Below are 57671 nucleotides of genomic sequence, written 5' to 3' on the forward strand. Positions count from 1 at the left end.
TACGGTGGAAAAGGCGCTCGGCCGTCCGGCCAAGCGCAAGATGCTGCCGATGCAGAAAGGCGACGTCCCGCGCACCTTTGCGAGTCCCGACCTTCTGATGGCGCTCACCGGCTACAAGCCCGATACGACGCTTGAGGTCGGCGTCAAGGCCTTCGTCGATTGGTACCTGGAAGCGCACCGCGAACTCGACGGCTGAACAGGGATTGCCCTAGTTGAGCGTGACCTTGGCCTGTTCGCCAAGCGCGAAAACATGATCGATTTCTGATGCCGGCATCGGCCGGCTGAGCGCGAAGCCCTGCAGGGCGTTGCAGCCGAGCTTGGCCAGTGTCGCGGCGTGGCTCTCCGTCTCGACACCCTCGGCAATGACCTCGACATTGAGCGCCCTGGCGATCTCGACGATCGACTTGACGACGTGGCGCTGCTCCGCCGATGTATCGACTTCGTCCACCAGCTGCCTGTCGATCTTCAGGCGCGCCGGGCGTAAGCGCACGAGACCGATCAGCGAGGCATGGCCGGAACCGAAATCGTCGATCTCGATCTCGATGCCCATCTGCTTGATCCGGTCGACGCTTTGCAGCAGTTCGTCGTCGCAATCGTCGAGGAAGATCGTCTCGACGAGCTCGAAGACGATGGCGTTCTCGGGAATGGAAAGCTTCCTGAGATCGTCGATCAGCAACGGATCGTAAAGCCGCGGTCCGGAGATGTTCACCGCGATCCGCGGCATCCGTACGCCGCGTTCCTCCCACCCGCGCCGGTCGTCGAGCACGTGGCGCAAAATGGCCGCATCGATCTCCGCCGCCATGCCGAATTCATCGGCGATCTTCAGAAAGATCGCGGGCGAGAGAATTCCACGTTCGTGGTGCTTCCACCGCGCCAGCGCTTCGACCCCGACGATCTCACGCGTGTGCGCATCGACCTGCACCTGGTAGAACGGCACGATATCGCCCTGCTCCAGCGCGAGCTTCAATTCCTCGGCAAGCCGCCGCTTGCCCATGAGCTCGTCCTTCAGCTGCTGCGAAAAGAACTCGATGCGATCGCGGCCCGAAGCCTTGGCGTGATAAAGCGCAATATCGGATTCGGCGAGCAGATTGGCGTCGTGCCGGTCCGCCGACCACGAAATGCCGATCGAGGCGCCCGATTGCAGCAAAGCCGATCCGAAACGGATCTTCTTGCGCAGGCGCCGCTGCACGTCGCGCGCGATGAGCTTCATATCGTTGATGCTGTCGAAATTGACCAGGATGATGACGAACTCGTCCCCGCCGATGCGCGCCGCCATGCCATTCTCGGGAATCGCCGCCCCGATGCGAAGCGCCGCCGCCCGCAACACCGCATCGCCCGCCGCATGGCCGTGGCTGTCGTTGATCTGCTTGAACTGGTCGAGGTCGAGATGCAGCACGGCGAGCGTCGAAACCGTGGGATCCTCGGCCAGCTGCGCCAGCCGCTTGTCGAACAGCCGGCGGTTGGGAAGGCCGGTCAGGTAATCGTGCTCCGCCGCATGCTCGATCCGCGCATTGCTTTCCTCGAGCGCGAGTGCGCGGGCTTCCGCCACCGCGCGTTGCCTCACTACATCGTCGTTGAGCAGCACATCCGCCGTTACATCCCACTCCGCGCCGATGAAGGACGGCGCGCCGTCCTCGCTGACGTAGAAATGGGCGCGCGAGCGGATATGCCGGATCTCGCCGTTCGGCCAGATGATGCGGAATTCGGAGTTGTACTGACCGCGCCGGGCGACCGCCTCGTCGAACTCGCGAATGGCACGCTCGCGATCGTCAGGGTGAATGGCGCCTTCCCATATGGCGGTCGGTACAGCCCGCGTTTCCTCACCGGTTCCGTAAAGTCGGTGCATCTGGATATCCCAGGTGATCACCTCCTCGTCGAGATTGTGTTCCCACACGCCGATCTGCGATGCGTCGAGCGCGAGCTCCAGCCGCCGCAGGAGGTCCTGGAATTCTCGTTCCGAGCGGGTGGTATCAGCAGGTGCCAACGTTATCCAAGCCTCACCGTCACAGGAGCCGCATATGATCTCGGCGTAGAATGCACGAACATTTCCAGACCTCAGAACCAACCCTTAGGTGAGAGCTTAATTAGAACACCCTAAAAATCCCTCAATGATTGCATCGCTGCAATCCTGAATATTGTTCGGTACGCATTCGTACATCTCAAATCTGTCCGGCGCGCTTCACGCGTCCGTTCTTTGCTTCCAGATGCAACAGCAACCCACTGTGGTCGGTCTCGCCTCCGCCTTCCCTTTCGACAAACGCCGCGAATTCGGCGCGGACCGCTTCGGTCAACGGCAATTGCAGTGACAGGCTCGCTGCCTCCGCGACGATATTGTTAAGATCCTTGAGCTGCAGCCGCGAAGGACCGGCGCCGCCGAAGTTGCGATCGACCATGCGCTGCCCGTGAATGTCGAGAATGCGGCTCTCGGCGAAGCCGCCCCGGATCGCCGCTCGAAACGCGGCTGGCGAGCCCCCGCCGGCTTCCACCAGCATCATCGCCTCGGCCACCGCTCCGATGGTGATCGCCACGATCTGCTGGTTTCCGAGCTTCGCGAGCTGACCGCAGCCGCTCGGCCCGACATGCGTCACCCGCCCAAGCGGCGCAAAGACATCCGCCAATTGATCGATAAGCGTGGCATCGCCACCTGCCATGACCGCGAGCGTCCCGGCGCTGGCGCCGACCACGCCACCGGAGACAGGCGCATCGATATGCCGGACGCCTCGCTGGGCAAGCCGTGCCGCGTGATCACGCGCCGCTTCGGGCGTGATCGAACTGCAGTCGATCACAACGGCACCCGATGCGAGCGCCTCGGCCACGCCCTGCGAGAACAGGACATCCCCGACCGCATTGCCGTCCGACAGCATGGTGAAGACAACGGAGGCACCTTCGACGGCCGCGACCGCTGTACCGGCGACAACAGCACCATCCACGGCCAGCGCCTCGGCCTTCCTGATATCGCGGTTCCAGACCGCGACGCTGAAGCCCGCATGAAGCAGCCGCCGCGCCATAGGCGCGCCCATCAGCCCCGTGCCGAGGAACGCAATGTGACGATGCGCCCTGTTCCGTTCTTCACCGCTCATTCGATCCGCCCTTCCATCTCGTCTTCTATATGTACGCGAATGATCTCCTCGAAACTCGTCTCGGCCTTGAAGCCCAGGCTGATCGCCCGCTCGGCCGCAAATGCGCGCGGCCATCCCTCGACGATCCGCAACACGAGCTCGTCGGGTTCACGCCGGATCAAACCAACAGCGGCCTCCCCGGCAATCGAACGCAGGGCTTCGATCTGCTCTCCGACCGACGCCGAAACGCCGGGCATCGTCAGGCTGCGGCGCGAGCCGAGCGGCTGCAGGTCGATGCTCGCCGCATGCAGGAGAAACCCGACCGCCGAGCGCGGCGACGCATGCCAGTGGCGGATGCTGTCGGGCACCGGCAGCACGGCCTTTTGCCCTGCCAGCGGCTCGCGGATGATGCCGGAGAAGAAGCCGGACGCAGCCTTGTTCGGCTTGCCGGGTCGCACGCAGATCGTCGGCAGGCGAATGCCGATCCCGTCGATGAAGCCGCGCCTGGTGTAATCGGCAAGCAGCAGCTCGCCCATAGCCTTCTGCGTGCCGTAGCTCGTCAGCGGCGTGAGGTTGAAATCGTCGGGAATGATATCCGGCAGCGGAGCGCCGAAGACGGCAATCGAGGACGTGAATACCACGCAGGGCCGATAACTGTCTTCGAGATGTGCAAGGCGGATCGCCTCGAAGAGCGCCCGCGTCCCCTCCAGGTTGATGCCGTAGCCCTTCTCGAAATCAAGCTCGGCCTCGCCGGATACGATCGCCGCCAGGTGGAAGATGACGTCGGGCCTCGTCGCCACGATGCGACGCGCCTGCCCTGGCTCGGATATGTCGAGTGCGCTGGCGTCGAGCTTGCCCGGATAGCCCGGCCAGAGCGGCGGCTCGACGACGTCGACAAGCGTCAGCCGGGTGATCGCCTGGCCCGCGAGCGTGCCATCGGCGACCAACCGCGCGGTGAGCTTGCGCCCGATCATGCCGGCGGCGCCGACGATTGCGATGTGCATTGAATGCCTCCTCAAGCGACCTGGACGACTCCCCTCATCCGATCCACCTATCAAGACATAACCGCATGCCCACGGCATGCAAACAGAAAAGGCGGGGACATGCCCCGCCTTTCGCGTTTCGCAGTGAGGAAGCCTTACTCGGCCGCCAGCCGGATGACCTCGGCCTCTTCCTCGGCGTGCTCGCCCTCCTTGTGCTGGATAAGCGGACGGTTGCCCGTCAGCTTGCGCACCAGCACATAGAAGACCGGCGTCATGAAGATGCCGAAGAAGGTGACGCCGATCATGCCGGAGAACACCGCCACACCCATGGCGGCGCGCATTTCCGCACCCGCCCCCGTCGAGACGACCAGCGGCACGACGCCCATGATGAACGCCATCGACGTCATCAGGATCGGGCGCAGACGCAACCGGCTCGCCTCGATCGCCGCCTGCACCGGCGTCCGCCCCTCGAACTCCAGCTCACGGGCGAACTCTACGATCAGGATCGCGTTCTTCGCCGAGAGACCGACAAGGACGACGAGGCCGATCTGGGTGAAGATGTTGTTCTCTCCACCGGTGAGCCAGACGCCGGTCAAGGCGGCGAGCACACCCATCGGCACGATCATGATGATCGCCAGCGGCAGCGTCAGGCTTTCATACTGCGCGGCCAGCACCAGGAAGACCAGGAGCAGTGCGAGCGGGAAGACGACGACGCTCGAATTGCCGGCCAGGATCTGCTGGTAGGTCAGGTCGGTCCACTCGAACTCGATGCCCGGAGGCAGCGTCTCGTTGAGGATCTTCTCGATCGCCGCCTGTGCCTGACCGGACGAGAAGCCTGGTGCCGGACCGCCGTTGATATCGGCGGCGAGGAAGCCGTTATAGCGGTTCGCGCGCTCCGGACCGGTGCTCGGATCGACCTTCAGCAGCGCCGAAAGCGGGATCATCTGGCCCGAAGCCGAGCGAACCTTCAACTGGCCGATATCCTCCGGCTGCGCCCGGAACTTCGCATCCGCCTGCACACGGACGCTGTAGGTGCGGCCGAAGGCGTTGAAGTCGTTCACATAGAGCGAACCGAGATAGATCTGCAGCGTCTGGAAGACGTCGGTGACGGAAACCCCCAGCTGCTCGGCCTTGGCGCGGTCGAGATCGGCATAGAGCTGCGGCACGTTGATCTGGAAGCTGGAGAACAGCCCGGCCAGTTCAGGCGTCTGGTAAGCCTTGCCGAGAACCGCCTTGGTGGCTTCGTCGAGCGCTTGGTTGCCCAGGCCTGCGCGATCCTCGATCTGCAGCTTGAACCCACCCGTCGTGCCGAGACCGTTGACCGGCGGCGGCGGGAACATGGCGATGAAGGCGTCCTGGATGACGCCGAACTTCTGGTTCAGCGCCATGGCGATCGCCCCACCCGACAGGTCCGGCGTCTTGCGTTCCTCGAAGTCCTTCAGCGTCACGAAGACGATGCCGGCGTTCGAGGAGTTCGTGAAGCCGTTGATCGACAGGCCCGGGAAGGCGATGGCATGTTCGACGCCCGGCTGCGCGAGCGCGATGTCGGTCATCCGCTTGATCACGTCTTCCGTGCGGTCCAGACTTGCGGCATCCGGCAGCTGTGCGAAGCCGATCAGATACTGCTTGTCCTGCGACGGCACGAAACCGCCGGGAACGCTGGTGAACATGCTGTAGGTCGCGCCGACAAGCGCAAGGTAGATCACCATGACGATGCTCTTGCGCGACAGCAGGCCACCGACGCCTCGCCCGTAGTAGCTGGAGCCTGCGCCGAAGGCGCGGTTGAAGCCGCGGAAGAACCAGCCGAAGATCGCGTCCATGAACCGCGTCAGCCAGTCCTTAGGCGCATGGTGACCCTTGAGCAGAAGAGCGGCCAGAGCCGGAGACAGCGTCAGCGAGTTGAAGGCCGAGATGACGGTCGAGATGGCGATCGTCAGCGCGAACTGGCGATAGAACTGGCCCGACAGGCCGGAGATGAAGGCCAGCGGCACGAAGACCGCGACCAGCACGAGCGCGATCGCGACGATCGGACCCGACACTTCCCGCATGGCCTTGTAGGTCGCCGCCCTCGGACTGAGCCCCGCCTCGATGTTTCGCTCGACGTTTTCGACAACAACGATCGCGTCGTCCACGACGATACCGATCGCCAGCACCAGTCCGAACAGACTGAGCGCGTTGATCGAGAAGCCGAAGACGTACATCACCGCGAAGGTACCGATGATGGAAACCGGAACGGCGATCAGCGGAATGATCGAGGCGCGCCATGTCTGCAGGAACAGGATGACGACGAGAACGACGAGGGCGACGGCTTCGAGCAGCGTGTCGATGACCTTCTCGATCGAGGCACGGACGAACTTCGTCGTGTCGTAGACGATCTGGTACTTCACGCCCTGGGGCATCGCCAGCTGCAGCGTGTCCATGGTGGCGCGGACGTTGTCGGCGATCTCGATCGCGTTCGAGCCCGGAGCCTGGAGCACGGCGACGGCCACGGCGGGCTTGCCGTCGAGCAGCGAGCGCAGCGTATAGTCGGCGGCGCCGAGTTCGATGCGGGCAACGTCGCGCAGGCGGGTGATCTCGCCATTGGCGCCCGTCTTGACGATGATGTTGCCGAACTCCTCGGGCGTCTTCAGGCGTCCCTGCGCGTTGACGTTCAGCTGCAGGTCGACGCCGGCAGGACTGGGCGATGCGCCGATGATGCCGGCCGCGGCCTGTACGTTCTGTGAGCTGACGGCATTGCTGATGTCGCTGGCGGCGAGATTGTGCTCGGCTGCCTTCTGCGGATCGATCCAAACGCGCATCGAGTAGTCGCCGGCGCCGAATACCTGCACCTGGCCGACGCCGGCGATGCGGGCGAGACGATCCTTGACGTTCAGCGTCGCGTAATTCCGGAGATAGGTGATGTCATGATCGTCGCCGTCGGAGACGAGATTGACCACCATGATGAAGTCGGGCGAGCTCTTGACCGTGGTGATGCCGAGCGCGCGCACCTCCGTCGGAAGCCGCGGTTCGGCCTGCGAAACGCGGTTCTGCACAAGCTGCTGCGCCTTGTCGGGATCGGTGCCGAGCTTGAACGTCACGGTGACGTTCAAGACGCCGTCCGACGTCGCCTGGCTGGACATGTAGAGCATGCCCTCGACGCCGTTGATCTGCTCTTCGAGCGGCGTCGCCACGGTTTCGGCGATGACCGACGGGTTGGCGCCAGGATAGGTGGCGCGCACGACGATGGAAGGCGGTACCACTTCCGGATATTCCGAAATCGGCAGCGACCGAAGGCCGATAAGGCCAGCGACCACGATGAGGACCGATAGAACCCCGGCGAACACCGGGCGGTCGACAAAGAATCTGGAGATATTCATTTCAAAGCCCTCTCCGGGATGAAATTGGATGCAACGACCCTCTCCGGCGGTTGGGATGCCGCCGGTAGGGGTAAACTGGATGTCTAAATGCCCCTCTGGCCTGCCCGCGATCTTCCCAAGAGAGGGGAAAATTCGCGGCGGGATGATCCCTCCCCCTTGTGGGGAGGGGTTGGGGAGGGGTCTTGCGTACTAGTTGGTGGCGACCTTCTGTTCCATCTCGGGCGCAACCACCGCGCCGGGACGGATACGCTGCAGGCCGTTGACGACGACCTTCTCGCCGACCTTCAGCCCGCTCTCGATGACGCGCTGGCCATCGTGAAGCGTGCCGAGCCGGACCTGGCGGTAGTTCACCTTGTTCTCGCCATCGACGACGAAGACGAACTTCTTGTCCTGGTCGGTGCCGACGGCACGATCGCTGACCAAGGTCTTGGTCTCGGCCTTCGGCTGGCCCATGCGCACGCGCACGAACTGGCCGGGGATCAGCTTGCCGCCGGGATTGTCGAACACGGCGCGGACGCCGATGGTGCCGCTGGCGGCATCCACCTGGTTGTCGATCAGCTGCAGCTTGCCCTTGATCGGCGTACCCTCGTCGGCGAGCGTACCCACCTCGACCGGGATCTGCTCGACGGCGGGGACGGCATCGTCGGATGCCGGCAGCTGCGCCAGAGCCTTGCTCACCATTTCCTCGCTGGCGTTGAAGCTGGCGTAGATCGGATCGACGGAAACGAGCGAGGTCAGCTCCGAGGAGGCGGAGCCGGCAGCGACCAGATTGCCGACGGTGATATCGATCTTGCCCGCGCGGCCGGCGACCGGCGCGCGCACTTCGGTGTAACCGAGCTCGAGGTTTGCGGACTGAAGCGCGGCCTGCGCGGTGCGAAGGCCGGCCTGCGCCTCGGTAAAGGCGTTCTGCCGCTGGTCGAGATCGCTCTGCGAAATGGTCTTGCTGTCGGACAGCCTGCGGCCGCGCTCGAGCTCGATCTGCGCCAGGTTCACCTTGGCCTGGGCCGACGCCACCTGGCCTTCGGCCTGCGAGACGGCAGCCTGGTAGGGAGCCGGATCGATGGTGAAGAGCAGGTCGCCTGCTTTCACCAGCGCACCTTCGCGGAAATGCACCGACTGGACGGCACCGGCGACGCGCGAGCGGATCTGCACGCGATCGACGGCTTCGAGCCGGCCCGAAAACTGTTCCCACTCGGTCACGTCGTTGCTTGCGACGACGGCAACCGTCACAGGCACAACCGGAGGCGGTGCTTCGGCGGTGGCTGCCGTTGCGGTAACACTCATGGGCAGCTCGAAAAATAGTGCTGCGGCTGAAACGGACGCAGCAAGGCTCAGACCGGCGCCCGCGAGGGCCCAGCGCTTCTTTCTGGACGTCATTGTTATTCTCCTTACGGCCCTCGGCCGGAAATGGTCAGTAATCTCTAGGCAATGGGTTGTCGGCGTTTGTCCCCGACGAAGCTTCCGAACTCACGGATCATGGTCTCGCGCCATCCGGAAATATTCTCAGGCGTCCCGCTGTAAATCGAAGACCAGCCAGCCCCGGCGGGGAGGACCTGCTGGCGAACGGCCACGCCGGCCTGCTTCAGGCGGTCGGCATAGCCAAGCGTTTCATCGCGAAGAGGATCGTCCTCGGCGGTGAAAACCAGTGCGGGCGCAACGCCCGCGATACGGGAACAAAGGCACGGCGCCGCATAGGGATGGCAGCCGCCGCCGCTGAGATAATGGCTCCAGCCGTCCGCCCAGCGCTGCCGCATGCCGATACCGTCGGCCTTGCGGATCGAGGACGTGCCCATGAAGGGATCGAGCAACGGAGAAATCAGGATCTGGCCGTCGAGCGCGTCGGCATAATGGTCGCGCGCCTTAAGCGCGACGCCGCCGGCAATGTTGCCGCCCGCTTCGACGCCCGCCACCAACAGCAGCGAGTTGCGGTCGCCAAGCCCGGAGGCGCGCTTGTTCGCCATGTAGGAAAACAGCGAGTAGCCGACTTCGAGAGGCTTGGGGAACACGTTGCCCAGCGGCGAATTGTAATCGGGAACGACCACGATGGCGCCGGCATCGGCGATACTCTCGGCGATCGCGTTGTCTTGGAGACCTTGCTCCAGGAACGCTCCGCCGTGGAAGAACAGCACGATCGGCGACCCTTTGCCGTATTCGGCGCCTTGGTAGACGCGCGCGGAAACGGGGCCAGTGGCCACCTTCTCCAGCAACATGTCCTTCACCTGAACCGCCATGGTCTTTTCCAGTTTTTGCTTCATCGAAGCACCATATTGCCTAGCGAAGCCGCTTGCAATTTCTGGAAAAAAGATATTGTTATTCACATCGCGGAATAAGAAGCTTCAACGCGATTACACTGTTCCAATTTTCGAACAATACCGCAGTGCAAACTGCCAAGGTGATTTCCGATGGACCAATTCTCGGCAATGCGCGCATTCATCCGCGTCGTAGAGACCGGCAACTTTACCAGGGCCGCCGATACCCTTTCCATGCCAAAGGCGACGGTAACCAATCTCATACAGGGCCTGGAAGCGCATCTTCATACCAAGCTGCTCAACCGCACCACCCGCCGCGTCATGGTGACGACGGATGGCGCGCTCTATTACGAACGGGCGGCACAGATTGTCTCGGAGATCGACGAATTGGACGGCAGCCTGTCCAATTCGCAGGGCCTACCGAGCGGCCGCCTGCGCGTCGAAATGGCCGGCGCCTTTGCCGACTGGATCGTCGTACCGGCGCTTTGCGAGTTCTACCAGAAATACCCCGATATCCGCATCGATCTTGGCGTCGGCGACCGAACTGTCGATTACCTCGCGGAAAACGTCGACTGCGCGCTGCGCGGCGGCACGCCCGCCGACCAGTCGCTGATCGCCCGCCGCGTCTCGGAGGTCGAGATGATCACCTGTGCCGCGCCTCTGTATATTGAAAAGTTCGGCATCCCCACGCGTCCGGAAGAGCTTGAAAACGATCACTATTCCGTCAGTTATTTTCGCGCCCAGACCAACCGGACGCTTCCGTTCGAATTTAACAAGGACAACGAGAAGATCGAGATCAACGCCCGCTACATCGTGTCGGTAAACGATAGCCGAACCTTCGTCACGGCGGCGCTGAACGGTCTCGGGATTGCCCAATTGCCGCGCTTCATGGTTACCGATGCGCTCGCAAAGGGCGACCTCGTACAACTGCTTCCCGAGTGGAACCGCGATCCGTTGCCGCTGTACATCGTCTATCCGCCGAACCGGCATCTGAGCAACAAGGTGCGCGTCTTCGTCGACTGGCTGGTGAAGCTTCTGGCCGACGCCAAGCTCAACGCCGCCTGAAACAAATGCGGCCCGGAAGATCGATCTTCGACGGGCCGCAACTGCATGATTTCGGTTCTTGCTCTGTCCGCACCCGCCGCGTCACCAGGGAAATGGCCCGGCGGATATTTGAGGTATGACATCAGGAATTGGAGGAGTTCCTTCAGTCCCTACCCCACCAATATAGGACTTTTGCTGCGCGAATGTAAGAGCAGACCGCAGCAGTTCACCATCCCCGGTCGTCTAAGCTTCGTGTGAAATCAGACCATGCCGCCGTTCGCGCGCAGAACCTGACCATTGATCCACGAGCCATCGGGTCCAACAAGGAATGAGACGGCGGCGGCGATATCCTCCGGCGTTCCGAGCCGCTCCAGCGGGTTCATCTTTGCAAGCCGCGAGACCAGCTCCTCGGACTTCCCGGTGAGGAACAGATCCGTCGCGGTCGGCCCCGGCGCCACGGCATTGACGGTGATCTCGCGACCACGCATTTCCTTCGACATGATTGCGGTCAACGTCTCGACGGCTGCCTTGGTGGCGGCGTAGATGCCGTAGGTCTCGAGCTTCAAGCCGACCACCGAGGTCGAGAAATTGACGATCCGGCCGCCATTGCGCAAGCGCTTGCCGGCTTCCCGAAGCGTGTTGAACGTGCCCTTCAGATTGACATCCATCAGCCGCTCGAAATCCGCATCCTGCGCCTCCGATATCGGCGACAACGCCATGATGCCGGCATTGTTGACCAGCACGTCGACGCCGCCGAAAGCAGCTTCCGCCGCATCGAACATCCGGCGCACCGCCTCGGCATCGCTCACATCGGCCTTCGCCGTCAGCGCCTTGCCGCCGGCCTGCTCGATTTTGCGGGCCAGTTCCTCGGCGGGAGCGGCATTGCCGGAATAATTGACGACGACGGTGAAGCCGTCGCGGGCCAACCGCTCGGCGATCGCCGCACCAATGCCTCGCGATGCGCCGGTGACGATCGCAACCTTGCTTGCAGATAACGTCATTGTCGTTCTCCTTATGCTCTTGCGCCTCGGCGCGTTCCGGTGACCATAGAATGCAACTTTCCCATCGCCGCATAATCACCTATTGTTCGCCATCACTATCCGGATAGGTCGAACAAAAGACATGGACCGATTTGATGCCATGCGGGTCTTTTGCCGCATCGTGGAGCGCCGTAGCTTCACCGCTGCGGCCGAGGATACCGGCCTTCCCCGCTCCACGGTCACGGACGCCGTCAAGCAACTGGAGGCGCGTCTCGGCGTGCGCCTTCTGCAGCGAACGACCCGCCACGTCAGCCCGACGCTCGATGGGGAGGCCTATTACCGCCGCTGCCTCGGCATCCTCGCTGATATCGAGGATGCCGAGGCCGCATTTGCCGGCGCCAAGCCGAAAGGGTTGCTCCGTGTCGATGTTCACGGCACGCTGGCGCGCCATTTTGTCCTCCCGAACCTTCCGTCGTTTCTCGAGACCTACCCCGATATAGAACTCTACATGAGCGAGGGCGACCGGCTGGTGGATCTCGTGCGCGAGGGGATCGACTGCGTGCTGCGTGTCGGCACCCCGCAGGACAGCGACATGGTTGCGCGTCGGGTGGCGATGCTGGAGGAGATCACGCTCGCCTCACCCGCCTATCTGGAAAAATACGGAACACCCGAGCATCCCGACCGCTTGGACGGCCACCGGATGGTCGGCTTTCACTCCAGCGCCACCGGCTCGCTCGTGCCGCTCGAATTCCTGGTGGACGGCGCGATCCGCAATGTAGTGCTGCCCGCGACCCTCTCGGTCAACGCTGCCGAAAGTTTCCATTCCGCGGCGAGGCTGGGGTTCGGCATCATCCAGGTCCCGCGCTATCACGCCGAACGCTTCGTTCGATCAGGCGAACTCGTCCATATTCTCAAGGATTTCCCACTGACGAAGACGCCCGTCTCGCTGCTCTACCCCCGCAACAGGCAACTATCGCCGCGCGTGCGCGTTTTCATCGATTGGCTGGTCACTGTCTTTGCTCGACAATCCGGGTGAAAGGCGCTTCACTGGCACGATCGACAGCACGAGGAGATATTCTCATGACCATCTCGGACATCACGGTGCACCAGAAGGACGGCGGCTTCCTCGTCGCATTCAGCGATCAGGCGGGAGACCGGATCGAGGTCACGCTTTATACGGTCGCTTCTCCTGGTCTGACAGCGGACAACGCGGTCAGCCGCGCCAAAGCCCTGCTTGAAAAGGCCGCCAAGAGCACCCACACCGACGACCGCAGCAACAGGGACGCCGCCTCGCTCGAAGAAGAACTCGACGAAGGCCTGGAAGACACTTTTCCGGCCAGCGACCCCGTCTCGGTCACCAGCTCCGCGACCGCCCACCCCAAGACCGGTCACTAGTGCCGATGCGGCAGCCGGAACGCAGGGTTAGATGAATTCCCCAACCGGTGCGATCGGCACCGCTCCCCTATCCGGCGGGCACCTTGCCGATTTCTTCGCTCGCGATGCCGTCACCGTTGCCCGTGATCTCCTGAGCTGCCATCTCCTCGTCGGCGAGACCGGTGGCCGCATCGCCGAGACGGAGGCCTATTTCCCCGACGACGAAGCCTCGCACAGCTTTCGCGGCCCGACCCGGCGCAACGGCGCGATGTTCGGCAAGCCCGGCAATGTCTATATCTACCGCATCTACGGCATGCACTGGTGCCTGAACTTCGTCTGCACGCCGGGATCGGCTGTGCTGATCCGCGCGATCGAACCGGATACTGGTATTGCCGAGATGATATCCAGGCGTGGCACCGATGCCCTGCCTCAGCTCTGCAGCGGCCCCGGAAAGCTCTGCCAGGCGCTCGGTGTCGATATGGACCTCAACGATCGGCTGCTCGACCGCGCACCTTTTTCACTGACCCGCACCGCGCCTGTCGAAATCCTCACCGGAAAGCGGATCGGCATCACGAAAAATGCCGAAGCACCATGGCGCTTCGGCATCTCCGGTTCTCGTTATCTCAGCAAGCCGTTCCGCTGATCATTCCATCACGGCGCTGTGGTCCATGACCGGCGCGACCTTTGGCCGGCGCAGCAGCAGCACCAGCGGAATGACCGCCAGCGACATGATCATCAGCAGCTTGAAGTCATCGATATAGGCGATGATCGTCGACTGCAGCGTGATCAGTTCGTTCAGCGCCGCGCGCCCGGTGGCGGTAAACGGGCTCAGCCCCTGCGCCGCCGCACTCTCGAACGCCCTGTTGAACGGCGTCACGTAGCCCGCGATGTTTTCGTGGTTGATCTGTCCGTTCTCGACCAGCAGCGCGGAAACGATCGAGATGCCGACGCTGGACCCGATATTACGCGACAAGTTGTAAAGACCGGTGCCGTCGCCGCGCATCTCCGCCGGCAGCGTCGAAAACGCGATCGTCGTCAGCGGCACGAACAGGAAGCCGAGCCCTGCGCCCTGGATGAAGCCGACCGATATGATCGTCCACTGCGAGACATCGGGCGTCCAGCCGGTCATGTCGTACATCGCCCACGCCGTCAAGCCGAGGCCGAGCACCAGGAGCAGGCGCGTGTCCACCTTGCCGATCAGCCGCCCGACGACGAACATGCACAGCATCGTCCCCATGCCGCGCGGGCCCATGACGATCCCGGCCGTGATGACGGGATAGCCCATCAGCGTTTGCAGGTAAGGCGTCATCAGGGCCAGGGAGGCCAGATAGGTGATGCCGATCACGAAGATGAAGATCATGCTGACCGAGAAGTTGCGGTCGAGGAAGAGCTTCGGATTGACGAAGGATTTCTCCGACGTCAGCGTATGCACGACAAGCAGATAGAAGGCCGAGGCGCAGATCACCGCTTCGATGATGATCTCGCCGGAGCCGAACCAGTTGAGCTGTTCGCCGCGATCGAGGAAGAGCTGCAGCGATGCGATGCCGAGGCTCATCATCCCGAAGCCGAACCAGTCGAGCTTGGCCAGCGCATCTAGCTTGGTTTCGGTGACGTAGATCATGATGCCGGCGAAGGCGAGCGCCCCGATCGGAACGTTGATGTAGAACACCCAGCGCCAGCTGATATTGTCGGTGAGCCAGCCACCGATGACGGGACCGAGCACCGGCCCCACCATGACCGACACGCCGAACAACGCCATGGCCGAGCCACGTTCTTCCGGCGTGTAGATATCGAGCAGAATGCCCTGCGACAGCGGCACCAGCGACGCCCCGAAGAAGCCCTGCAGCAGGCGGAAGGCCACGATCTGGTTGAGCGATTGTGCAAGGCCGCAGAGCACTGATGCGACGACGAAGCCGATGATGGCCGTGAGCAGCACCCGTTTGCGGCCGAACTTGGCGGCAAGGAAGCCCGACGGCGGCGTCATGATGGCGGCCGCCACGATATAGGAGGTGAGGACCCAGTTGATCTGGTCGGCGCTCGCCGAGACGCTGCCCTGGATATAGGGCAGCGCGACGTTGGCGATCGTCGTATCCAGCGCCTGCATGATGACGGCCAGGATGACGCAGGCCGTGATCATGCCGCGATTGGCGACCGGGGTCACCGCGGCGGAGGGAGCGTTACTCATGATCCTTACCGCCGGAACGGCCCAACAGCTTCGAAACGAAATCAGGAAGGCCACGTGCGTGATCGGTATCGACGTCGACCACCGTGCTCATGCCGACGCGGAGCGGCGGCTTGCCGGCGGCATCCTCGATGCTGACGCGCATGGGAATGCGCTGCACGACCTTGACCCAGTTGCCGGTCGTGTTCTGTGCCGGCAGCAGCGAGAAGCTGGAGCCGGACGCCGGGCTGATGCTCTCCACCTTGCCCTTCCACTCGACACCCGGATAGGTATCGACATAGATCGTCACCGGCTGGCCAGGCTTGACGTAAGTAAGCTCGGTTTCCTTCGGGCTCGCCGCGATCCAGAGATTGTTGTTGGAGACCAGCGAGAAGGCCTGCGTCGATGCTTCCAGGTAGGAGCCCGGCTGCAACGCGTTCACATTGGTGGCGATGCCGTCGAACGGCGCCTTGACGACGCTGTGGTCGAGCTGGCGCTGCGCGTCGTCGACCTTGGCCTTGGCTTCGAGATAGAGCGGGTTCTGTTCGACCGGCTGGTCGGCGCTGCCACCGAGCTGGGCGAGCGTCGCGGCCGCATTCGCCTTGGCGACAGCCACCTTCTGATGGCCGGCGTCGAGATTGTGCTTGGCCTGATCATAGGCGGTGCGGGTCGCGGCGGAGCTGTTAAGCAGGTTCTGCTGGCGGTCGAACTCCGTCTGGTAGTACGGAATGTCGGCCTCGGCCTGCGTGATTTCGGCGAGCGACTGCTGGTAGCTGGCCTTCAGGTTCAGGATCTGGTTTCGCACCGCGCCAAGCTGGGCTTCGGCCGCATCGAGCGCGATCTTGAAGGAATCCTGGCGCAGGCTGAAGAGCACCTGCCCCTTCTTGACGGCCTCGTTCTCATGCACGTTGATCTGCTCGACGATCCCCGACACATCGGTCGTCAGCCCCACCATGTCGGCCTGGATATAGGCGTTGTCGGTGGACATGACCTGGCCGCCGTTGACGTAGTAATAGCCGCCGACGACGAGCGCCACCGGCAATAGCGCGAAGAGAACCGGGCGCGTGAGACTGCGCCGGCGGCGGACCTTGATGCCGCCGGGCGCAGCCACTGCGGTGGCGGGCGCTGAATTGGATGAAGGCGCCTCGGCCACCGTTTCCTCGCGGAGGGAAACGTCGTTTTCGTCAACTGGGGTCTTTGCATTCGCGTCGGCGACGACGCGCAGGGAGGATTTGTCAGCCATGATTGGTCTCGTTTGCAGCCAGGGGGGTCCGGCAGGCCTGTACTAGGTTCGTCTTCATTCCGGACAGGATTTCAAAGAGCAGGTCTCGCTGTTCCTGGGGTATCCCGTCCAAAGCTTCGCCGCGCGTTATCTCTCCAATCTCGCGCATCTCCGCCACGAGCGGATGAGCTTCCTCACGCATGTAGAGGAGCCAGATGCGGCGATCGGTCGGATGCTGCCGGCGCTCGATAAGCCCGCGCTCCGCGAGCTTGTCGAGAATGCGTACAAGCGTGATCGGCTCGATTTCCAGGATCTCGGCGAGGCCGCCCTGATGGATGCCTTCGTTCTTCGCCAGATGGGCCAGCGCCTGCCATTGCGAACGCGTCAGCCCAAGACATTTCGCACGCTGTTCGAAACGCTTGCGAAGCAGGCGTGCGACATCGTGCAGGAGAAAGCCGAGGGTAGATTCGTTGTTCATGAAGACCAGCGCAGAACTAATAAGCACGCTTATAATGTGTTCAGATATATTAAGCCTGTGCGCTGCACAAGTGGGCATGAAACAGAATCAGCCGTTGCGACGAAAATGCCGCAGGTGCTGGGAAAGCGTGGCTTACCTCCGATAACCGGCCAAGCATGCAGCCGCTGGCAACACCGCCTCTCGACCCTAGATTTCCAGACGAAACCCTCTGTTCAACAACCCGGAGCGACCATGGCTTTTTTTGAGAGCATGCTGACGCTGATGCTCGTCGCCATCATCTTCCTGCAGTTCTCTCGCAAGTTTCTCGTGCCCTATCCGACGATGCTCGCGATCGCCGGTCTTCTTGTCGCTTCCATCCCATGGGCGCCCGAAATTGGCTTCGATCCGCAGCTTGCGCTGGCGCTCTTCATCGCTCCTGTCCTCTTCGACGCCGCCTACGATCTGCCACCGCGAACTCTGAAGCAGAACTGGCTGCCGCTGATCGCGCTGGCCGCCATCGCGGTGATCCTGACAACGGCCGCCGTCGCTTTCGTCGGCGTAACCCTGGCCGGCCTGCCGATTGCCGCAGCCATCGCGCTCGGCGCCATCGTCGCGCCGCCGGATGCCGCGGCCGCAACCGCCATGCTCGATCGGTTCGACTTGCCGAGGCGCACCTACATCGTGCTCAAGGGCGAGAGCCTCCTGAACGACGCCGTCTCGCTGCTCGTCTTCAGCGCAGCCGTCGCCGCCGCCGCGAGCCCGACCTTCTTCGCCAGCGTCCTGCCCGAGATCGCCTTCGCCATTCCCGGCGGCGTGCTGGTCGGCTATGCCGCCGGGCGCCTCTACATGGCCATCGGCACCAAGCTTGCGGGCACGCTGGGCGGAACACTGCTGGAGTTCGTCGCCACCTTCGGCACCTGGGTGCTTGCCGAGCGCCTGCATTTCTCCGCCATCCTCGCCATCGTCGTCTATGCCATGGTGATCGCCCGCTACATGCCGGAACGTCAGTCCGCCCGCCATCGGATCCATTCCTATTCCGTGTGGGAGGCAGCCGTATTCATGTTGAATGTCCTGGCTTTCCTGCTGATGGGACTGCAAGCCCGCCAGATTATCCTCGATCTCGATGCCGACCGGCTCGATCTTGCGATTGCGCTCGCCACGGCCGTCTTCCTCACCGTCATTGTCGTGCGCATGGCGTGGGTCATGTGCTACGGCCGGATCATGGCGCTTCTCATGCGCAGGCGGGCGACGCGCCAGCGACCGCCAACCTTTGCCATGAGCCTCGTCGATGGCTGGTGCGGCATGCGCGGCCTCGTCACGCTTGCGACGGCGCTCGCCCTGCCCCTGGATTTTCCGTCGCGCGACATCATTCTCCTTTGCGCGCTGGCCGTCGTCCTGGGCACCCTCATCATCCAGGGACTGACACTCGGGCCCTTGATCCGCATCCTGAATTTCGCGCCGGATCACTCTTGGGAACAAGCGCTCTCCGCCGCTCGCGTCACGTTGCTCGATGCCGCACTATCCGAACTCGAGGACAAGACGACGAAACCGGCGAAGATCTTGCGCGAGGTTTACACATCCGAGCGCGACATCGCCCGCGATGGCAAACATCCCCGCGCGGTAAGCGAGTTGGACGATCTGCGGCGCGGTATCATCGCTGCCAAGCGCCGCACCCTGGCGGACATGCGCCGCCGCGACGACATCGACGACGACATCTTCCATATTCTGGAACGGGAACTCGACTGGGCGGAAATGGCCGCCGCCTCGCCCGGAAGCGATGAAATCATCGAAAGCTGACACACCCTCACGGGTTTCAACAACAGTTGATGTTTCGACTGATTGGCATTTGCAATTCGGCATGAGCGCCGTTTATAGTCGAAATCCAGAGGGTTACCGTAACGTCAGAAATTCCTGAACACTCGATTTCTCGCATGCAAACCGTGGTCCGCATTCGCCGCAATCACGACCTCTACAGAGCATGAGCGACCGGGAGCCTGCCTCCCGTGTCGGAGCAGACAGACAAGACCGACCTGCAGACATGAACAGCAACCAATCAGCATAGTTTCGGCGGCAAGTTTCGGCCGCCCGCAATGGGGAGCCGCCATGCCGTACTCGCTTCGACATCTCCTGACCGTTGGATCCATGGCACTCTTGCCAATGACGGCCGCAGCGCAACAGGCCGCCCCGCCTCCGCCGCCCGTCTCGGTCGCCAAGCCCGTCGTCCGCGACGTCATCGACAACGACGAGTTCATCGGCCGATTCGAACCTGTCGATCAGGTCTCTGTCCGCTCCCGTGTCGGCGGCTATCTGCAGGAGGTCGATTTCACGGATGGCGCCTTGGTGAAGAAGGGAGACCAGCTTTTCGTCATCGACCAGCGCCCCTTCATCACGAGCCTGAACGAAGCGAACGCGGCGCTCGAGGTGGCGAAGACCACGCTGTCTTACGCCGAGACCCAGTTTAACCGCGCTCAGAGCCTCGCCAATAGCGGCAGCCAGTCCGTGTCCACCCTCGATGATCGGCGGCGCGACTGGATCTCGGCCCAGGCCAACGTGCGCGGCGCCCAGGCATCCGCCGAGCGCGCGGCGCTCGACATGGAATATACGAAGATCACCGCCCCCCTGAGCGGGCGCATCGACCGCCGGCTGATCTCCGCCGGCAATCTCGTCCAGGCAGACCAGTCGATCCTGACGACGATAGTCTCGCTCGATCCGATCGATTTCTATTTCGACGTCGATGAGCGCCGCCTGCTGAACTTCGCCGACACCGCGCGCAAGCAGGGTCAGGTTCTGCAGCAGGGTGGTGGCGGTGTGGATGTTTCGGTGACCATCTCCGACCCGACCGCGAAACCCTTCAAGGGCAAGCTCGACTTCGCCGAAAACCGCATCGACAACGAGAGCGGCACCATCCGCATCCGCGCCCGCTTCGCCAACCCCGACCTCGTCCTGCAGCCCGGCCTCTTCGGCCGCATCCAGGTAGAGGCATCCAACACCTACAAGGCGGTGCTCGTGCCCGACGAAGCGATCGGCTCCGATCAGAACGAGCGCGTCGTCTATGTGGTCGGCCCCGACAACAAGGTCTCGACCAAGCCGGTGCGTCCGGGCCCGCGGCTCTACGGCTACCGCGTCATCCGCGAAGGCCTCGACGGCAGCGAGACGATCATCGTCAACGGGCTGATGCGCGCTAGACCCGGTGGTACCATTACACCTCAGATGGTAGAGCTTCCCCAGGAGCGCCGGGATACGCCGCCGGATTCGGTGACCACGGAGAACGGCCAATGAGGTTCGCTCATTTCTTCGTCGACCGTCCGATCTTCGCGTCGGTCATCTCCATCCTGCTGCTCGTCGTCGGCGGCATCGCCTATACCCAGCTCCCGGTCTCGCAATATCCCGAGATCGCGCCGCCGACCATCGTCGTGCGCACCTCCTATCCGGGCGCCGACCCGCAGACCATCGCCGATACCGTCTCGACGCCGCTCGAGCAGCAGATCAACGGCGTCGAGGACATGCTCTACATGTCCTCCTACTCCAGCGCCGACGGCGCCATGTCGCTGACCATCACCTTCAAGCTGGGCACCGATCTCGATAAGGTGCAGGTGCTCGTGCAGAACCGCGTCTCGATCGCCCTGCCCCGCCTTCCCGAGGAAGTGCAGCGGCTGGGCGTCACCACCGACAAGAGTTCGCCCGACCTGATGATGGTCGTGCACCTCCTGTCACCGTCGCATCGCTACGACCAGCTCTACGTCTCGAACTACGCTCGCAACCGCATCCGCGATGTCCTCGTGCGCCTCGACGGCGTCGGCGATGTACAGATCTTCGGCGAGCGGCAATATTCCATGCGTATCTGGCTCGATCCGGAAAAGCTCTCCGCCTACCAGATGACCTCGGATGACGTCGTCCAGGCGCTACGCGACCAGAACGTCCAGGTCTCGGGCGGCAAGATCGGCGCCCCGCCGGTCACCGGCAAGAACGCCTTCGAATACACCGTACGCACCGACGGCCGCTTCTCCGATGTCCGCCAATTCCGCTATACCATCGTCAAATCGACGACATCGGGCCGACTGGTGCAGTTGCAGGACGTCGCCCGCATCGAGCTCGGCGCACAGGATTACGTCACCAACAGCTACCTCAACAACGACCCGGCCGTCGCACTCGGCATCTTCGCCCGCCCCGGAACCAATGCGCTGGATACCGCGCATGAGGTGCAGGGCATCATGAAGGATCTCTCGCAGAACTTCCCGCAGGGGCTGGAATACCGCATCGTCTATGATACGACCGAGTTCATCTCGGACTCCATTTCCGAGGTCTACCGGACCATCGCCGAAGCCGCGATCCTCGTGGCGATCGTCGTGCTCGTCTTCCTGCAATCCTGGCGCACCGCCCTCATCCCGATCATCGCCATCCCGGTATCGCTGATCGGCACCTTCGCCGTGCTCTTGGCCTTCGGCTTCTCGCTGAACATGCTCACCTTGTTCGGCCTGGTGCTCGCCATCGGCATCGTCGTTGACGACGCCATCGTGGTGGTGGAGAACGTCGAGCGCAACCTCGCGCTCGGCATGACGCCGAAGGAGGCTGCCCATGTCACCATGGACGAGGTCGGCACCGCCGTCGTCGCCATCTCGCTGGTTCTGATCGCCGTCTTCGTGCCGACGGCCTTCATTCCCGGCATATCCGGGCAGTTCTACAAACAGTTCGCCGTCACCATCTCGGTGACGACGGCGATCTCCGCGCTGAACTCGCTGACGCTGTCGCCGGCGCTCGCGGGCATCCTGCTCAAGAGCCATGACCACGAGCACAAGCCCGCCAACATCGCGACCCGCTTCGGCCGCGGCCTTGCCAACGGCTTCAACCATGGCTTCGACCGCCTCAGCGCCGGCTATTCCTGGATCATCAGGCATCTGGTAAGCAGCTGGGTGGGCTTGACCGCTTCGCTCCTGGTCTTCGCCGGCCTGCTCGGCGCGACCTATTATATCGGCACGAAGGTCCCGTCTGGCTTCATTCCGACCATGGACCAGGGCTACGCCATCATCGTCGTGCAGCTGCCGGATGGCGCCTCGCTGGAACGCACCGATGCCGTCGTCAAGCAGGTCGGCGATATCGCCCGCACCGTTCCCGGCGTCGGCAATGCGGTCCAGTTCGCCGGCTTCAGCGGCGCCACCTTTACCAATGCATCGAATGCCGGCGTTGTCTTCGTGCCGTTCAAGTCCTTCGCGGAGCGTGAGGAAGGCGGCGAGACCGCGAACAAGATCATCGGCGAGCTCTTCGGCAAGCTGCAGAGCATCCAGGAAGCCTTCATCATCGCCATCCCGCCGCCATCCGTGCGCGGCGTCGGCAATTCCGGCGGCTTCAAGATGCAGATCCTCGACCTCGAAAACGCCGACATGACGCGGGCGCTCTCGCTTGCCCGCCAGATGATGGGCGCGGCTGCCACGACCGAGGGCCTGACCGGCGTCTTCACCACCTTCTCCGACGCCAGCCCGCAATACTTCCTGGCGATCGACCGCGACAAGGCACGCTTCCTCAACGTGCCCATCCCCAACATCTTCAACGCGCTGTCGATCAATCTTGGCGTCGCCTATGTCAACGATTTCAACGCTTTCGGCCGCGTCTACCAAGTGCGCGCCCAGGCCGACCGGCAATACCGCATGGACCGCGACGATATCCTCGCGCTCAAGGTCCGCTCCGCCACCGGGGCGCTGGTGCCGCTCGGCACGCTCATGGACATCCAGGACGCCAGCGGTCCGCCGCTTGTCCAGCGCTACAACATGTATGTCTCTGTGCCGCTGCAGGGCAATCCGACACCCGGCACCTCGACCGGCGATGCGCTGAACAAGATGGAGGCGCTGGCGGCCAAGATATTGCCGCCGGGCACGAGCTTCGAATGGACGGAGCTCGCCTATCAGGAAACCCACACCGGCAACACGGCGATCTACATCTTCGCTTTATCGGTCGTCTTCGTGTTCCTGGCGCTCGCCGCGCAATATGAAAGCTGGGTGCTGCCACTGGCGATCATCCTGATCGTACCGCTTGCCGTGCTGGCAGCACTGATCGGTGTGTCGCTGCGCGGCATGGACAACAACGTGCTGACCCAGATCGGCCTGATCGTGCTGATCGGCCTTGCCGCCAAGAACGCGATCCTGATCGTCGAATTCGCGCGCCAGGCACAGGAGGAGGGAAAATCCGCGGTCGACGCCGCCGTCGAGGCCAGCCATCTGCGGCTGCGGCCGATCCTGATGACGGCTTTCGCCTTTATCTTCGGCGTCTTGCCCCTCGCCATCGCGACCGGCCCGGGCGCGGAGATGCGCCAGTCACTGGGGACGGCCGTATTCTCCGGGATGCTCGGCGTGACCCTGTTCGGCCTGTTCCTGACACCGGTCTTTTATGTCGTGCTCCGCCGTGGGCGCCGGAAGCCCGCCGAAGCCGGCGCGAGCGAACCGCCCGCATCCGCGGCAAATGCCGAGACTTCCTCATGACGGGCGCCTCGCCAGCGTGTTGCGCCGGAAGGGGTTGGCGGAGAGCAGACGGCGCAGCGGCTTCTCGATGACCTCGTAGGCGACCGCCCCAAGCGCCGTGCCGGCTACAACGGCGGCGAGGATCGTCGTCGTCGGCGACATATCGACGGTTCTTGCGATCTCGAGCACGAGCGAGATCGCCAGCGTGTGCCAGAGATAGATGGAATAGGACGCATCGCCGAGATAGGTGAGCAGCGGCACGCGGCCGATGCTGCCGTCTGTCTCAAGCGAGACCATGCCGTAGACCAGCGCCAAGGCGAGCGGCCCGCAGAGGCTTTCGTCGAAGCTCGCGCCCAGCATGAAGATGGTTGCGAAACCGGCGAGCGATGCCCCCACACAGGCAAGCCCGAGACTGGTCCCGGCAATCCAGCGACGGAGCCAGAGCTCGCCCAGAAACACCCCGCCCAGGAATTCGAGAATGATCGGCCTAGTGTAGGTGAACAACGCCGCCGATGCCGGCTGGACCATGAGGCCGACAGTGAAGAAGCCGCCGAACAGGACGGTCAGAAATATGAGCCTCCATCGGCGCGGCAGGAACAGCGCGCCGGCGAACAGTAAATAGAAGAACACCTGCAGATTCAGCGTCCAGCCCTGCACCAGCACCGGCCATATCTTGCCGCCGCTGGGCGAATGCATGGGGACGAAGAACAGCGACCCCAGCACATGACTGTTCGTCAGCTTGAGATTTGGGAACAGTCCGGCAATTGCGCCGGCAACCATGATCGCCGTCACCAACCAATAGGATGGGCCGATGCGTCGCAATCGCTCCAGCATGAAGACATGCGGCGTGACCGGTCGCTTCTCGCTCTTCACCCACATGATGAAGCCGCTGATGACGAACAACACGTCGATGCCGCCGGCGCCAATCGAGAAGTGATCTCCGTTGCGCTCCACGGCATGGAAAACCACGATTGCGAAAGCGGAAAAGGCGCGCAGATACTGGATACCGTAGAGCGTCTTCATGCGGATTCCTTGAATGGGCCGGTCAGCGCCGGCCCGAAATGCAATATCGTTAAGAAGTGGCCGCGTTGGGCGGCGTATGGTGATGCCAGACGTGATTGGCTGACTTCCGACGCACGGTCGCCAGCTTTCCGGCACAGAAATAGAAAAGGAACGTGCCCACGGTATATGGCGTCAGGATATCGATCTCCACGAAGGAGCGGATGGCCAGCAGCACCGCAATGGCGAAAAGCAGGTAGGATTCGTCGTTGCGGATGTCCTCGATCAGACGGCGCAGATGCCCCCACAGGATCTTCAGCAGCGTCAGCGCCAGAAGCAGCACGCCCACGAAGCCGAGCTCGACGTCCGTCTCGATATAGGTGTTGTGGAAGTGAAAGCCGGTGCGCGCCGTGATGTAGAACTCGTTCCACAAGCGCTCGGGTTCGGCGAACCCCTGCACCCAGTAAGCCTGATAGCCGATGCCGAAGACCGGGTTCTGTGCCGCGGCCGCCAGCCCCTGTTGCCAGAGATAGGTGCGGCCAGTCAGGGTCGAATCCTTGCCGAAGAGACCGAGAATGGCGTCGACCACCCCGAGATAGACGCTGGCGGTTACGAGCACGATGACGGCAACGCCGCCGCCGATAACGAGAAGCTTGCGCTGCTGCGGCGTCAGCGCCAGCACGACGCGGAGGCCGATGATGAGAGCAATGACCACGGCCGTCGTCAGAACCGATGTGGCGGACTGGCAGACGGCAAGGCAATAGGCCGACAGCAGCCCGGTGATACCAGCGCCGGCCAACCAAATACGCCGCTCACCGAAAATGAACACGGCGGCGAAGCATACGATGATGCCGAGCGAGGCGTAGAGCCCAAGCTGGTTCTTCGAGGCGAAGGCGCCCACGAAGCTGTAGGTCCCGTCCATAAGGTCGTATTCGTATCCGCCGAAGAGGATGGAGTAGATCAGAACGATGCCGACACCGGCGATCATGCCCCGGGTCAGTGTGCGGATATCGATGATGCGGGCGGCGATCAGTGTGCAGATCACCTGCGTCAGGTACTGGATGCCGGCGCGCAACGACACGCTCGGCACCGCCGACCAGAACACCGACAGCACGACAAGCACCGCGAATGCGAGCATCCAGGCATGGCGGTTGTAGTTGCCGAGCACCTTGCGATAATCGACGGCGATCAGCGGAAACCACAGGGCATAGTAAAGCAGGATCGCGATCTGCCCGAATTTCGTCGAGTAGGCGAAAGAGAAAAGCGATAGCGCCACGGCGGGAATGGCGTAAATCCCGTTCCCGCCCGGCTGGATCAGCAGCGATTTTGCAATTCGCATGCGGCCTCTTATCTCATCGCAAGTCCGGCGGTGACCTTGATCAGATCGCCGGGCTGCAGCGCCGTGTTCTCCTGAACCGGTAGTTCCTTCGGCTTGCCATCCACTTCACGGATGATCGAATAGGAAACGCTGGCCATCCCGTTCGCCGTATCGAAACGCGCGGCATCCGTGGACTGCGTCAGCGCTTCCGACATCAGCGAGTTGCTGGTAGCCAGTTTCAGGTTGAGCTCGTCGATCTGCGCGTCGGTGTTCTGCGCCTCCTGGGCAAGCTGGGCGTCCCAGTCGTTGCGGAGCGTGATTTCGTCCTGGTTGGCCTTGCTGATGTCCTGCTTGGCCTTGAGCGAATTGGTATCGATATCGAGAAGCGTCGCTTCCAGATCGGCCGCGCGCTGCTCGGTCGCCATCTTGCGGGCGCTGAGCGCGAGGCCCTTTTCCGCGAGATCCTCGACCTTGTCGCGGTCGGCGGTGGCAAGCTCAAGCTGCCGGCTCTGCGTTTCGGTTTTCTTGGCAAGCGTCTGCACTTCGCTCTGCAGCAGTTGGCGCAGATCGTCCAGCGCCTGAAGCTGCAGCGTCAGCCGCTTCTTGCGGGTGGTCAGAAGAGACGTCTCGCTCGCCAACAGCACCTTGGCCTCGGGATGGCCCTCGAGCTCCTTGGGCATCTCGATCGTATCCTGCCCGGCCGTTTCGGCCCGCAGGCGGGCCTGCTTCACCAGCAGCCGGGCGCGATCGGCCATGTAGACCACGGCGTCGCCCTTTGCATTGATGAAATCGCGGGCGAAGCGCTGGCCGGAATCGGCGCGCCGCAGACCGCCCGCCAGGCTCACGGCCTTCATGACGGTCAGGTTGGGGGCAAACGGGAATTCGCCAGGCTTTTCGACGTCACCGGAAAGATAGACGGGGCGGAACTCCGCCAGTTCGACCGAGGCAGATGGCCGGTCCTTCAGGGCAAATTGCTTCTGCAGGGCCGCGCCGATCTCCTGGGCGATCGCATCCGTAGTCTTTCCGGATGCCGACATGTCACCGACGAACGGTAGGGAAATGCTTCCGGAAGGGCCGACCGTGTAGTCCCCACTGACGACAGACCAGTCGCGGATCGTTCCATCCGCGGTCTGCCATTCGGCAACCCTGATCCTCAGCTTGTCCATAGTGCCGAGATGATACTCATCCGCGCTGGCCAGGCATGAGGAAACCAGAAAGGCACCCAGCCCGGCCGTCAGAAGTAGACCGGAGCGCAGGGTACCGGAGTGCCCGGCCATGCCTTTTTTCAAGCGTCTTTCCATACACAGTTCCCCGTGTGTTTGCACGACAAGCCGCAAGGCGTGCCGCGCTGTTAGTCTTTGGGCTTTATGTGGCGGCCTAGTAGCTGCCGCGCTGCGCGCACACCGCGGGAATGGTGCGTGCGATGATCACGACGTCACGAGCAAGCGACCAGTTTTCGACATAGTGCGTGTCGAAGGCGACGCGTGCTGCGTAGGAGACGTCATTACGTCCGCTGATCTGCCACAGGCCGGTGAGGCCGGGACGGGACTGCAGATAGTAGACGGCCGAGGTCTCGTACATTTCAAGTTCGTCTTGAACGACGGGACGCGGGCCGACGACGCTCATTTCGCCGCGGATGATGTTGAAGAGCTGGGGAAGCTCATCAAGGCTCAGTTTGCGCAGAACGGCACCGACCGCAGTGACCCGGGGGTCGTCCTGCAGCTTGCGCGTTGCACGCCATTCTTCCATGGCCTTCGGGTTGTTGCGCAGGTGCTCCTGCAAAACCTGATCGCCATTGGTCACCATTGTCCGAAACTTCAGGCAACGGAATTCCTGGCCGTTGTGGCCGATACGACGATGCCCATAGAAGGCCGGACCCTTGTCCGAAAGCTTCACAAGCAGCATCACCATCAGAAAAATCGGGCTCAGGAAGATGAGACCGATGCAGGCAGCCGATACGTCGAATGCCCGTTTCGCGATCCCGCCGGTGGGCGGAAACACGCTCTCATGAACTTCGCCATAGAATGGCGAACTGTCCGATCTCGTCGCAGACTTCATAGAGGTAACTCCACTTATGTTTGCCGTTTGGTCGGGTAGTCCCAGGACGCTTAGCTAGCGCTGACGAGTTTGGAGTGTATGAGCGGATTTTGTTTTTTTAAGCCACATTTTAAAAAACGTTCGTTTCACACCGGGTTTTGTGTGCGCCATTCAACTTTTTTGTTTTTAAGGGAATCCTCACGTAACTGTAAGATACTTCGAATCTGTCGAAATGAACTACAAGGCCCCTAATAGAACGCCCCGAAACTATTAGAGCATTCAAAGTCACCTAAGTTTAAGTTGTCCTCGCACCCCTCCGTCAATTCATGGGTTGCACGCTGAGGTGTTAAATCCGGGTCGCTTTGTATTTCAAACACTACCTTTTATTGCATTGCAGCATGATTTTTGCGGCGCACCTGCGAACCGTTTGAAATTAAAACTTTGTAATAAAAGTTGAACGTACAACCTGCCGGAGCGGCGCCATCCCGGGGTGAATGTGGCCCCAAGGAGGACGTGTATTGTCAAATTTGACACAACTATTGATGGACAGCACAATTTTAATCATCTTCCGCGAAAGCCGACTGCCCTGCCCGAGACGTGGCATTTTTACCAATCCACGGAAGAAACCTTTAAGATCGGCCCTGTAGTAACATCTTCATCGACGCAAAAAACGTTATGTGAGCTTCTGTTGATCCACGAACTCCTGTAAAACGTAAGTATGGAAGGATCCTGGTGGAACGGTCCTATTCGGTGAGTGTTCATCGAATGAAGTTCCGATGGGGAGGCACGTATGTATGCACCTCGCGTATTCGTAAGCATGCTGGGCGCGCTGGCGGTTTTTGCTGTCGCGACCTATTGGTTGAGCGGTTCCTTCTCCGGGACTGTCCTCAAGACGGTGATCTGCGCCGTGATTCTGCAGATCGGCTACTTCGGCGGCGTCCTCTACCTCGTCTGGAAGGAGTCGCGCGCCCACCGCGCGAATCAGGTCGTTGCAGCCCGCAGCGATGACGCCGAGAAACGGGCGCATAGACCGTTCGAAGGGTCCGAGCATCTGAACCACTGACGGTTTATGCCGGTCTTCAGACCGGGCGGACGCTCCGCCACCCCAAAACCCCGCACGTAACATCATGTGAAGGCTCCACCGTTGTGCGCCGCGCGCTGACGTCCTAGGTCTTGGGGCGAAACAACGGAGGTAGAGCGTGGCTCAGACAGCAAGCATATGCGTCATCATCGCTGCCAAGAACGCGGCAGACACCATCGAAACCGCTGTGCGATCGGCACTTCGTGAGCCGGAAGTGGCTGAGGTGGTTGTTGTCGATGACGGCTCAAGCGACGGCACGGCAGAGGCTGCCAGACGCGCTGACGACGCAACCGGCCGGCTGCGGATTGAACGCTTCGAGAAGAACCGTGGTCCCTCGGCCGCCCGTAATCATGCCATCTCTGTCTCCACGGCGCCGCTCATCGCCATTCTCGACGCCGACGATTTTTTCTTCGAGGGACGCTTTCGCCGGATGCTCGCCGAGGACGACTGGGAATTCGTGGCCGACAACATCGCCTTCGTCACCGCCGACACCGTCGAGCAGGCACCGCAGCGTTTGGAGCAATTCGCGGCGAGCCCCCTCTTCCTCGACCTCACAAGCTTCGTCGATGGCAACATCTCCAAGCGCGGCGTGCGTCGCGGCGAGATCGGCTTTCTTAAACCCATCATGCGCCGCGCCTTCCTCGACCAGCACCGGCTTCGCTACCGCGAGGAGATGCGGCTCGGCGAGGACTACGACCTTTACATCCGGGCGCTGGCGCAAGGCGCGCGCTACAAGGTGATCCATAGCTGTGGTTACGGTGCGGTCGTGCGCGGCAACTCCCTCAGCGGCAGCCACCGCACGGAAGATCTCCGCCGCCTCTACGAGGCCGATCGCGCGCTTCTCGCGAGCGTTAAGCTGAAACCGGAGGCCGCCGACGCAGTTCGCCGCCACGAGCGCCACGTGCGCGGCAAGTATGAGCTCCGGCGCTTCCTCGACATCAAGGCCGAGCAGGGCGCAGGCGCCGCGATCGGCTATGTCGCCGCCCACCCGCTGGCCTTCCCGGCGATTGCCGGCGGCATTCTCATGGACAAGACCGAGGGCCTGCGCAATCCCGGCGGCGTTTCCGTCACCGCTCAGGGCGACGGCCTGCGCTACCTCCTGACCAATCCCGCTAAGTAGCCGCTACTTCGCGATCTTCCCGGCTGCAAGCTGCATCACGCTTCCAAGCAGCCGGGGATCTTGCATCACCCAGCGCGTCAGAAGGCCGAAATCGGGCCGGCGCCCGTTCCGAAGGCGTTTGATCTGGCTCCAGATCGCCTGCTTGCGCGCGGTGTTCTTGTGCTCCTTGATGGTTTCAATCTCGCGAGGCCGCCGCGCGAAGCGGCTCTCCAGCCGATCGAGCGCCATCCAGGTGATGAACTGCTGCTTCAGGAATTCCGGCGAGGTGTTGTCGACGCCGTGGAATATGTTGATCCCCTCGCCGCGCACGGCCCCCGCATCGCCGCAAAGCAGCACCTGCCTTGCCGCCAGCATGCAATCGCAGAAGAACAGCACGTCTTCAGCCGCAAGCCGCAGCGCCGCGTCGAAACGGATCGTCTCGATCAGCGGCCGGCCGATCACCATGCAGGACATGTGGAGGAACGCCCAGTTCTCGATCATGATGCCCGCGATATCGGGCACATCGAGAACGAGAGGCTTGTCCATGAGACGCCGGGCGCCCTCGGCACGCTCCAGCGATGCGATGCCGAAATGGTAATCGAATTCTTCCCCGCCCTCGATCGACGCCCAATAGCAATCCCCCCCGAACGCTTGCATGGCGGCAAAGGCGTTGGCGAGGTGATCCGGCGTCCAGAGATCGTCGGAATCGAGGAAGGCGGCATATTGCGTGTCTGCCGGCACATGATCGAGCCCGGTATTCCTGGCGCCACCCGGCCCCGCATTCTGCTGCCGGATGACATTGATCCGCGCCCGCTCCTCGGCGGAAAGCGGCGCGAGTTCGTCATCGGGCGAATACGGCGACTGGTCGTCGATGACAACGATATCAAAATCCTGGAACGTCTGCGCGAAGATGGACGCCAGAGCGCGGCGAAGGATGCCGTCCTCGCGCTGGTAGAAGGGAATGATGATCGTGAAGGTCGCCATGCGCTCTCCTTGAGAAACTGATCGGAACTCGCCCGGCGCATCGAATGATTGTGCGCGAGTCGGGAGAGCGGGCTGTTGCGCCGCACAATGATGAGGGCCATTTCGACGGAAGTTTGTCAAAGCCTTACGACAATCATGAGGCGAGCAACTGTCTCGCAAAGACGCGGGTTTTGCCGCGCCGCCGCATTTCAGCCATCATCGCGGAGGCTTCCGGTCGCCCCAGCCGGGAAAATCTTCACCAATCGACAGAAACTTTTGGTTGGCCCGAGAATGCAGAAATAGCTAAGTCGATGAATATCATTACATTATGAAACACGCTGCTGACACGGGGATCGAAGCGCATCGGACGACGGGTTGGGCATATGATTTCCCGTGTCGATACATCGCATAGGTAGCGTGCCGATACGGGACCAGTGATCATTTTTTGCTGCACCGCCATATTTTCTTCCGCGAAATCCGCCTAACTTATGCGTGCGGGCTCGAGTCTGCTCTGATTGAACCGGCTGTAACGGGAGGTGCGGCCCAAAAGGGGTGACTGAACAACGTGAATGTCGACGCAAACGTATCATCGCGGATCAACCTGATGCGCATTGTGCTCATTTCGGGCATCGTGTTCGTCCATATACCCTTCGGTGCCGCCGACAGCCCTTTTGATGGGACCTACGGCGCTTTCGACTGGATAAGAGTCTTTCTCACGGAAGCGCTGTTTCGTGTCGGCGTGCCGTGCCTGAGCGCGATTTCCGGCTTCCTGTTGTTTCGCAACGGGCTGGAGAACTTCGACTATCTGAAGACCGTCCGCACCAAGTCCCAGACCGTGCTTTTGCCCTTCCTGCTATGGAACGTGGCATTCTTCCTGACGATCATGGTCGCCTCGAGCATCGGCCTCGGCGAAGGCTACCTGCCCGATCCGTGGCATAGCTCGTTGCGGGAGTTCGCCAATCAGCTGCTCGGCATCGGCGACTTTCCGGTCAACGTACCGCTCTACTTCCTGCGCGATCTTTTCGTCTGCATCCTGCTCTCGCCGATCCTCGCCTGGCTCGTCAGCCGCGCGCCGCTGATCACGCTCGTGACGTTGCTGGTCATCGCGATGGTCCCGGAGATGTCGATCTACGTGGTGCTCAAGCGCTCCATCCTCTTCAGCTTCGCCTTCGGAATCTATGTCGGTCTCTACAAGATCGACATCAAGGCCCTCGATCGCTTCGCCCCTCTTGGCGTCGCCCTGCTTCTGGCCGCCTCGGCCGTCCTCGCCACGGTAATTTACATGACCGGCCCGGATCTGCCGGATTGGGTCCAGCTCTTCCGCAACACGCTCGCCATCGTCGGCGCGGCCGGTTTCTGGTTGCTATCCGCCCCGCTGATCCAGACCAACCTCGGCCAGCGCCTGTCCAAGACCGGCAGCCTCAGCTTCTGGATCTTCTGCGCCCATTACCCGCTCCTGATCGCTCTCTGGATCGTGTGGGGCAAGGCGCATGTCGCCTTTTATCCACTCTTCTTCATTCTTGCCCTGGCGCTGCTGTTCCCGATACTGGTCGTGACGAACAGCCTGTGCCGCGCGCTTGCCCCCCGCCTCTACGCGATCCTGACGGGCGGACGCACAAAGAAGACGCCGGCAAGCCCGGCGTCTCCGGGCAAGATTCCCCCGCAATTCGCTTCACAGCAAAGGTAACACCATGACGACCCAAATCGCCCATGCGCGAAAACTTTGCCAGGCCTTGAGCTTCTTCGGCCTGATGACCCTCGCAGCCGGTTCCGCCGCCGCCCAGCAGGCCGGCGGCGCTTCCTTCGTCGACAATTTCGACAAGATCGACCGCGCCTTCTGGTATGTCTCCGACGGCTGGAACAATGGCAACCACCAGAACTGCACCTGGTCGAACAAGCAGGTAAAGATCAACGACGGCCAGCTGACGCTCGGCTTCACCGAAGGCAAGTCCAAGGACCGCGACTATCTATGCGGCGAGATCCAGACGAAGAAGCGCTTCGGCTACGGCACCTACGAGGCCCGCGTGAAGGCCGCCACCGGCTCCGGCCTCAACTCGGCCTTCTTCACCTACATCGGCCCGGCAGACAAGCAGAAGCACGACGAGATCGATTTCGAGGTGCTTGGCAAGAACACCGGTCAGGTCCAGCTCAATCAGTACATTCAGGCCAAGGGCGGCAACGAGAAGCTCGTCTCCGTCGGCGGCAAGGCCGATGACGGCTTCAACGATTACGCTTTCGTCTGGGAAAAGGATCGCCTGCGCTACTACCTCAATGGCAAGCTGGTGCAGGAAGTGACGGATCCCTCGAAGATCCCCACCGCTCAGCAGAAGATCTTCTTCAGCCTCTGGGGAACGGACAAGCTCTCCGACTGGATGGGTCGCTTCTCCTACGCGGGACCGACCACGCTCACCGTCGACCGCGTCGCCTTCACGGCGCTCGGTGACAAGTGCCAGTTCCCGGAATCGATTGCTTGCACACTGAACTGAACGGGCACGGACCCGCAATGAACTTGGTCAAACAAGGTGCAACGATGCTTCAGGTTCTCTACCTCGTGCATGATCTGGCTGATCCCGCCGTACGCCGGCGGGTGCTGATGCTGCGCGAGGGTGGAGCAGACGTGGTGCTCGCGGGCTTCCGGCGCGGCGAGAACCGCTTGGCTGAAGTACACGGACTGACGCCGATCGAGCTAGGCCGCACCGCCGACGCCAAGTTCGCGCAGCGGATCGGCGCCGTCGCCACGGCGATGAGCGGGCTGAAAGGCCTGCTCAAGGGCGTGAGGAAGCCTGATGTCATCATCGGCCGCAACCTGGAAGCTCTTGCCGTCGCCCACCGCGCCAATGCGCTGTTCGGCGGCGATGTTCCTGTTGTCTACGAATGCCTTGATATCCACCGCCTGCTGACGCGCGACGACGCGATCGGCAAGGTTGTGCGCGGCGCCGAAGCCTATTTCGGCCGCGACAGCCGTCTGATCCTCACCAGCTCTCCCGCCTTCGTCGAGCAGTATTTCGCGACCCGCTCCGGCATCAAGGCCGAGATGCTGCTCGTCGAGAACAAGGTCATCGCGCTGGACGAGGCCCCGGTGGAGCCCTCCTTCGCCCGCCCGCTGAAGCAGCCGGGTGAACCTTGGAAAATCGGGTGGTTCGGCGCCCTGCGCTGCCGCAAGTCGCTGGCGCTCCTCGCCGAGTTCTCGCGTCGCATGGAAGGCCGCGTCGAGATCGTGCTCCGCGGCCGCCCCGCCTATTCGGAATTCGACGATTTCGACGCCTTCGTCCGCGACGAGCCCTACCTTCGCTTCGAGGGCGCCTACCGCAATCCCGAGGACCTGCGCACGATCTATGACGAGGTTCATTTCTCCTGGGCGATCGATTTCTTCGAGGAAGGTCTTAATTCTAGCTGGCTGCTGCCGAACCGCCTCTATGAAGGCTGCCTCTACGGCACGGTTCCGATCGCGCTTGAAGGCACCCAGACCGCGCGGTTCCTGACGGACCGCGAGATCGGCTGCGTGCTTCCCGATGCCAGCGCCGCCAGCCTCGAGAACCTCTTCAGCACCATGACCGGCGAACGCCACGGCGCATTGAGCGATGCCGTCGCCGCCAAGGATCGCAAGACATGGCTTGCCGACCGCAGCGATTGTCACGCGCTCGTCGCAAGCCTCTCCCATCTCGTTCCCGGCTTCGAAAAGAGGCCCGACTTCGCAAAGAGGGGTGAAGCCGGAACGATCCAGCCACAAACAGTATCTCGAGAAGGTTCGACAGCCATGAAGCCTGACGTTGATGCGAATGTTTCAAGTCTCATCATCATTCCCTGCCTGAACGAAGAAAAACACATCGAGCCGCTGCTGAACAAGCTGGTGCTCGAAGTCGATCAGTTGAATGCCAAGATCGTCGTTGCCGACGGCGGCAGCACCGACCAGACCCGCGAGATCGTCGCCCGTCTCAGCGCCGCCGATCCGCGTATCGTCCTGCTCGCCAATCCTCGCCGCATCCAGAGTGCCGCGGTCAATCTCGCCGTCCAGACCTTCGGTCGCGACTACGATTACCTGATCCGCATCGACGCGCATGGCGATTACCCCGACGACTACTGCCGTCAGTTGGTCCAGGAAGCCGTGCTGACGCAGGCGGATTCGGTCGTCGTCGCCATGGAAACCGTCGGCTCCGGCATCTTCCAGAAGGCGACGGCTTTCGCGCAGAACTCCAAGCTCGGCAATGGCGGTTCCAAGCACCGCGAGGGCGCACGCGGCCACTGGACCAACCACGGCCATCACGCGCTGATGCGCATCGCCGCCTACGAGGCGGTCGGCGGCTATGACGAGACCTTCAGCCACAACGAGGACGCCGAGCTCGACTACCGCCTGAAGAAGGCCGGCTTCGGCATCTGGATGACCGACAAGACCAGGATGATCTACTATCCGCGCTCGACCGTCGGCACGCTGTTCCGCCAGTACCTCGGCTATGGTCGTGGGCGCGCCAAGAACATCCTGAAGCACGGCAGCATGCCGAACCTGCGCCAGGCCTTGCCGCTGCTGGTCGTCCCCGTCTTCATCGGCGCCTTCCTTGCCGTCCTGAGCTGGGTCGCCGTCATTCCCTTCAGCATCTGGGCTATCGCCTGCCTCGGATACGGCTTCTGGATGGCGATTGGTCAGCGAAATATCTACGGACCGCTGGCGGCAATCTCCGCCATGGTCATGCACTTCGCCTGGTCGGCAGGGTTCTGGATGGAACTGCTGAGCTTCCGCGGCCGGAAGGTCTCGCCATGACCGGTCCGACGACAGGAGAAAAAAACATGCAGATCGACATCGGCATTTGCACCTATCGACGCGCTTCGCTGGACGAGGCGCTGATGTCCCTCGCGGTTCTCGCGGTACCCACCGACACACGGCTGCGCATCATCGTCGCCGACAACGACAAGACCCCGAGCGCGGCTGCTCGCGTCGAAGCCCTGCGCGCCACGATCCCACATGAAATCGCCTATGTGCACTGCCCGGCATCGAACATCTCGATCGCCCGCAACGCCTGCCTCGACAACGCCACCGGCGATTTTCTCGCCTTCATCGACGATGACGAGGATGCCAGCGAGGAATGGCTGGTGGAATTGCTGGCGACAGCGCAGAGCTCGGCAGCCGACGCCGTGCTCGGCCCGGTCCGCAGCGTCTATTCGGAAACAGCCCCCGGCTGGATGCGCGAGGGTGATTTCCACTCCACCCTGCCCGTCTGGGTCGCCGGCGAAATCCGCACCGGCTACACCTGCAACGTCCTGCTGCGCCTGTCTTCGCCAAGCGTCGCGGGCCGCCGCTTCAACCTCGCGCTTGGCCGCACCGGTGGCGAGGATACGGAATTCTTCAGCCACATGCACCGGGATGGTGGCAAGATCGCCTTCGCCGCCAATGCGCATGTCTATGAACCGGTGACCGAAAACCGCGCCGAACTCGGCTGGCTCGCCAAGCGCCGCTTCCGCTTCGGCCAGACGCACGGCCGCCTGCTGCAGGAAAGGAGCCGGGGGTTCGCCCGCGTGAAACACGTCGGATTGGCGCTGGCCAAGGCCGGTTTCTGCTATGTGGCGGCACTCGGCTGCATTTTCTCCGCAGTTCCGCGCTATCGCTACGCGCTTCGCGGTATCATGCACTCGGGCGTCGTCAGCGGCCTGCTCGGCGTGCGTGAGATCAGGCAATACGGAACGGCGGAGGCTGCATGACGCAAACCCAGCCCGACGTCAGCTTCATCATCGCGGCCTATAACGCCGCCGCAACGCTCGCCAAGGCGATCGACAGCGCGCTGGCGCAGGAAGCCGTGACCGTCGAAGTGATTGTCGCCGACGACTGCTCGACGGACGAAACGCGCGCGATCGCCGAGAGCTATGGCGACCGCAACGTCCGCCTGCTGGCGCTTGAGAAAAACGGCGGACCGGCCGCGGCGCGCAACGCCGCCATCGCCGCCGCATCCGGCCGCTGGCTCGCGGTCCTCGATTCCGACGATACGGTCGAGCCCGGCCGCCTGCGCCGCATGATCGACCGCGCCGAAAAGGCCGGCGCGAAGATCGCCGTCGACAATCTCCGCGTCATCCGCGCAGACGGCACGCCGCCGGAAACGATGTTCACCGAACCAGCACTGGCCGAAACGCCGGAGCTCACGCTACCGGTCTTCATCCGCTCCAACGCGCTTTTCCAGACAACCCATAATTTCGGTTATCTCAAGCCTATTTTCCAGCGCGCCTTCGTCGAAGAAAAAGGCCTGCGCTTCAACGAAGCCCTGAAGGTCGGCGAGGATTATCTCTACCTCGCCTCGGCCATCGCGCTCGGCGGACGCTGCGTGATCGAACCGGTCGCCGGCTATGATTATCATATCCGCGAGGGATCGATTTCCCGCGTTCTGGCGCTTCACCACATCGACGCCATGATCGAAGGCGATAAGGCCTTCCTTCGCGATCACACGCTGGACGCGGCGGCGAAAGCCGCCCAGGATTTCCGGGCGCGCAGCCTGAAGAAGGGCCGCGCCTTTCTCGTCCTCGTCCAGAATATCAAAGACCGGTCGATCTCAGGAGCGATCAAGACAGTCTGGAGCAATCCATCGGCGGTGGCCCATCTCAGGATGCCCATCGCCATCAGGATCGAACGCGTACTGGCGCCGCTCCGCAAACTGTTCAGCCCTTCGGCCGACCTCACAGCCATCGATGGCGCGACCCGCTCCCGCAAAGGATAGAGCCATGAACCAACGGAACCTCACCTTGCACAGCACTCTGCCCAAAGCGCCCGACGAGTCCGATTCCTTCATCGACATCGATCGCCTGATTGCAATTCTCATCCGCCGCGCCGGTCTGATCGCCATGTGCGTTGCCGTCACGGTGGCGCTTGCTGCCGTCTACCTGGTTTTCGCAACTCCGCAATACACGTCCATGACCCAGATCCTCCTGGACGACGACATGGCGAAATACGCTCAGGACGCCCAGCCCGTGGCAAGCCCGCAGCAGGTCGATATGCAGATCGCCAGCGCGGTCGAAATTCTCAAGTCTACCGAACTCGCGCTTCGCGTTGTCGATGCGGAGAAGCTCGCCGACAACGAGACCATCCTCGACCCACCGAAGTCGCCGGTCGCCTTCCTCAAGTCCGGCCTCAAGGTTATCGTCAGCGCCCTGCTTCCGAACGGCACGCCCGTCAGTGAAGAGGACGCGTTGAACGGTCGCCGCCAGAAGGCCGCTGCGCTAATCCAGGATGCATTGACGGTCTCGCGCGTCAACCGCAGTTCGGTGCTCGCCGTCTCCTTCCGCTCGACGGACAAGCAGCTCGCCGCGCAGATCACCCGCGCCTATGCCAAGGCCTATCTGAACGACCAGCTCAACGCCAACTTCGATGCGACCGAAAGCGCTTCTGTCTGGCTGCAGGAGCGTCTGACGGATCTCCGCCAGCGCTCGCAGCAGGCCGCCATGGATGTCGCCCAGTTCAAGTCCGAGAACGGCCTGACCTCGGCCAACGGCGAACTCATGTCCGAGCAACAGCTGGCCGATCTCAACAAACAGCTGATTGTGGCCCAGGCCGATAGCGCCAGCGCCTCTGCCCGCTACAACCAGTTCAAGTCGATCGTCGACCTCGGCCCGGAAAGCGCCGTCAACAACGCGGCCATCTCCTCCAGCCAGGGAGACAACACGGTCATCAAGGACCTGCGCACTCGCTACATCTCCGTCAGCAAGCGCGAGCAGGATGTCGTGACGAACTTCGGTGAGGATCATCCTCAAGCCGTCGCGCTTCGTTCCGAAAAACAGGACCTGACGCGACAGATCTACCAGGAACTCCAGCAGCTGACATCGAGCTATCATAACGAAGCCGAGGTTGCCCGCTCGCGTGAGGCATCGCTGCGCCAGAACATCCAGCACCTCACGGGCAAGAACTCGGAAGCCGACAAGTCGCTCGTTCACCTCAACGACCTTGAACAGCGCGCATCCGCATTGAAGACGCTCTATGAATCCTATCTCGGCAAGTACGAGGAAGCCTCGCAGCAGCAGTCCTTCCCGATTGCCAAGGCACGCGTCATCTCCGCCGCCGGCATCCCGGTTTCGCCGTCCAGCCCGAAGAAGACCATGACCATCGGTCTGGCGATCGTTCTCGGCCTGATGGCCGGCGGCGCCCTGACCCTGTTCAAGGAATTCCACGAACGCTTCTTCCGTGTGGAAGGCGACGTCCGCACCATCCTTGGCCTGAAGTTCCTCGGTTATCTGCCACTGGTCGGCGCACCGTCACAGGAGAAGAAGATCTTCCGGCCGCGCCAGCAGCCCGTGCCCGAAGAATTGCAGGAGGCTCCCGACAATGACGAGACCTTCGAGCGCATCATGCGCGTCGTGCTCGAGGCGCCGCGTTCGGTCTTCGCCGAGACGCTGCGCAACGCCAAGCTCGCCAGCGACGTCATGTTCCAGGGCAAGTCCGACCGTGTCATCGGTGTCGTGTCCGCCATGCCGGGCGAAGGCAAATCAACGACGGCGGCCAACTTCGCGGCCCTGCTTGCCTCCAGCGGCAAGCGCACGCTGCTGATTGACGCCGACCTTCGCAATCCCGGCCTGACGCGCATGCTGAAGACGCCGCCGACCAAGGGCCTCGTCGAAGCCGTTCTCGGAGAGGTTCCGTGGGCCGGCGCCGTCAAGGTCGATCAGGCGACGAAGCTTGCCATCCTGCCCGTGATGCCGAACGACAACCTGATGCACACCAGCGAACTGCTGTCCTCGCAGGGAATGTTCAATCTGATGGAAAACGCCCGCAAGATGTTCGACTACATCGTGGTCGACCTTGCACCGCTCGGACCTGTCATCGATGCCAAGGCCTTCGCACCACAGGTGGACGGCTTCCTGCTGGTGACGGAGTGGGGTTCGACGCCGACCAACGTCGTACGCGACATACTGAACGCCGAGCCGCAGATCAAATCGAAGATCCTCGGCGTGATCCTCAACAAGACCGATATGACGGAGCTTGCCAAGTTCACCAGTTTCGGCGCTACCGAGCGTTATCGCCAGAGCTATGCCAGCTACTACACCAGCGAGACCCACAAGGTACAGCAACCGGCCGAAGTCGACGCCTGATCAGGTCGAGAAAAGATGCACGCGCCCCCGCCACAGTCTGGCAACCGTAAGTTTGTCACTGTGGTAGGCGCCTGTATCGATGTTGAGCCGCATCGGTAGCGCTTCCGGTTCGGAGACCGGTGTGTGTCCGTGGACCACCACCTTCGGCAGCGGAATGCGGCTGTTGAGGAAGCGTTGTCGGATGAAGACCAGGTCCTCATCGTTCTGCTGGTCAAGCGTCAATGACGGATCGATCCCCGCATGAACGAAAAGCACATGCGGCGTATCCACCAGGATCGGCATTGCCCGCATGAAATCGATATGTCCCTTCGGCAGCGACTGCCGGATAAACGCATCAAGCTTGCTCGCCGCGGGAAAGATCATCGGCAGATGGTTGGCATCCAGTCCGTAGGAATGCAGCAGCGTATCGGCGCCCATCTTCAGCCAGTCCGAAAACGAGATGCGCCCGTCGAGATAGTCCAGCATGACCATCTCGTGATTGCCGGTCAATGAAATGCGATCGAAATCCTCCGGCGGCGGCGCCATGAGATGCGAGACAACCTGGGCCGAGGAAGGTCCGCGGTCGATATAGTCCCCCAAGGTGATGATCAGCTTGCGGCCGGGAATCCTGGCGGCATCGTCGATGATCGCCTGCTCGGCTTTCAACAGCAGGTCGTGCCGACCGTGAATATCGCCGATGGCATATATCGGCATGTCTCCCGGATCGAGTGTAAGCCGCTGGCGCGCGGACGTTGGCATATCGGACCTCATGCTGCTTGGTCTCGAAGACTGGCGCGGGCGAAAGCGGCGCGGAGCTTCGGAGACGCTGGGACATAACTACGCTGCTAATGGCAGCGGGCAAGCGGGTAATAAAATTCCGTGTCGATCGTTTTGTAGAAAAACACGCCTTATCACGGCGCATGCGATCGGTACCCTCTAACGGTATCGAAATAGTGAAGAGCAGCTATGGGAACAGTATCGCAGTTTCAGGATCGGACAAGACCCCCGGCTCATCGCATCGAAAGCGAAGAAGAAGCTGTCTCCACCGCGCGACGCCTTTCCAGCTCTTTCGCGGCGCAGGCAAGTGAGCGCGACATAAGCCGTATCCTGCCTTATGCCGAACTCGACGAACTCTGTCTGTCCGGCCTCTCCGCCATCACCGTGCCGCCCGAGCAGGAGGGTCTTGATGTCGCCAACTCCCTGCTCGGCGAGATCGTCGCGATCATCGCGGAAGGCGACCCGTCGATATCGGAGGTTCTGGAGCATCATTTTCATGCGCTCGAACTCATTCGCACCGAGGCCAGCGAAGAACTCCAGTCCATTCTCTTTGCCAGGGCGCTTGCCGGCGACCGCTTTGCGACCGCCGCCTTCTCCGAAGCCGCCTCGCTCGAGCCCGACGGCGTCGCCTACCGCCTGAGCGGCAGAAGCACGCCTTCACCCGCCCTCCTCTATGCCGACTGGATCATCGCTCGAAATATCCGCAACACTGACGGAAACATGACCGGCGTCTATCTGTCCGTTGAAACGGATGGTCTGCAGCTTGTCGATGACTGGGATGGCTTCGGGCAGCGCACGAACGGCACCGGCACACTGGTCGCAAGCAGCCTGCGTGTCGAACCCGGCGCGGTCCTTGTTCACAGCCGAGAGCACCAATCGACCGCTCAGGCGTTGGCCGCGCTTTTACATGCAGGCACGGATCTCGGCATCGCCCGTGCCGCTGCCGACAATCTCCGCGATACGCCACCATCAGCGGATATGGGAAAGCTGGCCGTCGGCATCACCGGCACCGCTGCCCTGATTGAAAGCGCCGGGCACAAGCTCGACTTCGCGCAGATAAACGCTTCGGCGACGTCCATCGGCAATGCGATTTTTTCCGCCGACGCCGCCAGCCTCACCGCCAATGCGGTCGCGCTCGAAGCCGCCAATGCGCTCTTCGAACTATCCGCCGGCAACCGCGCCAATATCGGACTGAACCTCGACCGCCACTGGCGCAATGCCCGAGTCCGGAAGCTCGGACAGACGACCAAGGATCGGTACCGTGAGGCCGCCGCCCACTATTTCGGAAAGCAGTTCTGATCTCAGCCGGCGAGCGAAGCCGGCCGATGCTCGTCGTCACCGTCATCGAGCTTGTTGCCGGATGCGACGAACTGTTCGAGGGTCATGTTATCTAGAATATCGGCGATCGCGTCGCGCACTTCGGTCATCGAACGCCGTACCTGACAGGTCTCGGGATCCGAACAGTCGTCGCAGGCTTCGAAGGCGGTGCGGCTGGCGCAGCGGATCGGCGCGAGCGGGCCATCGAGCGTGCGGATGACATGACCGATGCGGATATCGGACGCGGCCCGCGACAGCGAATACCCGCCTCCCGGCCCCTTTTTCGAGCGCAGAATGCCGACATTGCGAAGTTCGAGCAGGATGGTGTCGAGAAACTTCTTGGGGATGTTGTTGCGCGCCGCGACATCGTTGATGAACGCCGTTTCGCCGGGCGCAAGACGCGCCAGATCGACAAGAGCCTTCAACCCGTACTTGCCTTTTTTCGTCAGCATTTTTGATCGCCTCACAGCCCCCGGTATCGATCCCCGATATTAGCAAATAGCGCCAAAACCATGGAGAGGCAATAAATAGCCACTTTTTATATAGTTTATATCCAACCCGGTTAGCGCCCGAGAATTCGCGTGTGTTCTGTTGGGCAGCCGCAAGCAAGACTGCGGCCGGCCACAACATTCATACGAGTGGGTCTTGCCCGCCCGCAATGCTGCGGTTCAGTTCCTGTGCGATGTCTTCCGCATCGATTTTCGATAGGCCGGAGAGATCCTTGCCGTCGGTGGCCGCCGGCAGCGAGGTCAGGGAATCCATGACCGTCCAGGTTCCGCGCGGTTCCTGCCAGACGACGTAGCGTGGCGTGTTTTCTGAGCGGTGCCGCATCGGACGACAGACCTTCCAAGCATTTCGGTCGCGCACACATTCCCGCCTATAGATGTTTCAGGGCCGCCCTTTTGCAACCCTGAAACATCCCTGTCTCAGCTCTTTAGATCGGGAACGTTGGCCTTCAGCTCCTTCAGCCAGATGCGCGCATTGCCATCCGACGGCGCCCGCCAATCGCCGCGTGGCGAAAGCGAGCCGCCGGAGGTGACCTTCGGCCCGTTCGGCGAGGCCGAGCGCTTGAACTGGCTGATGGTGAAGAAACGAAACAGGAAGGTTTCCATCCACTTCTTGATGACGGGCAGATCGAAGCTGCGGCGCTTGTCGGCCGGGAAGTGCGGCGGCCAGACGCCGGCCTCCGCGTCACTCCAGGCATGATAGGCGAGGAACACCACCTTGGATGGGCGAAGGCCGAAGCGGGTCGTGTAGAACAGCGAAAAGTCATGCAGATCGTAGGGACCGATCTTGTCCTCCGTGCTCTGCATCACGCCGTTCTCGTCAGCCGGCACCAGTTCCGGCGAGATCAGCGTATCGAGAATGCGCTCCAGCGTCGCATTCGCCTCGTCGTCGAAATCGCCGCTGCGGATGACCCAGCGGATAAGGTGCTGGATCAGCGTCTTCGGCACCGAGGCGTTGACGTTGTAATGGCTCATCTGATCGCCGACGCCATAGGTGCTCCAGCCGAGGCCGATCTCCGAGAGATCGCCGGTGCCCAGCACTAGTGCGTTGCGCTGGTTCGCTGCGCGGAACAGGAAATCTGTGCGCAGACCTGCCTGTACATTCTCGAAGGTCACGTCATAGACAGGCTGCCCGCCCGAGAACGGATGTTTGAGATCCTTGAGCAATTGCAGCGCAAGCGGCCGGATATCCACCTCTTCTGCTGTAATTCCCATGCCGCGCATCAGCGCCCAGGCATTGCCCTTTGTCTCGTCGCCGGTGGCGAAGCCCGGCATGGTGAAGCCGAGAATATCGCTGCGCGGCCAGCCCAGCTGATCGAAGGCCCGCGCCGCCACGAGCAGCGCGTGCGTGGAATCGAGGCCACCGGAAATGCCGACGCAGAGCCGCTTGATGCCGGTGGAGCGCAGCCGCTTCATCAAGCCCTGCACCTGGATGTTGAAGGTCTCGTAGCAATCCTGGTCGAGCCGCCCGGCATCGGCGGGCACGAATGGGAAGCGCGCTACATCGCGCTTCAGCCCGATATCGCCGGCAGGCTTCGCGAACGGGAAGGAGATGCGCCGGAACGCGTGGCTGGCATCGAGATTGAGCGTCGCCGCATCGTTGAATGTGCCGGTCCTCAGCCGCTCCAGCCGCAGGCGCTCGGTATCGACATCGGCCACGCACATTTGCGATCCCGTCGGGAAGCGATCGGTCTCGGCGAGCAGACTGCCGAGTTCGTAGATGCAGGCCTGTCCGTCCCAGGCAAGATCGGTGGTCGACTCGCCCGGCCCCGCGGCCGAATAGACATAGGCCGACAGCGTGCGCGCCGATTGCGCCGAGCAAAGCAGCTTGCGCGTATCGGCCTTGCCGACGGTGATATTGCTTGCCGAAAGGTTGGCGAGGATAAGCGCGCCGCCCAGGGCGCCGAAATCGCTGGGTGCGGCCGGCGCCCAGAGATCCTCGCAAATCTCGATATGAAAGGTGTACTCGGCGATGTCATCGGCCGCGAAGATCAGGTCTGAGCCGAAGGGAACGCTTTCGCCGGCGACGAGAATGCTCTGGCCGCGCACGTTGCGACCGGAGGCGAACCAGCGCTTCTCGTAGAACTCGCGATAATTTGGCAGATGCACCTTCGGCACCACGCCGAGGATGCGCCCGGCATGAATGGCGACCGCGCAATTGTAGAGGCGTCCCTCGCTCTGCAGCGGCGCGCCGACGAGCAAGACCGGCGTTAGGTCGCGGCTGACAGAGACGATCTCGACAAGTGACTGATCCACCGCTTTGAGCAGCGCATCCTGGCCGAGCAGGTCATCGATAGAATAGCCGGAAAGGCCAAGCTCTGGAAACACCATGAGGCCGACACCCTGGTCATGGCCCGCCTGCGCCAATTCCAGTGTCGCCTGTGCATTGAAATCAGGATCGCCGATCTCGCAATTCGGAGTGCAGGCCGCGACCCGCACAAAACCCTGATCATAAACCGAATAAAAATTCACGAATGCCTCCAGCAGCCTGCGCCTCAAAGATCAATACATCCAAATCCTTTCACGCAAAACCGTAACCCGCACACAAGATGCCCTTATCAGGCAACGCTCATGCACGTTCACGCCGACCCATTGAATATCCTTGATGATCTCAGGTTGAGCACATCGAAAATTGCCAAAATAAAAATTACAAAACCGTCATAAAACTATGTGCGACGCAGCCTATAGCACGCGCGAACATCGTCGTTTGCCCTTCTTTCAGAGCACTGAATGTCCAGACTTGTCAGCGTCCAGTTGGGATTGCTCCGGGAAACATCTCCCGGTGAGCGTCGTGTTGCGCTAACACCGGACGACGTACGCCGCCTCTCTGCACGCTTGTTCATTCGCTTCGAGCCCGGCTGCGGCCGCGAAGCGGGATTCGCCGACGACGATTACATTGCCGCCGGCGCCGAACCGGCGGACTTGCACGATCTGCTCTCTTTTTCCGATATGCTCGCAAGTGTCCGCCGTCCGGCCGATAAGACGGCCTTCAAGGCGAATGCGATCGTCATCTATCTCAGTCCCCGGGGCGAGACAAAAACGGCGGCCGTGGGCACCGGAAACGTTTTTCATCTCGATCTGGCGCGCATCGCGGGTTTGCGCGATGCAGGCGTCATGGATGTGTGGTCGAGACAGGCCGCGATGGTAGGTCAGGCCGCGACACTCGAAGCGGCGCGCGAACTCGGCGCCACACCGGGCATGCTGGCGATCGACGGCAACTTCGTGCGTCCGATCGCCATGGCGGCGATCGGCACCGGCCCGGCGGGTCTGCAGGCCCTGGCCACCGCCAGACGGCTGGGCGCCGTTACCCACGGCTTCGGCTTCGAGACTGATTCCCGGCGGAAGATCGAACGGCTGGGCGCGAAATATCTCGCAGTGAGCGGCGACACCCCGCCTTCCACGCCACGGTCCGGCGACATCGCGATCATCCAAGCAAATCTTGCGCACCATCTGAAGAAGATGCGGTTCATCATAACCGCCGTCGTGACCGCCTCGGGCGAGGCTCCTGTCCTTCTGGACGAGAAGGCGCTTTCTGAACTGGCGTCGGGAACCGTGATCGTGGACCTCGCCGCCGATTGGGGTGGGAACTGCGCGCTTACGAAACCCGGCTACACCACCGAATTCCGAGGCGTCCGAATCATCGGATCGACGAATCTCGCGAGCCGCGAACCTGCAAAGGCGAGTGCTGTCTTCAGCGAAGGCATATCCAGGTTTATCGAACATCTGCTTGGCGATGACGGCCATCCCGATGCTTATCGCAATGACCCGTTCGTCCGTGCCGCGCGCGGTCAGGTGCTCGAAGAAAGGGGACTGGTTTCATAAGTTTGGTCCGAAGCAAGGCCCTTTGGAAAGGTGTTGAATAACAATGTCTTGCCTGTGGGACATTGAGTGCTGTGCTGCGCCTGAACCGACTGTTGCCTTTGCGCAACACACCTCTACCGCATTGCAATATAAAGCAGAATTTAATTGTATCTATAATTGATACATTCCGGCGAAAATGTAATTTGGCGGCGCGGAAGACATCCAGTTTTCCGAGGGCTTGTACGAAAAGAATTTGGGGTAGGTAGGGGCCGATTTCGGCAGCGATAACCTGTGCCCAATCCACAAAGATTGGACTTCGTTATGAACATTAAGATGATGCTTATCAGCTCGGCGGCAGCTCTGTCTGCTTTCTCGGGCGCCCAGGCTGCCGACGCGATTGTCGCTGCCGAGCCGGAAGCCGTTGAATACGTTCGCGTCTGCGACGCTTACGGCACCGGCTACTTCTACATCCCGGGCACGGAAACCTGCCTCAAGGTCAGCGGTTACATCCGTACGCAGCTCAACGTAAGCCCGAACGCCGACATTACGGCCGGCAACGGCACGACGAGAACCAACCGTTCGGACTGGGACATGTACACCCGCGGTCAGGTTCAGTTCACCGCCAAGAGCGACACCGAATACGGCCCGCTCACCGGCGTAATCGTTCTGCAGACGAATGCTGACAACGCTTCCTCGCAGGCCGCTATCCTCGACTCCGCCTACATCGACATCGCCGGCTTCCGCGCTGGTCTGTTCTACAGCTGGTGGGACGATGGCCTCTCTGGCGAAACCGACGACATCGGCTCGCCGGTCACGCTGCATAACTCCATTCGCTACCAGTACGAAGCCAGCGACTTCTACGCCGGCATCAGCGTCGACGAGCTGGAAGACAGCCCGTACTACAACGGCGAAACCTCCAACAACTTCGGCGTTGCTGTTGGCATCGGCGGCAAGGCCGGCGCCTTTACCTATCAGGTAACGGCTGGCTACGACACCGACAACGAAGCCGGCGCTGTCCGCGCAATGGGCACCGTTGCAATCGGCCCGGGCACCCTCGGTCTCGCAGCCATCTATTCTTCTGACCCGAACGCGTACTACAACAAGGCTGAGTGGGTATTCGCCGCCGAATACGCGATCAAGGCTACCGACAAGCTGAAGATCACCCCCGGCGTTCAGTACTACGGCAACTACGGCATCGTCGCTGGCGAGTTCAACGACAACAACGACGCCTGGAAGGTCGGTCTGACGGTTGATTACCAGATCGTCGACAACCTCTATGCCAAGGCGACCGTAAACTACACCGACCCGGATCAGGGCAACGATGTAACCTCGGGCTTCTTCCGCCTGCAGCGCGCGTTCTAATAAGCGCGGCGGGCACCATGGATCGCATGGTGCCCGCTTAAAAGTTTCTGATCAGATTGACCTCCGATCAGTTAGGAAGGGTTGCCTGGTTCCCTGCCGGGCGGCCCTTTTTGTGTTTCCGTGGGAGTATTCTTCTGAGCCTCCAGCCTGCGGAGCTCGGCGACACTGTCCTCGACGGTGACAGACCCCAGCATCTCGACGACGGCCTGCTCGGCACGTTCGCTCAAATATTCGGAGAGATCGCCGATGTTCTCGCCGACGAGCCCTTCGTGTGGAATGTCGTGTCGCGTCGCCCAGATCTTCTTGTCGCCGGTTACCGAAGCGTAGATCTGACTGAGCAGAATTTCCCCGCGCGGTCGCGCAAGCCTGATGCCGCCCTTGCCGCCCGCCGAGGACACGAGAATACCGTGCTCGTTCAACGGTAAAAGCAGCTTGCGAACGAAACTGGCATTGGTGTCCAGACCTTCGGCGAGGGAATGGCTTGTCGTGCGAATATCCGCTTCCTCATTGACCGCGACGCTGATCACGATTTGCAGAGCGGTCGAAAATCGCGTGTCGATCATGCCGAATCCTGAAGCCCTGCGTTCGAAGCCCATCCATCGGCAACAAAGCTACTGGATTTGAGGTGCGTAGCACAGATATTTCCCGGCTAAATCGATTGTCAAGAATCGCCGCGTCCGATCACGCCGACGTGAGACGCCGACACCAGCTATAGGCCGTCGCTGTTACCGTTGCGTACTTCCGTTTTCGCGACCACCGGACAAGATTGCGGATCTGCTGCCGGAAGCCTGTTCCGGCCCCCAAACTTGTGGGATCGGGACCTCGACATGGCCGCACGCGACGACATTCTGGCATTGGGCGGGCGGATCGGCCAGTCGATCATTGGCCAGGAAAAAATGGTCGAGAGCCTGTTGCTCGGCCTTCTGGCGAACGGACACCTCTTGGTCGAAGGCCTGCCCGGTCTCGCCAAGACCCGCGCCATCAAAAGCCTCGCGAAGAATCTCGACGCGAATCTGTCGCGCATCCAGTTCACCCCCGACCTGCTGCCCGCCGATATCACCGGCTCCGACATCTATTTCAGCGAGGGTGGCAAGGGCGAGTTCAAGTTTCAGCCCGGACCCATCTTCGCGAGCCTGATCCTTGCCGACGAGGTCAACCGCGCCCCGGCCAAGGTGCAATCGGCGCTGCTCGAAGCGATGGAAGAGCGGCAGGTCACCGTCGGCGGCAAGAGCTATCCGCTGCCGCCGCTGTTCATGGTCATGGCGACGCAGAACCCGATCGAACAGGAAGGCACCTACCCGCTTCCCGAAGCGCAGCTCGATCGCTTCCTGATGCATGTCGAGGTCGGCTATCCCGATGGAAAATCGGAAGCAGCAATCATGCGGCTCAACCGCGACGAGGAAAACGCCGCGCACGATAACACCAAGCCCGCCGATCTGCAGAAGCTGAACCCGCAGGCGATTTTCGACGCCCGCAAGGAGATCGGCACGATCACGGTCTCCGACCCGGTGGAGGCTTATATCGTGGCACTGGTGCTGGCGACACGCTATCCCGACAAATACGACAAGGATCTCGCCACGCTCGTCCAGGTCGGCATCAGCCCGCGCGGCGTCATCGGCCTCGACAAGGTCTCGCGCTCCTACGCCTGGCTGAAGGGCCGCGACTACGTCACCCCCGACGACGTCAAGGCCGTCGTCAATGCCGTGTTCCGCCACCGGCTGATTCTCTCCTACGAAGCCCATGCGTCAAACACCACGCCCGACCAGGTGATCGACCGGATCGTCGAACTGGTGGCGGTTTCGTGAGGCCGCCATGGAGACGACGACAGGTGTCCACGTCACCACGCAGCAGCTCGTCGCACTCGAGGCGCGCGCCCGCGATCTCGCTTTCGTCCAGAAGGCGAAAAGCCACCGCCAGCTGGCCGGCCGCATGCAGTCCGCAATGCGGGGCCGTGGATTGAGTTTCGAGGAACTGCGCGATTACCTGCCCGGCGACGACGTGCGCACGATCGACTGGCGCGTTACAGCACGCACCGGCAAGCCTACCGTCCGCGTCTATTCCGAGGAAAAGGAACGCCCGGCGCTTGTTGTCGTCGATCAGCGCATCAACATGTTTTTCGGCAGCCGCCGCGCCATGAAGTCGGTCACGGCAGCCGAAGCGGCGATACTTTGCGCCTGGCGCATCCTGGGCTCCGGCGATCGTGTCGGCGGCTTCGTTTTCAACGACGAGACGATCGACGACGTCAAACCGCATCGCAGCCGCCAGGCCGTCATCGGCTTCGCCGACCGCATCGCCCGCCAGAACGCCGCCCTCGATGCCGCCTATGCTGCGCCCCCCTCGCCCGAGGCGCTGGACAGGACGATCGAGCGCGTCGCCGCCATCGCCCACCACGATCACCTCGTCATCATCGTGAGCGATTTCGACGGTCACACCGCCTCGACACGCGACATGCTGCTCCGGCTCGCCGCCCACAACGACGTCATCTGCCTGCTGGTCTACGATCCCTTCCTGCTGGAGCTGCCGCGCACCGGCAATATCGTCGTCAGCGGCGGCGCGCTGCAGGCCGAGCTCGCGCTGAAGCAGGGCGGCGTGCGCCAGTCGATCGACAGTTTCGCCCGCGATCGCGGCCGCGAGCTCCGGGCTTGGCAACGCGAGCTCGGCCTGCCGATGCTTCCGATATCGTCCGCCGAGGAAACCGCTCCACAGCTGCGCAAGCTGCTGGAGCAATCCGCCTGGCGCCAGAGGAGACGGTGATGGAGCCGGCCACGCCGAAACTCGATCCCATGACCGAGACCGCCCTGCGCTCGCTCAGAGACATCGCCATGCCGACGCCTGTCTCCTGGATGCCTCACACCTGGGGCTGGGCGCTTCTTGCCCTTGTCCTTTTCACGGTACTCGCCTTTGTCTTTTTTGCTTGGCTCCGCCGCCGTCGCGCTAACGCCTATCGTCGCGAGGCGCTCGCCGAAATGGACAGGATAGACCGCCTTACCCGCGACCCGACAACGCGTCGCCAGGGTATGGAAGAACTCGCGATCGTCCTGAAGCGCACCGCCCTCGCAGCCTGGGGCCGCCCACCCGTCGCGGCTCTGTCGGGTATGGCATGGGTCGATTTCCTCGGTGAAGACGGCAAGGCGGAAACGGGCGAGGCATTGGCGGAATTACTCGATGACGGCGAATATCGCGAACCGGGCGATCCCGGTTCTGTCCCAGAAAATCAGGTCGACACGTTGCTGGCGGCGGCCAGAGGCTGGATCGAGCATCACCATGTACCAGCTTGATTACCCCTGGCTCCTGATCCTGCTTCCCCTGCCCCTCGTGATCTGGTGGATCCTCCCGGCGCATCGCGAGACGTCGGCCTCCGTCCGCCTTCCCTTCTTCAAGGAGGTGGCGGGGGCCGCCGGCGTCACCCCCACCGCGGGCTCCGTCGTTGCCCGACGCACCTGGCCGCAGATCATCGCCGAAACGCTCGCCTGGTGCCTCGTCGTCCTCGCGCTGGCTCGGCCGCAATTCGTCGAGCCGCCAATCGACAAGGTCGAGCCGCAGCGCGACCTCATGCTGGCGCTCGATCTCTCGCAATCGATGGACACTGTGGATTTCACCGCGCCCGACGGTTCCAGCCATGCCCGTGTCGATGCCGTGCGCACCGTCGTCGCCGACTTCGTGGAGAAGCGGAAAGGCGACCGCATCGGCCTCATCGCCTTCGGTGACGCCCCCTATCCGCTCGTCCCCTTCACCATGGATCACCGGACGGTGGAGACAGTGATAGCGCAGACCCTGCCCGGCATGGCCGGCCCGCGCACCTCGCTTGGCGATGCCATCGGGCTCGCCATCAAGATGTTCGAGAAGACGACCGTTCCAGAAAAAGTGCTGATCATACTGACCGACGGCAACGACACCGCAAGCAAGATGCCGCCGGCAAAGGCCGCCGATATCGCCAAGCAGAAGAGCGTCGTCATCCATACCGTCGGCATCGGCGATCCCGCGGCAACCGGCGAGGACAAGCTAGATGCCGCCACACTGCAGAAGGTGGCGACCGACACCGGCGGACGATATTTCTTCGGCGGCGACCAGATGCAGCTCGCGGCGATCTACGACGTGCTCGACCAGATCACCCCCGAAAACCAGAAGAGCCTCTCCTGGCGCCCCCGGATCGAGCTGTTCCACTGGCCGCTCGGCGCCGCCATCGTGGTGCTCGCCTTATTCTACGGCGCCAGCGGCGCGGCCGGTCTCCTGAGGAGGCGAGCCGCATGATCGAGAACTTCCATTTCCTGCGCCCCTGGTGGCTCGTCGCCCTGCTCGTCCCGATCGCCATCCTCTGGCTTTCCTCCCGCGCCTCCGACATCCGCGACCGATGGAAGAGCATGATCGCCCCGCACCTGCTGGAGAGCCTGATCGTCAAGCCGGCCCGGGCCTCCCGCATCCGCCCCTCCTGGGTTCTCTCGGCTGTCCTTGCACTCTCCGCCCTTGCCGCCGCCGGCCCGACCTGGGAACGGGAGGCGCCGCCCTTCGTCGAGGACACGGCACCGCTGGTTATCGCCGTCGATCTCTCCGCCACCATGGACGCGATCGACATCACCCCGTCACGCCTCGAACGCGCCAAGCTGAAGATCAAGGATGTCGTCGCGGCCAGACCGGGCGGGCGCACCGCACTGGTCGCCTATGCCGGCTCGGCGCATCAGGTGCTGCCGCTGACGGATGACTCAGGCCTGCTCGCAACCTACGGCGACGCGCTCGCCACACGCATCATGCCCGTTGCAGGAAAGAACACCGCAAATGCGCTCGCCGTTGCCAGTAAGACCTTTGCGAATGAAGAGGCGGCCGGCACCATCCTGTTTCTCACCGACGGCGTGGAGGATGCGGCTTCCGCCGCCTTCAAGGCGGAAAAGGACCAGAACCTGCTCGTTCTCGGCATCGGCACCGCCGAGGGCGGGCCGGTGAAAACGCCCGACGGAAGTTTCCTGACCAATGCCGCCGGCGCCCGCGTCTTTGCAAAGCTCGACATCGACGCGCTGAAGAAGCTTGGTCGCGATACCGGCGTCGAGGTCGCGACATCGACCGCCGACGACACCGACGTTACGTGGGTCATCCAGCACGTTGCCACCAATTTCGCCGCCCGCAAGACGGAGGAAGGCGACCGCTGGAAGGATGCCGGCTGGCTCCTGCTGTTCCCGATCGCCCTCCTCTTTGCCCTTTCCTTCCGCGGCGGCTGGGTGGTGCGCACCGGCGCGCTGCTGCTCGCCGCGCGGCTTGTCCTTCTTCCCGCGCAGTCCGAAGCGGCCGGCCTTGCCGGCATGTGGCTCACCCCGGACCAGCAGGGCCGCCTCGCCTTCGAGCGCAGCGAATACACGGCGGCCGCAGCCGACTTCCGTGACCCGATGTGGCGCGGCACTGCACTCTATCGCGCCGGAAAATATGCAGAGGCGATCGATGCCTTCGCGGCGGTCGATACGCCGGAGAGCTGGTTCAACCAGGGCAACGCGCTGATGCGCCTCGGCAAGTTCGAGCCCGCTGTCGCCGCCTATAACAAGGCGCTGGAGGCCCGCAAGGATTGGCCGGATGCCACCGCAAATCTCGCCCTCGCCGAGGGTCTGCTCGCCGCACAGAAGCAGGACCAGGACGAGCAGCCGCAGGATCCCAACGAGAAGCCGGACCAAATCCAGTTCGACGACAAGGGAAAGCAAGGCAAGGCGGGCGAGGTCGATATCGCCGAGCAGACCTCGGAGATGTGGATGAAGAACATCCAGGTTAGCCCCGCCGGCCTCATGGCAAGAAAGTTCGCCCTCGAAGTCGGGGACAAGAAGCCATGAGGTGGATCTACGCCCTTCTTCTGCTGTTCGGAGCAGCGCTTCCCGCGTCGTCGGCGGCACCTTTCGCCCGCACGGCGGTCGAGGAACAGGGAGAGATCGTCCCCGGCCAGCGCATCCATCTGATCGTCGATGTCTTCGCCCCCGATTTCTTCACCTCGCCGCCGCAGTTCCCCTTGTTCGACCTGCCCGATGCGCTGGTCACGCTTCCCGACGAACGCGCGCAGAACAGTGTTCAGACCATCGACGGCGTGCAATATTCCGGCATTCGCCGAACCTACGCCATCGTCCCCGAAAAATCGGGACCCTACGTCGTGCCGCCCTTCGCCATTGAACTCGGCTACTCCGTGGACGGTAAGCCGACCAGGGCAGAGGTCATGGCGCCATCGGCAAGCTTCACTGTCGGCGGCGGCACGCAGTCGCAAGGCGTGGCATTCGCCGCGAGCGGGTTGACGCTGAAGGAGAGCTTCGACCGCGACCCGGCCACGCTGAAATCAGGCGAGGCGATTGTCCGCACCATCACGATCTTCTCCAGAGACACGCAGGCCATGCTGATCCCACCGCTGGAACTCCACAATCCCTCGGGGCTGCAGGCTTACGCCAAGCCCCCGCTCCTGAAGGACGGCGTGACCGTCGACAACGAACGCGGCAGCGAGCGAGTGGAAGTTCTGACCTATGTCGCCCCGTCGGAAGGCAGCTTCGACATCCCGGCCGCGACGATGCACTGGTTCGACATAGATGCACATGCGGACCAGACCTCGACGCTTCCCCCCACAAAGCTGAGCGTGGCAAAGGCCGATGCGAAATCGACCGGCATCGCCCCCGTCGTCGACAAGCCAACCGAACGATCCGCATCCCTCTCAACCAGAGCGATCGCTCTCGCGGCACTTGCCGTCGCGATCCTCGCCGCCATCACGGCAACGATCTGGAAACGACGCAATATGATTACGGCCTTGCTCGCCCGCTACCGCACCAGCCGGGCGCGCCCGGAGCACGCGGCCTATCGCCAGCTTCTCGCAGCCCTCGACACGGGAGGAGCACAGGAAATCTACTCCGCCCTGACAGATTGGTGCCGCCTGGCAAGCCTCGGTTCCCCGGCAAACTGGGTCGAACAATCCGCCGACGACGAGCTCAGCCGTCAATACTACCGCCTCCAGCAACACCTATTCGCGCGGGAGCACACGGCCTTCGACGCCGCAGCGTTGCGGCAAGCAATCGAGCGTGTCCGCAAGGCGCGTCCCTTTTCCGCCGGCACCAAGCATCGAGGCGCCCTACCGGCATTGAACCCGCCCTGACCGTTGAAATCGCCGAGCGCAGGCAGATATTACCAAGCCCGCCCATGTAGATAGTCTCGCCGAATGACCGATCCGCTACCGCATCCAAGACACCTCTCGCAAAGCACCGAAACCCTTCGCAACAGGCTGCGCTGGCTGGAGCGCGGGCAGGATACCCGCTCGCTGCAATTGCAGGCGCTGCTGGCGATCATCGACCTCGCCATTCTCGCCTTTTTCCTCTTTGGCCCCTTCCTGCGCAAGGGCCACTCCTATGTCATCGTCGATTACACGGTCGCCGCCTGGATCGCGATCGAGCTCGTGGCCCGCGGCCTGATCGCCGGCGACATGAAGGTCTTCTTCACCCGCCTGATGACCTGGATAGACCTCTTCATCCTGGCGACGCTGCTCTTCCCCGACCTTCTCTTCAACTTCGCCTTCCTGCGCGCCATGCGCGTCTGGGCGATCGGCAACAGCAGCCTGTTCAGGGAGGCGCTACGCCGTTGCGGCTGCATTCAATGGCTCGACGTCGCCCGCGCCAGCCTCAATCTGGTGGTGTTCCTCTTCATCGTCACCGGCTTCGTCTACACCAGCTTCTTCTACAACCGCGAAGGCAGCGAAGGCTTTGTCGACGCCCTCTATTTCACCGTGGCGACAGTCACCACCACGGGCTTCGGCGACATTACGCTTCCCGGCACATCGGGAAAGCTCACCTCGATCATCACCATGATCATCGGCATCTCGCTCTTCGTCCGCCTCGCCCAGGCCGTCGTGCGCCCCTACAAAGTTAATTTCCCCTGCCCGCAATGCGGCCTGCACCGCCACGACGCAGACGCCGTGCACTGCAAGGCCTGCGGCCACCTCCTCAATATTCCCGACGAGGGCATGTAGCCCGTCTCAGCCGCGATATCGCAGCGCCTCGACGAGCAGCGCGAACGCCGCCGAGGGCTGGCGCCGGCTGGGGTAATAGAGATGATATCCCGCAAAGGGCGGGCACCAGTCCTCCAGCACGCGCACCAGCGTACCGTCGGCCAGTTGCTGCTGGACATGATCCTCCATGACGAAGCAAATCCCGAAACCGGCCGCCGCCGCGCGCAGCATCATCCTCACATTGTTGAAGGCAAGCTGTCCCTCGACCCGTACCCTCACCTCGCGCCCGTCCTTCTCCATCTCCCAGGCATAAAGACCGCCGGCGCTCAGCATGCGCAGATTGATGCACCGGTGATCGGCGAGGTCCTGTGGCGTGCGGGGGATAGGGTATCTCTCGAAGTAGCCGGGCGACGCCACGGCCGCCATGCGCAGATCAGGGCCGATCCGCGTGGCGATCATGTCCTTGGCGACCGCCTCGCCGAGCCGCACGCCGGCGTCGAACCGTTCCGTGACGATATCGGTCAATCCGGCATCGAGGCTGAGCTCGACATGGATATCGGGATAGTCCGGCAGCAGCGTCTCAAGCGTCGGCCACAGGATCGTGTTGGCTGCATGCTCCGAGGTGGTGATACGGATCGTCCCCGCCGGCTTCTCCCGGAGCTCGCCGAGCGAGGCAAGTTCGGCGCCGATGCTGTCGAGTGCCGGGCGCAGCGTCGCGAGCAGCTTCTCTCCCGCCTCGGTGGGTGCGAGGCTGCGCGTCGTCCGTGTCAGCAACCGCACGCCGAGCCGTGTTTCCAGCCGCCGGATCGTATGGCTGAGCGCCGATTGCGACGTTCCGAGCTTCGCCGCCGCGCGCGTAAAGCTCTGCTCCTCCGCCACCGTCATGAAGGCATTCAGGTCGACCAGTTCTTCGCGCCGCATTCATGAACTCCAGATATGACTGCATGCAAGATATAACGACTACCGATCATCCTGTCGCCCGGCTAGATTGCGGTACGACAGCATCGGCGCCCGCGCCCGAACGAGAGAGCATGACATGAAGATCACCCGCACAGGATCACAACCCTCCAGGAAGGGCCCCGAGGACTGGTTTACCGGCGCCGTCCGGCTCGACGCCGCCTTCAGCGGCAGCGGCAATCTCAGCGGCTCGACCGTCACCTTCGAGCCGGGCGCCCGCACCGCCTGGCACACCCATCCCCTCGGCCAGTCGCTTCTTGTCGTCTCCGGCCTCGGCCGCGCCCAGCGCGAAGGTGGTCCCGTCGAGGAAATCCGCCCCGGCGACATCATCTGGTTCGAGCCCGGCGAGAAGCACTGGCACGGCGCAGCGCCGGATTGCGCGATGTCGCACATCGCCATCGCGGAGATGCTCGACGGCAAGGCCGTTGACTGGATGGAAAAGGTGAGCGACGCGGACTACGGCGGCTAATCGCCTGATGACGTCAGGCTTCCCTTCCGCCATGGAACATGTCAACGGTAGTCCATGACGTCAGAACCGGACATCGTTATCATCGGCGCAGGCGCGGCCGGCATCGGCGCCGCGAGAAGACTGGCCGGCAGCGGCCTTTCCACCATAGTGCTGGAAGCCCTTCCCCGCCCCGGCGGCCGTGGCTTCACCCGCCAGATATCGGGCATGGCGATCGATCTCGGTTGCGGATGGCTGCATTCCGCCGACCGCAATCCCTGGGTCGGCATCGCCGAAGAACTCGGCATCGTGGTCGACCGCCGCCGGAGCGCCTGGGGATCGCAATACCGCGAACTCGGCTTCCCGCCATCCGACCACATTGCCGCGCAGACGGAGTTCGGAGCCTGGAGCGAACGCATCATTGATGCCCCGCCGGCAAGCGACATCGCCGCCGAAGCGCTCGACCCGAACGGTCGCTGGACGAATTACCTGCAGGCCCTGAGCGGCTATATCAGCGGCGACGAACTCGAACGCATCTCCGCCAAGGATTATGCCGCCTATGACGAGGCATCGACCGAATACAACTGGCGTGCGCCCGCAGGCTATGGCGCGCTGATAACGGCCGCGATCCCGCAAGGCCAGGCCTTGCACCTTTCCACGCGGGTCGAAAGCATCGGTCTCGACGGCAGCCGGG

49 protein-coding genes and 1 pseudogene (1 of these 50 running past the window's edge) are annotated in these 57671 nt (G+C 62.4%); 29 read left to right on the top strand and 21 right to left on the bottom strand.

Features of this window, described 5'->3' with window-relative positions; all coding sequences use genetic code 11:
• Positions 1 to 196: pseudogene (locus QTL95_RS16175) on the top strand (UDP-glucuronate 5-epimerase); the annotation flags it as partial.
• A gap of 12 nt (positions 197 to 208) precedes the next feature.
• On the opposite strand, the gene QTL95_RS16180 reads toward QTL95_RS16175, so the two are convergent.
• The 6 genes from QTL95_RS16180 to QTL95_RS16205 form a co-directional block, all read right to left on the bottom strand.
• Positions 209 to 1984, bottom strand: a complete 1776-nt coding sequence (locus QTL95_RS16180) for a putative bifunctional diguanylate cyclase/phosphodiesterase (protein ID WP_289720952.1) — start codon at positions 1982 to 1984, stop codon at positions 209 to 211.
• Between the two features lie 175 nt (positions 1985 to 2159).
• The gene (locus tag QTL95_RS16185) at positions 2160 to 3080 is read right to left on the bottom strand and encodes an NAD(P)-dependent oxidoreductase (RefSeq protein ID WP_289720953.1); all 921 of its coding nucleotides are present in this window, start codon (positions 3078 to 3080) and stop codon (positions 2160 to 2162) included.
• Complete coding sequence (denD, locus tag QTL95_RS16190) at positions 3077 to 4063, bottom strand: D-erythronate dehydrogenase (RefSeq protein ID WP_289720954.1); 987 nt, start codon at positions 4061 to 4063, stop codon at positions 3077 to 3079. Before denD ends, QTL95_RS16185 begins: the two co-directional genes overlap by 4 nt.
• Positions 4064 to 4197: 134 nt before the next feature.
• Positions 4198 to 7398, bottom strand: coding sequence for an efflux RND transporter permease subunit (locus tag QTL95_RS16195; protein ID WP_037186272.1), 3201 nt, complete (start codon positions 7396 to 7398; stop codon positions 4198 to 4200).
• A gap of 189 nt (positions 7399 to 7587) precedes the next feature.
• Entirely contained in the window at positions 7588 to 8775 is a 1188-nt protein-coding gene (locus tag QTL95_RS16200) for an efflux RND transporter periplasmic adaptor subunit (RefSeq protein WP_289720955.1), read from the bottom strand.
• A 44-nt stretch (positions 8776 to 8819) separates the two neighbouring features.
• Positions 8820 to 9629 (bottom strand): alpha/beta hydrolase fold domain-containing protein, encoded by an 810-nt coding sequence (locus QTL95_RS16205; protein WP_289721018.1) that lies wholly within the window; start codon positions 9627 to 9629, stop codon positions 8820 to 8822.
• 171 nt (positions 9630 to 9800) lie between these two features.
• Here QTL95_RS16205 and QTL95_RS16210 point away from each other — a divergent pair, with 171 nt between their 5' ends.
• Positions 9801 to 10712: a LysR family transcriptional regulator gene (locus tag QTL95_RS16210; protein WP_289720956.1), complete on the top strand. Its 912-nt coding sequence runs from the start codon at positions 9801 to 9803 to the stop codon at positions 10710 to 10712.
• 239 nt (positions 10713 to 10951) lie between these two features.
• On the opposite strand, the gene QTL95_RS16215 is transcribed toward QTL95_RS16210, so the two are convergent.
• A complete protein-coding gene (locus tag QTL95_RS16215) occupies positions 10952 to 11692 on the bottom strand; it encodes an SDR family oxidoreductase (RefSeq protein WP_289720957.1) in 741 nt (246 codons plus the stop codon).
• A 121-nt stretch (positions 11693 to 11813) separates the two neighbouring features.
• On the opposite strand from QTL95_RS16215, the gene QTL95_RS16220 reads away from it, so the two are divergent.
• From QTL95_RS16220 to QTL95_RS16230, 3 genes are read left to right on the top strand one after another with little or no spacing between them, the layout of a single operon-like run.
• Positions 11814 to 12707: a LysR family transcriptional regulator gene (locus QTL95_RS16220; protein WP_289720958.1), complete on the top strand. Its 894-nt coding sequence runs from the start codon at positions 11814 to 11816 to the stop codon at positions 12705 to 12707.
• A 44-nt stretch (positions 12708 to 12751) separates the two neighbouring features.
• Positions 12752 to 13066, top strand: coding sequence for a hypothetical protein (locus tag QTL95_RS16225; protein WP_289720959.1), 315 nt, complete (start codon positions 12752 to 12754; stop codon positions 13064 to 13066).
• A 31-nt stretch (positions 13067 to 13097) separates the two neighbouring features.
• Positions 13098 to 13688: a DNA-3-methyladenine glycosylase gene (locus tag QTL95_RS16230; protein WP_289720960.1), complete on the top strand. Its 591-nt coding sequence runs from the start codon at positions 13098 to 13100 to the stop codon at positions 13686 to 13688.
• Here the strand turns inward: QTL95_RS16230 and QTL95_RS16235 are convergent, their stop codons facing one another.
• The 3 genes from QTL95_RS16235 to QTL95_RS16245 are packed head-to-tail and all read right to left on the bottom strand — an operon-like array spanning position 13689 to position 16906.
• Positions 13689 to 15230 (bottom strand): DHA2 family efflux MFS transporter permease subunit, encoded by a 1542-nt coding sequence (locus QTL95_RS16235; protein ID WP_289720961.1) that lies wholly within the window; start codon positions 15228 to 15230, stop codon positions 13689 to 13691.
• On the bottom strand, positions 15223 to 16449 hold the full coding sequence (locus QTL95_RS16240) for an HlyD family secretion protein (protein ID WP_289720962.1): 1227 nt from the start codon (positions 16447 to 16449) through the stop codon (positions 15223 to 15225). The genes QTL95_RS16235 and QTL95_RS16240 overlap by 8 nt, the downstream gene beginning before the upstream one ends.
• Positions 16442 to 16906, bottom strand: a complete 465-nt coding sequence (locus QTL95_RS16245) for a MarR family winged helix-turn-helix transcriptional regulator (protein WP_289720963.1) — start codon at positions 16904 to 16906, stop codon at positions 16442 to 16444. The genes QTL95_RS16240 and QTL95_RS16245 overlap by 8 nt, the downstream gene beginning before the upstream one ends.
• A 231-nt stretch (positions 16907 to 17137) precedes the next feature.
• Here QTL95_RS16245 and QTL95_RS16250 point away from each other — a divergent pair, with 231 nt between their 5' ends.
• The 3 genes from QTL95_RS16250 (at position 17138) to QTL95_RS16260 (ending at position 23355) form a co-directional block, all read left to right on the top strand.
• Positions 17138 to 18682 carry a cation:proton antiporter gene (locus QTL95_RS16250; protein WP_289720964.1) on the top strand — a complete coding sequence of 515 codons (1545 nt, stop codon included), beginning with the start codon at positions 17138 to 17140 and terminating at the stop codon, positions 18680 to 18682.
• Between the two features lie 306 nt (positions 18683 to 18988).
• Positions 18989 to 20164, top strand: a complete 1176-nt coding sequence (locus QTL95_RS16255) for an efflux RND transporter periplasmic adaptor subunit (RefSeq protein ID WP_289720965.1) — start codon at positions 18989 to 18991, stop codon at positions 20162 to 20164.
• Positions 20161 to 23355: an efflux RND transporter permease subunit gene (locus tag QTL95_RS16260; RefSeq protein ID WP_289720966.1), complete on the top strand. Its 3195-nt coding sequence runs from the start codon at positions 20161 to 20163 to the stop codon at positions 23353 to 23355. The genes QTL95_RS16255 and QTL95_RS16260 overlap by 4 nt, the downstream gene beginning before the upstream one ends.
• Here QTL95_RS16260 and QTL95_RS16265 read toward each other — a convergent pair.
• The 4 genes from QTL95_RS16265 to QTL95_RS16280 all read right to left on the bottom strand — a co-directional run bounded on the left by QTL95_RS16265 (position 23350) and on the right by QTL95_RS16280 (position 27709).
• Positions 23350 to 24357, bottom strand: a complete 1008-nt coding sequence (locus QTL95_RS16265) for an acyltransferase family protein (protein ID WP_289720967.1) — start codon at positions 24355 to 24357, stop codon at positions 23350 to 23352. The genes QTL95_RS16260 and QTL95_RS16265 overlap by 6 nt on opposite strands.
• A 49-nt stretch (positions 24358 to 24406) precedes the next feature.
• A complete protein-coding gene (locus tag QTL95_RS16270) occupies positions 24407 to 25672 on the bottom strand; it encodes an O-antigen ligase family protein (RefSeq protein WP_289720968.1) in 1266 nt (421 codons plus the stop codon).
• An 8-nt stretch (positions 25673 to 25680) separates the two neighbouring features.
• Entirely contained in the window at positions 25681 to 26952 is a 1272-nt protein-coding gene (locus QTL95_RS16275; RefSeq protein ID WP_442981299.1) for a polysaccharide biosynthesis/export family protein, read from the bottom strand.
• 76 nt (positions 26953 to 27028) lie between these two features.
• Positions 27029 to 27709 (bottom strand): sugar transferase, encoded by a 681-nt coding sequence (locus QTL95_RS16280; RefSeq protein ID WP_289720969.1) that lies wholly within the window; start codon positions 27707 to 27709, stop codon positions 27029 to 27031.
• A 769-nt stretch (positions 27710 to 28478) separates the two neighbouring features.
• Here QTL95_RS16280 and QTL95_RS16285 point away from each other — a divergent pair.
• Together QTL95_RS16285 and QTL95_RS16290 are read left to right on the top strand one after the other, a co-directional pair.
• Positions 28479 to 28751 carry an exopolysaccharide production repressor protein gene (locus QTL95_RS16285; RefSeq protein ID WP_289720970.1) on the top strand — a complete coding sequence of 91 codons (273 nt, stop codon included), beginning with the start codon at positions 28479 to 28481 and terminating at the stop codon, positions 28749 to 28751.
• Positions 28752 to 28887: 136 nt separating this feature from the next.
• Complete coding sequence (locus tag QTL95_RS16290; RefSeq protein WP_289720971.1) at positions 28888 to 29889, top strand: glycosyltransferase family 2 protein; 1002 nt, start codon at positions 28888 to 28890, stop codon at positions 29887 to 29889.
• 3 nt (positions 29890 to 29892) lie between these two features.
• Here QTL95_RS16290 and QTL95_RS16295 read toward each other — a convergent pair whose 3' ends face one another.
• On the bottom strand, positions 29893 to 30852 hold the full coding sequence (locus QTL95_RS16295) for a glycosyltransferase family 2 protein (RefSeq protein WP_289720972.1): 960 nt from the start codon (positions 30850 to 30852) through the stop codon (positions 29893 to 29895).
• 44 nt (positions 30853 to 30896) lie between these two features.
• On the opposite strand from QTL95_RS16295, the gene QTL95_RS16300 reads away from it, so the two are divergent.
• The 7 genes from QTL95_RS16300 (at position 30897) to QTL95_RS16330 (ending at position 39888) form a co-directional block, all read left to right on the top strand.
• The gene (locus tag QTL95_RS16300; RefSeq protein ID WP_289720973.1) at positions 30897 to 31163 is read left to right on the top strand and encodes a hypothetical protein; all 267 of its coding nucleotides are present in this window, start codon (positions 30897 to 30899) and stop codon (positions 31161 to 31163) included.
• A 233-nt stretch (positions 31164 to 31396) separates the two neighbouring features.
• Positions 31397 to 32518, top strand: a complete 1122-nt coding sequence (locus QTL95_RS16305) for an acyltransferase family protein (protein ID WP_289720974.1) — start codon at positions 31397 to 31399, stop codon at positions 32516 to 32518.
• Positions 32519 to 32522: 4 nt separating this feature from the next.
• On the top strand, positions 32523 to 33317 hold the full coding sequence (locus tag QTL95_RS16310) for a glycoside hydrolase family 16 protein (protein WP_442981300.1): 795 nt from the start codon (positions 32523 to 32525) through the stop codon (positions 33315 to 33317).
• 1271 nt (positions 33318 to 34588) lie between these two features.
• Positions 34589 to 35587, top strand: coding sequence for a glycosyltransferase family 2 protein (locus QTL95_RS16315; RefSeq protein ID WP_289721021.1), 999 nt, complete (start codon positions 34589 to 34591; stop codon positions 35585 to 35587).
• Between the two features lie 26 nt (positions 35588 to 35613).
• Positions 35614 to 36522, top strand: coding sequence for a glycosyltransferase (locus QTL95_RS16320; protein WP_289720975.1), 909 nt, complete (start codon positions 35614 to 35616; stop codon positions 36520 to 36522).
• Positions 36519 to 37526, top strand: coding sequence for a glycosyltransferase family 2 protein (locus QTL95_RS16325; RefSeq protein ID WP_289720976.1), 1008 nt, complete (start codon positions 36519 to 36521; stop codon positions 37524 to 37526). Before QTL95_RS16320 ends, QTL95_RS16325 begins: the two co-directional genes overlap by 4 nt.
• 4 nt (positions 37527 to 37530) lie before the next feature.
• Positions 37531 to 39888, top strand: coding sequence for a polysaccharide biosynthesis tyrosine autokinase (locus tag QTL95_RS16330; protein WP_289720977.1), 2358 nt, complete (start codon positions 37531 to 37533; stop codon positions 39886 to 39888).
• Here QTL95_RS16330 and QTL95_RS16335 read toward each other — a convergent pair whose 3' ends face one another.
• Complete coding sequence (locus tag QTL95_RS16335) at positions 39889 to 40626, bottom strand: metallophosphoesterase (RefSeq protein ID WP_289720978.1); 738 nt, start codon at positions 40624 to 40626, stop codon at positions 39889 to 39891.
• Positions 40627 to 40833: 207 nt separating this feature from the next.
• On the opposite strand from QTL95_RS16335, the gene QTL95_RS16340 reads away from it, so the two are divergent.
• Complete coding sequence (locus QTL95_RS16340) at positions 40834 to 41943, top strand: monooxygenase (protein WP_289720979.1); 1110 nt, start codon at positions 40834 to 40836, stop codon at positions 41941 to 41943.
• 2 nt (positions 41944 to 41945) lie between these two features.
• On the opposite strand, the gene QTL95_RS16345 is transcribed toward QTL95_RS16340, so the two are convergent.
• The 3 genes from QTL95_RS16345 to QTL95_RS16355 all read right to left on the bottom strand — a co-directional run bounded on the left by QTL95_RS16345 (position 41946) and on the right by QTL95_RS16355 (position 44939).
• The gene (locus tag QTL95_RS16345) at positions 41946 to 42413 is read right to left on the bottom strand and encodes an RrF2 family transcriptional regulator (protein ID WP_289720980.1); all 468 of its coding nucleotides are present in this window, start codon (positions 42411 to 42413) and stop codon (positions 41946 to 41948) included.
• Between the two features lie 178 nt (positions 42414 to 42591).
• Positions 42592 to 42792 (bottom strand): hypothetical protein, encoded by a 201-nt coding sequence (locus tag QTL95_RS16350; RefSeq protein ID WP_289720981.1) that lies wholly within the window; start codon positions 42790 to 42792, stop codon positions 42592 to 42594.
• Between the two features lie 95 nt (positions 42793 to 42887).
• The gene (locus QTL95_RS16355; protein WP_289720982.1) at positions 42888 to 44939 is read right to left on the bottom strand and encodes an NAD(+) synthase; all 2052 of its coding nucleotides are present in this window, start codon (positions 44937 to 44939) and stop codon (positions 42888 to 42890) included.
• 258 nt (positions 44940 to 45197) lie between these two features.
• Between QTL95_RS16355 and QTL95_RS16360 the strand changes: the two genes are divergently transcribed.
• On the top strand, positions 45198 to 46289 hold the full coding sequence (locus QTL95_RS16360; RefSeq protein WP_289720983.1) for an NAD/NADP transhydrogenase subunit alpha: 1092 nt from the start codon (positions 45198 to 45200) through the stop codon (positions 46287 to 46289).
• 300 nt (positions 46290 to 46589) lie between these two features.
• Positions 46590 to 47630 carry a porin gene (locus tag QTL95_RS16365; protein ID WP_289720984.1) on the top strand — a complete coding sequence of 347 codons (1041 nt, stop codon included), beginning with the start codon at positions 46590 to 46592 and terminating at the stop codon, positions 47628 to 47630.
• A 71-nt stretch (positions 47631 to 47701) separates the two neighbouring features.
• On the opposite strand, the gene QTL95_RS16370 is transcribed toward QTL95_RS16365, so the two are convergent.
• The gene (locus QTL95_RS16370; RefSeq protein WP_289720985.1) at positions 47702 to 48193 is read right to left on the bottom strand and encodes an RrF2 family transcriptional regulator; all 492 of its coding nucleotides are present in this window, start codon (positions 48191 to 48193) and stop codon (positions 47702 to 47704) included.
• 264 nt (positions 48194 to 48457) lie between these two features.
• On the opposite strand from QTL95_RS16370, the gene QTL95_RS16375 reads away from it, so the two are divergent.
• The 7 genes from QTL95_RS16375 to QTL95_RS16405 all read left to right on the top strand — a co-directional run bounded on the left by QTL95_RS16375 (position 48458) and on the right by QTL95_RS16405 (position 55596).
• Positions 48458 to 49435, top strand: a complete 978-nt coding sequence (locus tag QTL95_RS16375) for an AAA family ATPase (RefSeq protein WP_289720986.1) — start codon at positions 48458 to 48460, stop codon at positions 49433 to 49435.
• 7 nt (positions 49436 to 49442) lie between these two features.
• A complete protein-coding gene (locus QTL95_RS16380; protein WP_289720987.1) occupies positions 49443 to 50384 on the top strand; it encodes a DUF58 domain-containing protein in 942 nt (313 codons plus the stop codon).
• A complete protein-coding gene (locus QTL95_RS16385; RefSeq protein WP_289720988.1) occupies positions 50384 to 50908 on the top strand; it encodes a DUF4381 domain-containing protein in 525 nt (174 codons plus the stop codon). Before QTL95_RS16380 ends, QTL95_RS16385 begins: the two co-directional genes overlap by 1 nt.
• Complete coding sequence (locus QTL95_RS16390; RefSeq protein WP_289720989.1) at positions 50895 to 51881, top strand: vWA domain-containing protein; 987 nt, start codon at positions 50895 to 50897, stop codon at positions 51879 to 51881. The genes QTL95_RS16385 and QTL95_RS16390 overlap by 14 nt, the downstream gene beginning before the upstream one ends.
• Positions 51878 to 53437 (top strand): VWA domain-containing protein, encoded by a 1560-nt coding sequence (locus tag QTL95_RS16395; protein WP_289720990.1) that lies wholly within the window; start codon positions 51878 to 51880, stop codon positions 53435 to 53437. The genes QTL95_RS16390 and QTL95_RS16395 overlap by 4 nt, the downstream gene beginning before the upstream one ends.
• Complete coding sequence (locus QTL95_RS16400; protein ID WP_289720991.1) at positions 53434 to 54729, top strand: BatD family protein; 1296 nt, start codon at positions 53434 to 53436, stop codon at positions 54727 to 54729. The genes QTL95_RS16395 and QTL95_RS16400 overlap by 4 nt, the downstream gene beginning before the upstream one ends.
• Before the next feature lie 63 nt (positions 54730 to 54792).
• Entirely contained in the window at positions 54793 to 55596 is an 804-nt protein-coding gene (locus QTL95_RS16405; protein WP_289720992.1) for a potassium channel family protein, read from the top strand.
• 6 nt (positions 55597 to 55602) lie between these two features.
• Here QTL95_RS16405 and QTL95_RS16410 read toward each other — a convergent pair whose 3' ends face one another.
• Positions 55603 to 56496, bottom strand: coding sequence for a LysR family transcriptional regulator (locus QTL95_RS16410; protein ID WP_289720993.1), 894 nt, complete (start codon positions 56494 to 56496; stop codon positions 55603 to 55605).
• A 115-nt stretch (positions 56497 to 56611) separates the two neighbouring features.
• Here QTL95_RS16410 and QTL95_RS16415 point away from each other — a divergent pair, with 115 nt between their 5' ends.
• The gene (locus tag QTL95_RS16415) at positions 56612 to 57001 is read left to right on the top strand and encodes a (R)-mandelonitrile lyase (RefSeq protein WP_289720994.1); all 390 of its coding nucleotides are present in this window, start codon (positions 56612 to 56614) and stop codon (positions 56999 to 57001) included.
• Positions 57002 to 57055: 54 nt separating this feature from the next.
• On the top strand, positions 57056 to 57671 hold the start of the coding sequence (locus QTL95_RS16420; protein WP_289720995.1) for a flavin monoamine oxidase family protein. The gene runs 653 nt beyond the window's last position; only the first 616 of its 1269 coding nucleotides appear in the window; the start codon lies at positions 57056 to 57058; its stop codon lies beyond the right edge, outside the window.

This window comes from Rhizobium sp. S152, assembly GCF_030380735.1.
GTDB lineage: Bacteria > Pseudomonadota > Alphaproteobacteria > Rhizobiales > Rhizobiaceae > Rhizobium.

What these genes read in the sequence shown, in the direction of transcription:
- QTL95_RS16185 (WP_289720953.1), bottom strand. Translation starts at nt 3,080, where the DNA reads ATGAGCGGTGAAGAACGGAACAGGGCGCATCGTCACATTGCGTTCCTC.
- denD (WP_289720954.1), bottom strand. Translation starts at nt 4,063, where the DNA reads ATGCACATCGCAATCGTCGGCGCCGCCGGCATGATCGGGCGCAAGCTC.
- QTL95_RS16195 (WP_037186272.1), bottom strand. Translation starts at nt 7,398, where the DNA reads ATGAATATCTCCAGATTCTTTGTCGACCGCCCGGTGTTCGCCGGGGTT.
- QTL95_RS16200 (WP_289720955.1), bottom strand. Translation starts at nt 8,775, where the DNA reads ATGACGTCCAGAAAGAAGCGCTGGGCCCTCGCGGGCGCCGGTCTGAGC.
- QTL95_RS16205 (WP_289721018.1), bottom strand. Translation starts at nt 9,629, where the DNA reads ATGGCGGTTCAGGTGAAGGACATGTTGCTGGAGAAGGTGGCCACTGGC.
- QTL95_RS16210 (WP_289720956.1), top strand. Translation starts at nt 9,801, where the DNA reads ATGGACCAATTCTCGGCAATGCGCGCATTCATCCGCGTCGTAGAGACC.
- QTL95_RS16215 (WP_289720957.1), bottom strand. Translation starts at nt 11,692, where the DNA reads ATGACGTTATCTGCAAGCAAGGTTGCGATCGTCACCGGCGCATCGCGA.
- QTL95_RS16220 (WP_289720958.1), top strand. Translation starts at nt 11,814, where the DNA reads ATGGACCGATTTGATGCCATGCGGGTCTTTTGCCGCATCGTGGAGCGC.
- QTL95_RS16225 (WP_289720959.1), top strand. Translation starts at nt 12,752, where the DNA reads ATGACCATCTCGGACATCACGGTGCACCAGAAGGACGGCGGCTTCCTC.
- QTL95_RS16230 (WP_289720960.1), top strand. Translation starts at nt 13,098, where the DNA reads ATGAATTCCCCAACCGGTGCGATCGGCACCGCTCCCCTATCCGGCGGG.
- QTL95_RS16235 (WP_289720961.1), bottom strand. Translation starts at nt 15,230, where the DNA reads ATGAGTAACGCTCCCTCCGCCGCGGTGACCCCGGTCGCCAATCGCGGC.
- QTL95_RS16240 (WP_289720962.1), bottom strand. Translation starts at nt 16,449, where the DNA reads ATGGCTGACAAATCCTCCCTGCGCGTCGTCGCCGACGCGAATGCAAAG.
- QTL95_RS16245 (WP_289720963.1), bottom strand. Translation starts at nt 16,906, where the DNA reads ATGAACAACGAATCTACCCTCGGCTTTCTCCTGCACGATGTCGCACGC.
- QTL95_RS16250 (WP_289720964.1), top strand. Translation starts at nt 17,138, where the DNA reads ATGGCTTTTTTTGAGAGCATGCTGACGCTGATGCTCGTCGCCATCATC.
- QTL95_RS16255 (WP_289720965.1), top strand. Translation starts at nt 18,989, where the DNA reads ATGCCGTACTCGCTTCGACATCTCCTGACCGTTGGATCCATGGCACTC.
- QTL95_RS16260 (WP_289720966.1), top strand. Translation starts at nt 20,161, where the DNA reads ATGAGGTTCGCTCATTTCTTCGTCGACCGTCCGATCTTCGCGTCGGTC.
- QTL95_RS16265 (WP_289720967.1), bottom strand. Translation starts at nt 24,357, where the DNA reads ATGAAGACGCTCTACGGTATCCAGTATCTGCGCGCCTTTTCCGCTTTC.
- QTL95_RS16270 (WP_289720968.1), bottom strand. Translation starts at nt 25,672, where the DNA reads ATGCGAATTGCAAAATCGCTGCTGATCCAGCCGGGCGGGAACGGGATT.
- QTL95_RS16275 (WP_442981299.1), bottom strand. Translation starts at nt 26,952, where the DNA reads ATGGAAAGACGCTTGAAAAAAGGCATGGCCGGGCACTCCGGTACCCTG.
- QTL95_RS16280 (WP_289720969.1), bottom strand. Translation starts at nt 27,709, where the DNA reads ATGAAGTCTGCGACGAGATCGGACAGTTCGCCATTCTATGGCGAAGTT.
- QTL95_RS16285 (WP_289720970.1), top strand. Translation starts at nt 28,479, where the DNA reads ATGTATGCACCTCGCGTATTCGTAAGCATGCTGGGCGCGCTGGCGGTT.
- QTL95_RS16295 (WP_289720972.1), bottom strand. Translation starts at nt 30,852, where the DNA reads ATGGCGACCTTCACGATCATCATTCCCTTCTACCAGCGCGAGGACGGC.
- QTL95_RS16300 (WP_289720973.1), top strand. Translation starts at nt 30,897, where the DNA reads ATGATTGTGCGCGAGTCGGGAGAGCGGGCTGTTGCGCCGCACAATGAT.
- QTL95_RS16310 (WP_442981300.1), top strand. Translation starts at nt 32,523, where the DNA reads ATGACGACCCAAATCGCCCATGCGCGAAAACTTTGCCAGGCCTTGAGC.
- QTL95_RS16315 (WP_289721021.1), top strand. Translation starts at nt 34,589, where the DNA reads ATGAAGCCTGACGTTGATGCGAATGTTTCAAGTCTCATCATCATTCCC.
- QTL95_RS16320 (WP_289720975.1), top strand. Translation starts at nt 35,614, where the DNA reads ATGCAGATCGACATCGGCATTTGCACCTATCGACGCGCTTCGCTGGAC.
- QTL95_RS16325 (WP_289720976.1), top strand. Translation starts at nt 36,519, where the DNA reads ATGACGCAAACCCAGCCCGACGTCAGCTTCATCATCGCGGCCTATAAC.
- QTL95_RS16330 (WP_289720977.1), top strand. Translation starts at nt 37,531, where the DNA reads ATGAACCAACGGAACCTCACCTTGCACAGCACTCTGCCCAAAGCGCCC.
- QTL95_RS16335 (WP_289720978.1), bottom strand. Translation starts at nt 40,626, where the DNA reads ATGCCAACGTCCGCGCGCCAGCGGCTTACACTCGATCCGGGAGACATG.
- QTL95_RS16340 (WP_289720979.1), top strand. Translation starts at nt 40,834, where the DNA reads ATGGGAACAGTATCGCAGTTTCAGGATCGGACAAGACCCCCGGCTCAT.
- QTL95_RS16345 (WP_289720980.1), bottom strand. Translation starts at nt 42,413, where the DNA reads ATGCTGACGAAAAAAGGCAAGTACGGGTTGAAGGCTCTTGTCGATCTG.
- QTL95_RS16350 (WP_289720981.1), bottom strand. Translation starts at nt 42,792, where the DNA reads ATGCGGCACCGCTCAGAAAACACGCCACGCTACGTCGTCTGGCAGGAA.
- QTL95_RS16360 (WP_289720983.1), top strand. Translation starts at nt 45,198, where the DNA reads ATGTCCAGACTTGTCAGCGTCCAGTTGGGATTGCTCCGGGAAACATCT.
- QTL95_RS16365 (WP_289720984.1), top strand. Translation starts at nt 46,590, where the DNA reads ATGAACATTAAGATGATGCTTATCAGCTCGGCGGCAGCTCTGTCTGCT.
- QTL95_RS16370 (WP_289720985.1), bottom strand. Translation starts at nt 48,193, where the DNA reads ATGATCGACACGCGATTTTCGACCGCTCTGCAAATCGTGATCAGCGTC.
- QTL95_RS16375 (WP_289720986.1), top strand. Translation starts at nt 48,458, where the DNA reads ATGGCCGCACGCGACGACATTCTGGCATTGGGCGGGCGGATCGGCCAG.
- QTL95_RS16380 (WP_289720987.1), top strand. Translation starts at nt 49,443, where the DNA reads ATGGAGACGACGACAGGTGTCCACGTCACCACGCAGCAGCTCGTCGCA.
- QTL95_RS16385 (WP_289720988.1), top strand. Translation starts at nt 50,384, where the DNA reads ATGGAGCCGGCCACGCCGAAACTCGATCCCATGACCGAGACCGCCCTG.
- QTL95_RS16390 (WP_289720989.1), top strand. Translation starts at nt 50,895, where the DNA reads ATGTACCAGCTTGATTACCCCTGGCTCCTGATCCTGCTTCCCCTGCCC.
- QTL95_RS16395 (WP_289720990.1), top strand. Translation starts at nt 51,878, where the DNA reads ATGATCGAGAACTTCCATTTCCTGCGCCCCTGGTGGCTCGTCGCCCTG.
- QTL95_RS16400 (WP_289720991.1), top strand. Translation starts at nt 53,434, where the DNA reads ATGAGGTGGATCTACGCCCTTCTTCTGCTGTTCGGAGCAGCGCTTCCC.
- QTL95_RS16405 (WP_289720992.1), top strand. Translation starts at nt 54,793, where the DNA reads ATGACCGATCCGCTACCGCATCCAAGACACCTCTCGCAAAGCACCGAA.
- QTL95_RS16410 (WP_289720993.1), bottom strand. Translation starts at nt 56,496, where the DNA reads ATGCGGCGCGAAGAACTGGTCGACCTGAATGCCTTCATGACGGTGGCG.
- QTL95_RS16415 (WP_289720994.1), top strand. Translation starts at nt 56,612, where the DNA reads ATGAAGATCACCCGCACAGGATCACAACCCTCCAGGAAGGGCCCCGAG.